General features: G+C 67.8%; 43 protein-coding genes and 2 pseudogenes. 24 read left to right on the top strand and 21 right to left on the bottom strand.

What is annotated here, in order from left to right; genetic code table 11:
* Positions 1 to 751, top strand: a 751-nt coding sequence (locus tag QOC69_RS12005; RefSeq protein ID WP_526439662.1) for a type III PLP-dependent enzyme domain-containing protein, incomplete at its 5' end; no start/stop codon positions are given.
* 131 nt (positions 752 to 882) lie between these two features.
* Positions 883 to 1332 (top strand): DUF4189 domain-containing protein, encoded by a 450-nt coding sequence (locus QOC69_RS12010; protein WP_526439664.1) that lies wholly within the window; start codon positions 883 to 885, stop codon positions 1330 to 1332.
* Between the two features lie 10 nt (positions 1333 to 1342).
* Here the strand turns inward: QOC69_RS12010 and QOC69_RS12015 are convergent, their stop codons facing one another.
* The 11 genes from QOC69_RS12015 to ftsH form a co-directional block, all read right to left on the bottom strand.
* Positions 1343 to 2158, bottom strand: a complete 816-nt coding sequence (locus QOC69_RS12015; protein ID WP_526439666.1) for a type III pantothenate kinase — start codon at positions 2156 to 2158, stop codon at positions 1343 to 1345.
* 4 nt (positions 2159 to 2162) lie between these two features.
* The gene (gene panD / locus QOC69_RS12020) at positions 2163 to 2570 is read right to left on the bottom strand and encodes an aspartate 1-decarboxylase (protein ID WP_526439741.1); all 408 of its coding nucleotides are present in this window, start codon (positions 2568 to 2570) and stop codon (positions 2163 to 2165) included.
* Positions 2570 to 3514, bottom strand: a complete 945-nt coding sequence (gene panC / locus QOC69_RS12025) for a pantoate--beta-alanine ligase (RefSeq protein WP_526439668.1) — start codon at positions 3512 to 3514, stop codon at positions 2570 to 2572. Before panC ends, panD begins: the two co-directional genes overlap by 1 nt.
* The gene (locus tag QOC69_RS12030) at positions 3511 to 4470 is read right to left on the bottom strand and encodes a Rossmann-like and DUF2520 domain-containing protein (protein WP_526439670.1); all 960 of its coding nucleotides are present in this window, start codon (positions 4468 to 4470) and stop codon (positions 3511 to 3513) included. Before QOC69_RS12030 ends, panC begins: the two co-directional genes overlap by 4 nt.
* Before the next feature lie 57 nt (positions 4471 to 4527).
* Positions 4528 to 5961, bottom strand: a complete 1434-nt coding sequence (locus QOC69_RS12035) for a DUF6779 domain-containing protein (RefSeq protein ID WP_526439672.1) — start codon at positions 5959 to 5961, stop codon at positions 4528 to 4530.
* A 76-nt stretch (positions 5962 to 6037) separates the two neighbouring features.
* Entirely contained in the window at positions 6038 to 6514 is a 477-nt protein-coding gene (locus tag QOC69_RS12040; RefSeq protein ID WP_526439743.1) for a DUF3180 family protein, read from the bottom strand.
* Positions 6514 to 7029, bottom strand: a complete 516-nt coding sequence (gene folK / locus QOC69_RS12045) for a 2-amino-4-hydroxy-6-hydroxymethyldihydropteridine diphosphokinase (RefSeq protein WP_526439674.1) — start codon at positions 7027 to 7029, stop codon at positions 6514 to 6516. Before folK ends, QOC69_RS12040 begins: the two co-directional genes overlap by 1 nt.
* Positions 7030 to 7102: 73 nt before the next feature.
* A complete protein-coding gene (folB, locus tag QOC69_RS12050) occupies positions 7103 to 7486 on the bottom strand; it encodes a dihydroneopterin aldolase (protein WP_526439676.1) in 384 nt (127 codons plus the stop codon).
* Positions 7479 to 8300: a dihydropteroate synthase gene (gene folP, locus QOC69_RS12055; protein ID WP_526439745.1), complete on the bottom strand. Its 822-nt coding sequence runs from the start codon at positions 8298 to 8300 to the stop codon at positions 7479 to 7481. The genes folB and folP overlap by 8 nt, the downstream gene beginning before the upstream one ends.
* Before the next feature lie 5 nt (positions 8301 to 8305).
* On the bottom strand, positions 8306 to 8914 hold the full coding sequence (folE, locus tag QOC69_RS12060) for a GTP cyclohydrolase I FolE (RefSeq protein WP_526439678.1): 609 nt from the start codon (positions 8912 to 8914) through the stop codon (positions 8306 to 8308).
* Between the two features lie 18 nt (positions 8915 to 8932).
* Complete coding sequence (gene ftsH, locus QOC69_RS12065; RefSeq protein ID WP_526439680.1) at positions 8933 to 11374, bottom strand: ATP-dependent zinc metalloprotease FtsH; 2442 nt, start codon at positions 11372 to 11374, stop codon at positions 8933 to 8935.
* A 197-nt stretch (positions 11375 to 11571) separates the two neighbouring features.
* Here ftsH and QOC69_RS12070 point away from each other — a divergent pair, with 197 nt between their 5' ends.
* The 4 genes and pseudogenes from QOC69_RS12070 (at position 11572) to QOC69_RS12085 (ending at position 14956) form a co-directional block, all read left to right on the top strand.
* Entirely contained in the window at positions 11572 to 12540 is a 969-nt protein-coding gene (locus QOC69_RS12070) for an alpha/beta fold hydrolase (protein WP_526439682.1), read from the top strand.
* Positions 12537 to 13760: an LLM class flavin-dependent oxidoreductase gene (locus QOC69_RS12075; protein WP_526439684.1), complete on the top strand. Its 1224-nt coding sequence runs from the start codon at positions 12537 to 12539 to the stop codon at positions 13758 to 13760. Before QOC69_RS12070 ends, QOC69_RS12075 begins: the two co-directional genes overlap by 4 nt.
* A 47-nt stretch (positions 13761 to 13807) precedes the next feature.
* Positions 13808 to 14181: pseudogene (locus tag QOC69_RS12080) on the top strand (hypothetical protein); the annotation flags it as partial.
* 34 nt (positions 14182 to 14215) lie between these two features.
* On the top strand, positions 14216 to 14956 hold the full coding sequence (locus QOC69_RS12085; protein ID WP_526439686.1) for an SIMPL domain-containing protein: 741 nt from the start codon (positions 14216 to 14218) through the stop codon (positions 14954 to 14956).
* A 33-nt stretch (positions 14957 to 14989) separates the two neighbouring features.
* On the opposite strand, the gene hpt is transcribed toward QOC69_RS12085, so the two are convergent.
* Genes hpt through dacB form a run of 4 tightly spaced genes read right to left on the bottom strand, consistent with a single transcriptional unit; the run spans position 14990 to position 19020 of the window.
* The gene (gene hpt / locus QOC69_RS12090; protein ID WP_526439688.1) at positions 14990 to 15580 is read right to left on the bottom strand and encodes a hypoxanthine phosphoribosyltransferase; all 591 of its coding nucleotides are present in this window, start codon (positions 15578 to 15580) and stop codon (positions 14990 to 14992) included.
* A gap of 58 nt (positions 15581 to 15638) precedes the next feature.
* On the bottom strand, positions 15639 to 16598 hold the full coding sequence (gene tilS, locus QOC69_RS12095; protein ID WP_526439690.1) for a tRNA lysidine(34) synthetase TilS: 960 nt from the start codon (positions 16596 to 16598) through the stop codon (positions 15639 to 15641).
* Positions 16577 to 17635 (bottom strand): Rv3626c family coenzyme F420 biosynthesis-associated protein, encoded by a 1059-nt coding sequence (locus QOC69_RS12100; protein ID WP_526439692.1) that lies wholly within the window; start codon positions 17633 to 17635, stop codon positions 16577 to 16579. Before QOC69_RS12100 ends, tilS begins: the two co-directional genes overlap by 22 nt.
* The gene (dacB, locus tag QOC69_RS12105; protein ID WP_526439694.1) at positions 17632 to 19020 is read right to left on the bottom strand and encodes a D-alanyl-D-alanine carboxypeptidase/D-alanyl-D-alanine endopeptidase; all 1389 of its coding nucleotides are present in this window, start codon (positions 19018 to 19020) and stop codon (positions 17632 to 17634) included. The genes QOC69_RS12100 and dacB overlap by 4 nt, the downstream gene beginning before the upstream one ends.
* 138 nt (positions 19021 to 19158) lie before the next feature.
* Between dacB and QOC69_RS12110 the strand changes: the two genes are divergently transcribed.
* The 6 genes and pseudogenes from QOC69_RS12110 (at position 19159) to QOC69_RS12135 (ending at position 22279) form a co-directional block, all read left to right on the top strand.
* The gene (locus QOC69_RS12110; protein WP_526439696.1) at positions 19159 to 19647 is read left to right on the top strand and encodes an inorganic diphosphatase; all 489 of its coding nucleotides are present in this window, start codon (positions 19159 to 19161) and stop codon (positions 19645 to 19647) included.
* A gap of 60 nt (positions 19648 to 19707) precedes the next feature.
* Positions 19708 to 20229, top strand: coding sequence for a 2-oxo-4-hydroxy-4-carboxy-5-ureidoimidazoline decarboxylase (locus QOC69_RS12115; RefSeq protein ID WP_526439698.1), 522 nt, complete (start codon positions 19708 to 19710; stop codon positions 20227 to 20229).
* Between the two features lie 29 nt (positions 20230 to 20258).
* Positions 20259 to 21296 carry an allantoicase gene (alc, locus tag QOC69_RS12120; protein WP_526439700.1) on the top strand — a complete coding sequence of 346 codons (1038 nt, stop codon included), beginning with the start codon at positions 20259 to 20261 and terminating at the stop codon, positions 21294 to 21296.
* A gap of 44 nt (positions 21297 to 21340) precedes the next feature.
* A pseudogene (locus tag QOC69_RS12125) lies at positions 21341 to 21550 on the top strand (response regulator transcription factor); the annotation flags it as partial.
* A 95-nt stretch (positions 21551 to 21645) separates the two neighbouring features.
* The gene (locus tag QOC69_RS12130) at positions 21646 to 21891 is read left to right on the top strand and encodes a hypothetical protein (protein ID WP_526439702.1); all 246 of its coding nucleotides are present in this window, start codon (positions 21646 to 21648) and stop codon (positions 21889 to 21891) included.
* On the top strand, positions 21878 to 22279 hold the full coding sequence (locus QOC69_RS12135; RefSeq protein ID WP_526439704.1) for a type II toxin-antitoxin system VapC family toxin: 402 nt from the start codon (positions 21878 to 21880) through the stop codon (positions 22277 to 22279). The genes QOC69_RS12130 and QOC69_RS12135 overlap by 14 nt, the downstream gene beginning before the upstream one ends.
* Positions 22280 to 22283: 4 nt before the next feature.
* On the opposite strand, the gene QOC69_RS12140 is transcribed toward QOC69_RS12135, so the two are convergent.
* Entirely contained in the window at positions 22284 to 23525 is a 1242-nt protein-coding gene (locus QOC69_RS12140; RefSeq protein WP_526439706.1) for a cytochrome P450, read from the bottom strand.
* A gap of 178 nt (positions 23526 to 23703) precedes the next feature.
* Between QOC69_RS12140 and QOC69_RS12145 the strand changes: the two genes are divergently transcribed.
* The 3 genes from QOC69_RS12145 to QOC69_RS12155 all read left to right on the top strand — a co-directional run bounded on the left by QOC69_RS12145 (position 23704) and on the right by QOC69_RS12155 (position 30432).
* Complete coding sequence (locus QOC69_RS12145; protein ID WP_526439708.1) at positions 23704 to 27012, top strand: helix-turn-helix transcriptional regulator; 3309 nt, start codon at positions 23704 to 23706, stop codon at positions 27010 to 27012.
* Positions 27013 to 27079: 67 nt separating this feature from the next.
* Entirely contained in the window at positions 27080 to 29224 is a 2145-nt protein-coding gene (glgX, locus tag QOC69_RS12150) for a glycogen debranching protein GlgX (RefSeq protein WP_526439710.1), read from the top strand.
* A 59-nt stretch (positions 29225 to 29283) separates the two neighbouring features.
* The gene (locus QOC69_RS12155; protein WP_526439712.1) at positions 29284 to 30432 is read left to right on the top strand and encodes a serine hydrolase domain-containing protein; all 1149 of its coding nucleotides are present in this window, start codon (positions 29284 to 29286) and stop codon (positions 30430 to 30432) included.
* Here QOC69_RS12155 and QOC69_RS12160 read toward each other — a convergent pair.
* Positions 30414 to 31742 carry an acyltransferase family protein gene (locus tag QOC69_RS12160; protein ID WP_526439714.1) on the bottom strand — a complete coding sequence of 443 codons (1329 nt, stop codon included), beginning with the start codon at positions 31740 to 31742 and terminating at the stop codon, positions 30414 to 30416. The two genes, QOC69_RS12155 and QOC69_RS12160, sit on opposite strands and share 19 nt — an antisense overlap.
* 379 nt (positions 31743 to 32121) lie before the next feature.
* Positions 32122 to 32274, bottom strand: coding sequence for a hypothetical protein (locus tag QOC69_RS12165; RefSeq protein WP_526439716.1), 153 nt, complete (start codon positions 32272 to 32274; stop codon positions 32122 to 32124).
* A gap of 61 nt (positions 32275 to 32335) precedes the next feature.
* Between QOC69_RS12165 and QOC69_RS12170 the strand changes: the two genes are divergently transcribed.
* The 3 genes from QOC69_RS12170 (at position 32336) to QOC69_RS12180 (ending at position 37185) form a co-directional block, all read left to right on the top strand.
* Complete coding sequence (locus QOC69_RS12170) at positions 32336 to 33325, top strand: 2-hydroxyacid dehydrogenase (protein ID WP_526439718.1); 990 nt, start codon at positions 32336 to 32338, stop codon at positions 33323 to 33325.
* A gap of 40 nt (positions 33326 to 33365) precedes the next feature.
* Complete coding sequence (locus tag QOC69_RS12175; RefSeq protein ID WP_526439720.1) at positions 33366 to 33884, top strand: hypothetical protein; 519 nt, start codon at positions 33366 to 33368, stop codon at positions 33882 to 33884.
* A gap of 163 nt (positions 33885 to 34047) precedes the next feature.
* The gene (locus QOC69_RS12180) at positions 34048 to 37185 is read left to right on the top strand and encodes an ATP-binding protein (protein WP_526439722.1); all 3138 of its coding nucleotides are present in this window, start codon (positions 34048 to 34050) and stop codon (positions 37183 to 37185) included.
* Between the two features lie 13 nt (positions 37186 to 37198).
* Here QOC69_RS12180 and QOC69_RS12185 read toward each other — a convergent pair whose 3' ends face one another.
* Both QOC69_RS12185 and QOC69_RS12190 read right to left on the bottom strand, forming a co-directional pair.
* Positions 37199 to 37321 (bottom strand): hypothetical protein, encoded by a 123-nt coding sequence (locus QOC69_RS12185; RefSeq protein ID WP_526439747.1) that lies wholly within the window; start codon positions 37319 to 37321, stop codon positions 37199 to 37201.
* 42 nt (positions 37322 to 37363) lie between these two features.
* On the bottom strand, positions 37364 to 37738 hold the full coding sequence (locus QOC69_RS12190; RefSeq protein WP_526439724.1) for a hypothetical protein: 375 nt from the start codon (positions 37736 to 37738) through the stop codon (positions 37364 to 37366).
* Between the two features lie 76 nt (positions 37739 to 37814).
* On the opposite strand from QOC69_RS12190, the gene QOC69_RS12195 reads away from it, so the two are divergent.
* From QOC69_RS12195 to QOC69_RS12220, 6 genes are read left to right on the top strand one after another with little or no spacing between them, the layout of a single operon-like run.
* Positions 37815 to 38444, top strand: a complete 630-nt coding sequence (locus QOC69_RS12195) for a VTT domain-containing protein (RefSeq protein WP_526439726.1) — start codon at positions 37815 to 37817, stop codon at positions 38442 to 38444.
* A gap of 12 nt (positions 38445 to 38456) precedes the next feature.
* Positions 38457 to 42392, top strand: a complete 3936-nt coding sequence (locus tag QOC69_RS12200) for a Pls/PosA family non-ribosomal peptide synthetase (RefSeq protein WP_526439728.1) — start codon at positions 38457 to 38459, stop codon at positions 42390 to 42392.
* Positions 42389 to 43726: a M1 family metallopeptidase gene (locus QOC69_RS12205; RefSeq protein ID WP_526439730.1), complete on the top strand. Its 1338-nt coding sequence runs from the start codon at positions 42389 to 42391 to the stop codon at positions 43724 to 43726. Before QOC69_RS12200 ends, QOC69_RS12205 begins: the two co-directional genes overlap by 4 nt.
* On the top strand, positions 43723 to 44985 hold the full coding sequence (locus QOC69_RS12210; RefSeq protein ID WP_526439732.1) for a hypothetical protein: 1263 nt from the start codon (positions 43723 to 43725) through the stop codon (positions 44983 to 44985). Before QOC69_RS12205 ends, QOC69_RS12210 begins: the two co-directional genes overlap by 4 nt.
* A gap of 9 nt (positions 44986 to 44994) precedes the next feature.
* Positions 44995 to 45699, top strand: coding sequence for a polyprenyl-phospho-N-acetylgalactosaminyl synthase PpgS (ppgS, locus tag QOC69_RS12215; protein ID WP_526439734.1), 705 nt, complete (start codon positions 44995 to 44997; stop codon positions 45697 to 45699).
* Entirely contained in the window at positions 45696 to 46037 is a 342-nt protein-coding gene (locus QOC69_RS12220) for a DUF2304 domain-containing protein (protein ID WP_526439737.1), read from the top strand. Before ppgS ends, QOC69_RS12220 begins: the two co-directional genes overlap by 4 nt.
* On the opposite strand, the gene QOC69_RS12225 is transcribed toward QOC69_RS12220, so the two are convergent.
* Positions 46034 to 46690 carry a TetR/AcrR family transcriptional regulator gene (locus QOC69_RS12225; protein WP_526439739.1) on the bottom strand — a complete coding sequence of 219 codons (657 nt, stop codon included), beginning with the start codon at positions 46688 to 46690 and terminating at the stop codon, positions 46034 to 46036. The two genes, QOC69_RS12220 and QOC69_RS12225, sit on opposite strands and share 4 nt — an antisense overlap.
* Positions 46691 to 46787 lie beyond the last annotated feature (97 nt).

Consider the following 46787-nt stretch of genomic DNA (forward strand, 5'->3'; position numbering starts at 1 on the left):
CGCGGGCGTCGGTCGGCAGCTCGACGTCTGCGTGGAGGTCGGCATGAGCGGCGGCCGCACCGGCTGCCGGGGCGCCGACGCGGTCGACGCGGTGGCACGCGCGGCGGCCGATTCGGAGCGGCTGCGACTGGTGGGGGTAGCCGGCTACGAGGCCGCGGGAGGCCATGACGTCACGCCGGACGGGTACGCCGGGGTGCGGGCATACCTGCGGGAGCTGCGCGGGGCCGTGACGCGGTTGGCCGGTCTCTTCGAGGCCGACGAGGTCGTGCTGACCGCGGGCGGAAGCACGTACTTCGACGCGGTCGCCGACGAGTTGACCGGCGGGTGGCCGACGGGTCTGCCGATCCGCACGATCCTGCGCAGCGGGTGCTACCTCACCCACGACGACGGCCTGTACCGGCGCACGTCGCCGCTTCGCGGACCCCTGGGACTACGGCCCGCGCTGACGGTGTGGGCGCAGGTGGTGTCGCGCCCGGAACCGGACCTGGCGCTGCTCAGCATGGGCAGGCGCGACGTCTCGTTCGATGCCGATCTGCCGGTGCCCCACGGACTGGAGAACAGTGCCGTGGTCAAACTCAACGACCAGCACGCCTATTTGCGGGTCGGCCCTGCGGACCGAGACCGCGTGGCCGTCGGGAGCTGGCTCGAGTTCGGCATCTCGCACCCGTGCACGGTGTTCGACAAGTGGCAGTTGATCCCGGTGCTCGACGACGACGGCCGCGTGGTCGACCTCGTCCGCACCTTCTTCTAGTCCCGCGAGCAGTCCGCAAGCGGGGAATTCTGGGCGGAGTTGATGGCAAAAGTGTGATCTCCGGGGCACCCGCTCCCTCCAATAGACGACCGCCCAAAACCGGGCGGCCCCGTCACACGAAGGAGAGCACCATGAACAACGACACGATCAGCCGGACTCGGATCGTGGCTGCGGCCACGCTGGCCGCAGGCGCCGTACTCGCGGGGGCCCTTGGTTCGGCCACTCCGGCCAACGCCGCGCCGGACCTCTACATCGGGCTGGCCTACTCGTTCCAGAGCGGCATCCCCGGGATCGCCGTCAGGGGCGTCTACGACCAGTCCAGGATCGACTCACTGTCGATCTGCCAGGACAATGGGGGAAACCACTGCGTCTGGTTCGGGACGTTCACGAACACCTGCGCGGCGATGGCCATCCTTGGCGCGCAGGAATGGAACACCGCGACGGGATCGACCCGCAAGGATGCCGAAGATCAGGCACTGGCCCAGAATCCGGGCAGCCACATCGCGGTCTCGGGATGCACGTCGGGCAGTCCGCGCAAGCCGTTGAATCGGGTCCCGCTGGGTCCGCTGGCACAGGCGTGAATCCGCAGAGTCAGCGGGCCTGCTTGAGCTTGCCGCGCTGATTGTCGCGGTTGCGTTCGAACACCAGGCGCAGACCGTTGAGCGTCAAGTGTTTGTCGTAGTGCTGGACGGTGCGCAAGTCGGGCAACACCAGAGGCGCGGTGTGCCCGGTGGCCACCACCGCGACGTCGTCGCCCCCGAAGCCGTCGACGTCCTCGCGCACCCGGGTCACCAGGCCGTCGACCAAGCCCGCGAAGCCGAACACCGCCCCTGCCTGCATGCACTCGACGGTGTTCTTCCCGATGACCGACCGCGGCCGGGTCAGCTCGACGCGGCGGAGTGCGGCCGAGCGCGCCGCGGCGGCGTCCGACGACACCTGCACGCCAGGGGCGATCGCACCGCCGAGGAACTCGCCCTTCCGCGACACGACGTCCACGCAGATCGACGACCCGAAGTCGACGACGATCGCCGCCGACTGGAACCGCTGAAACGCCGCAAGGCAGTTCACGATGCGGTCGGCGCCGACCTCCTTGGGATTGTCGACGAGCAGCGGAATCCCGGTCCGCACACCGGGTTCGATGAGCACGTGCGGCACCGAGGGCCAGTACTGTTCGAGCATCACGCGGATCTCGTGCAGCACCGACGGCACCGTGGACAGACCGGTGGCGCCGGTCAGCCGCTCGGCGTCGTCGCCGATCAGGCCGTCGATGGTGAGGGCCAATTCGTCGGCGGTGACCTCGGATTCGGTGCGGATCCGCCAGTTCTGCACCACCTTGGCGTGGTCGCCGGAGCCCTCCACCAAGCCGACGACGGTGTGGGTGTTGCGGACGTCGATGGCCAGCAGCACGGCGCTACCGCGGAGACATCAGGTCGGCGGCGTCGGCAGGCACGAAGGCAAGGTCGTGGCCGAAGTCGAGTGGGCGGTTCTGCCCGTCCACGAAGACCACCCGCGGTTGGTAGGCGCGGGCCTCGGCGTCCTCCATGGTGGCATAGGCGATGAGGATCACCAGATCGCCCGGATGCACCAGATGCGCTGCCGCGCCGTTGATCCCGATCACACCGCTGCCCCGCTCACCGGTGATGGCGTAGGTCACCAACCGGTTGCCGTTGTCGATGTCGACGATGGTCACCTGCTCACCCTCGAGCAGGTCGGCGGCGTCCATCAGCTCGGCGTCGATCGTGACCGAGCCGACGTAGTGCAGATCGGCCTGCGTCACCGTGGCCCGATGGATCTTCGACTTCAACATGGTTCGTAACATCAATTCCTCCAGGGTAATTCGTGATTCTGGTCCGACTCGACCCGGGAATGCCCGTCGATGCCGGCCGTTGCGCCGATGTCTATTGCGATGTTGTCCAGAAGTCTGATCCGGCCAAGGCGCGCCGCCACCAGCAACCGGGCCACTCCCTCGAGAGGCGCCGGGCCAAGCCAGGTGTCGCGTACCACCAAGTAGTCCACCTCGATCGCGGGCACCTCGACGAGCACCGCGTGCGCGGCGTCCAGCGCCTCGGACGCCCCCCGCGACGCGGCGTACATGCCCGCGAGCAGAGCGGCCGACAGTGCACCGGCCTGCTCCCGCTCCACCTCGTCGAGGTACCGGTTGCGCGACGACAAGGCCAGACCGTCCGGTTCGCGCACGATCGGCACGCCGACGATCGTCACGTCGACGTTCAGGTCATCGACCATGTGCCGCACCAGCACCAGTTGCTGGTAGTCCTTCTCGCCGAAAAACGCCCGGTCGGGCCGCACGATCTGGACCAACTTGAGCACGACTGTCAGCATCCCGGCGAAGTGCGTTGGCCGGGAACCGCCTTCGAGTTCGGCACCGAGCGGCCCCGGCACGACGGTGGTTCTCTGGCCGTGCGGATACATGTCGGCGACGGTCGGTGTGAAGACCACCTCCACCCCCTCGGCGCGCAGCACGGCCAGGTCGTCGTCGAGCTGGCGCGGGTAGGCGTCCAGGTCCTCTCCTGCGCCGAACTGCAAGGGGTTGACGAAGATCGACACCACCACCACCGCACCCTGAACCCGCTTGGCTGCCCGCACCAGAGCCAGGTGGCCGTCGTGCAGGGCACCCATGGTCGGCACCAACACGACGCGGCGACCGGTGGTCCGCAATGCGCGCGACACGTCCGACACGTCCTGCGGACGCGCGTAGACGTTGAGTTCCCCCGGCGTGAACTTCGGTGGCCTGCGGGCGGTCACGGCTGCCCTCCTGACGTCGACGGTTCGGCCAACGCGGCGAACACGTCGGCTGGCGCGTGCGCGCGCTGCGCGGTACGCACCGAGTTGGCTCGATACGCCTGCGCCAGTTCGGGATCCAATTCGTGAAGGGCATGCAAGTGCGCGATGACGGCTGCCGCATCGCCTCGGGCGACCGGCCCGGTCAGGGCGGCCTGGCCGCGCTGCAACGCGTTCTCCAACGATGCGCGGGCAAGCGGACCGATCACGCGCTCCGCGAGGCCGCCCGGCGCATCGCCGACCAACTCCTGGCCGAGCAGCCCCTGGCCCTTCAGCGCACCGCGCAATGCCTCCACGGCGTCGAGCAGCACGGTGGTCACATGGTTGCCCGCGTGGGCCAGCGCCGCGTGGTACAGCGTGCGGACGTCCTCGGGAACCCGGAAGGGCTCCCCGCCGATCTCGAGGACCAGCGACTGGGCGATGGCGTACCCGACCTCGTCGGCGGCGGTGACGCCGAAGCACGAGTCGGACAGTCGGACGATGTCCTCGTCGGATCCGGTGAACGTCATCGCGGGGTGGATCGCCAGCGGCACGCAACCTTGTTCGGTGAGCGGGTTCAGCACGGCGATGCCGTTGGCCCCCGCGGTGTGCGCGACGATGGCACCCGGCCGCGCCGACCCGGTCGCGGCCAGCCCGGAGACCAGACCGGCGAGTTCGGTGTCGGGCACGGCCAGCAGCAGCAAATCCGCCCGGCTGGCGACCTCGTCCACGGGTAGCACCGGGGTGTCGGGCAGCCGACGCTCGGCGCGTTGGCGCGACGCCTGTGAGATGGCGCTGCACGCGACCACGACGTGCTCGGCACGCTCCAGTGCGACGCCCAGCGCCGTACCCACGCGACCGGCGGAGATGATGCCGATGGCAAGCCGAGCCGGACGGAATCCGTTGGGGGTCCCCACTGCAGACGACCTCGCTGACGTCATGAGTTACTTCGTTCCAGTCCCGCGCTGCGGGTACCGGACGGGCGCCTTGAGACTAACTCATTCCTCGCGACGACGGCGCCGGCCGCCGCCCGTCGAGCCGACCTGCAAACGTGCTAGCAGTTCGGATAATGGCTGGCCACCGATGTGCTGTCCGTCCTCCGGGTCCGGTTCGTCGAGCCCACGGTGACGTGCGGCACGTTCTGATTCGGACTGCGGCGCCGCCGCAGGCGGCGGTGGCGGGGCCAGCGTCGGCGGGGGTGGCGGGCGTCGGCCGGGGTCGACGTCGTTGGGCGCGGAGTGCCTGGAGCGTCGCGAGGGTTCCGCGGCGGTCTGGCCGGCGGTGGCGTGGCGACCTCGCGGCACCTCGGCGTGCGGCGGCGTCATCGCCGGCTCTGGCGAGGGTGAGGGCTCTGGCGGGGATGGCGGCTCGGGCGCGGGCGCGGGCGCGGGCTCGGGCGGATACGCGGACGAGCCGTTCTCCGTCACCTGCGACAGCCAGTTGCTGCCCGGGCTGCCCGCCGGGATGAACTGCCCCTCCGCGGGTGCAGGACGCCATTCCGGATCGCCGGACGCACTGTGGCGTCTCGACCGCTCGGGCTCCTGCCACTGCGGTGCCGCCGCAGCGGGCTGCACCGGCGGTGGCGGTGGTGGCGTCGGCCGGAGCGCCGGCTCGGGCGGCAGCCATGGCGACTGGACCTCGGGCTCGGGGGGCGGTGGCGGCGGCGGCTCCTGCGGCGTGGACGGCGGAGGCTGCGGTGGCCAGCCGCGCTGCCCGGGTTCCACCTCAGACGGCCTGCGGTGCGCGCCGCCGTAGACGGGCTGCGGCGCCCACTCGTGTTCCGGCGGATTCGGCTCGACGGGTACGTCGATGATGGGGCTCTCTTCGGTGTTGGGATCGGCGTCGTCCCGGTCCTCGGTGTCGAGCCGGCTGCTCATCACCCGGCCCGGGCTGACTCCCCGGTCACTCCGCTCCTGCCCTCCGAAGCCCTCCGGGGCGACCGACCAGTCGGGGAAGTTGTGGACGCTGGTGCGTTCGGTCTCGATGGCGGGGCGATGCTGCAGGTCGGTGTCGAAGATGATTTCGAGGTTAGCCCGCAGCGCGGCCAGCTCAGCGCGCAGGCTGGCCACCTCGTCGGAGCTCTGTGCGCGCAACTCGGATGTGAGCTCTCGCCTGAGTTGGGATTCGACCGACAGTTCGTACTCGCGCCGCGCGGAGATCTCGCGATCGAGTTGCAAGTCGTAGACCAACTTGAGGTCTCGCGCCTTGGCCTGGTCCATGTCGGACTGACGCCGGTAGATGAACGAAACGAACGCAGCGACCACCGCTGCCCACAACGCGATGATTACGGCAAGCTTGAGTAACTCCACCCGATTGGTGAACACCAGGGCCGAACTGGCCACGATCGCGAGCACCAGCAACGCCGTAAGCAGAACCCATCCCGGCCTGCGGTTTCCACGCCGAGAGCGTGGTCCACGGGTCGGTTCGGTCATGGGCTGACTGTACCCGTCACAGGTCACCCAGCGTGTCGACCCCTGCGGCGATTCGGCCTCCCACCGGCGGCTTCAGCTACTCGGGTACGCCGTCGGGGTTCTCCGGCGGGTCCTGCGGCGACTTGCAGCAATGCTGAAGCCAGAGCGCGGCGATCACCAGCGCCAGCGCACTCGCCGCCGCCACCAATGCGCCCGCGGTGTCCTCCCCCGCGACCTGCAACGCACCGCGCCGCGGGATCAGGTACGCCAGCACTCCGACCCACCAGCCGAGTGCCAGCGCGCCCACCCACGCCGACGCCTTCGCGATCGTGACGGAACGCGCCACGGCGAGCGGATGCAGCCGACCGGGACCGGGGCCGATCTTGCCGTCGTTGACCTTCGACCGGATGTAGAACGCCCAAGCCGCCTCGGCGGCGGCGACCGCAAGCAGAGACAGCCCGGTCACCATGGTGATCGGCGGGAACCATCGGTACAACCCGAGCACCAGGACGTAGCCGATGACGGCGGCGATCACCGTCGCGGCCGTGAGGTCACGTTTGCGGGTCGGCCCCATCACGTCACCAGGGCCAGGTCCGTGCGCCGCACCCCGACCCGCTCGGCCGGGTCGATGGCGTCCAGCAGCTCCGCGACGGGCCGCGCCCGGCCGCCGACCGTCAGCGTGGCGGCGGCGTCCACCGCGAGCCACGGGACCAGCACGAAGGCGCGCTCGTGCGCATACGGATGCGGCAGGGTGAGCACCTCGTCGTCCGACCGCACCTCGATGTCGCCGGCGTGGCAGGTGACCAGGTCGACGTCGAGTGTGCGTGGGCCCCAACGTTCGTCGCGGACCCGGCCGCCGGCATTCTCGAGTTCCTGGCCGCGTCGCAGCCAACCGTGGCAGTCGAGGGCGGGGTCGTCGGCGACGACGACGGCGTTGAGGAACGCACCCTGTTCGACGCCGCCCCACGCATCCGTCTCGTAGACCGGTGACACCGATCGGACGGCATCGCCGAGTCCGTCGACCACCGACTGCAGCAGCGCAAGGCGATCGCCCAGGTTGGACCCGATCGACAACACGACAGTGCTCATGCCTCGACTCCCGCTCGCTCCGGTCCTCGCTCGTGCCTCGCTGCGATCCTCACTCGGGGTCGTCTTCGGGGACTCATGGCGCGTCACCTCGGCCACCCCTACGCGACCGCCTCGCCACGACGGCGACGTCGTTGAACGTCAATGGGATCGGTGCGTTGGGCTTGTGCACGACGACCTCGACGGCGTACACGCGCTCGTCGGTCATCACGCCTTCGGCGATCTCGGCGGCGACGGTCTCGATCAGGTTCCGCGGCGGCCCGGCCACGACGTCGGCCGCCCGCTGCGCCAGAGCGCCGTAGTCGAGCGTGTCGACGAGTTCGTCGCTCGCCGCGGCCGCAGCGAGGTCGATCCACACCGTGACGTCGACGACGAAGTCCTGCCCGTCCAGGCGTTCGTGCTCGAACACGCCGTGCTGACCACGAACGGTCAAGCCGCGCAACTCGATTCGGTCAGCCATGCGCCTCACCGGACCACGCCTCGACGACCTTGAGCGCGTCGATGCTAGCCCCGACGTCATGCACGCGCACGCCCCACACCCCGTGTTGGGCGGCCAGCGCGGAGATCACCGCGGTGGCGGTCTCCCGGCCTGCCGGATCCCGCGGCACTCCCTTGGGATCGGCCAGCAGCGTCCCGAGGAAGCGCTTGCGGGACGCGCCGACCAGTACCGGGATGCCCGTCGCGACGAACTGCGGCAGCGCGCGCAGCAGCGACCAGTTGTGTTCGGCGTTCTTGGCGAACCCCAGGCCCGGATCGATGATCAGTTGAGCCGGGTCGACACCGGCCGACACCGCGGCGTCCACGCTGCGCAAGAGTTCGGTGCGGACGTCGGAGACGACGTCGGCGTAGTCGGGCGCCTGGTGCGGCCGGTCCGCATCGACCGAGCGCCAGTGCATCAACACCCAGGGCACCCCTGCGTCGGCGAGCAGGGGCGCCATGGCGGGGTCGGCCAGCCCGCCGGACACGTCGTTGACGATCCGGGCGCCGTTCTCGAGCGCGGCCCGTGCCACCTCGGCGTGCATGGTGTCGATACTGACCGTGATGCCTTGCCCGGCAAGATCTTTGATCACCGGTATCACCCGGGCCGTCTCGATGCTCGCGTCGACGCGAGTCGCACCGGGGCGGGTGGACTCGCCGCCAACGTCGATGATCGCCGCGCCAAGCGCCGCCAGCGCAAGACCATGCTCGACGGCGCGGTCGCGGTCCAGGAAGAGGCCCCCGTCGGAGAAGGAGTCGTCGGTGACGTTGACGACCCCCATCACCTGCGTGCGCATCGGGCTCACTTCCGCAGGATGAGATCCAGCGCCTCGGACCGCAGGGTGGAGTCGGTTTTGAACTGCCCACGCACCGCCGAGGTCGTGGTGGTGGCTCCCGGCTTGCGGACGCCGCGCATCGCCATGCAGAGGTGCTCGGCCTCGACGACGACGATGACGCCGCGGGGATCGAGCTTGCGCATCATTGCGTCGGCGACCTGCCCGGTCAGGCGCTCCTGCACCTGCGGCCGTTTGGCGTAGAGGTCCACCACCCTGGCGAGCTTGGACAGACCGGTGATCCGGCCGTGTACCCCGGGGATGTAGCCGACGTGCGCGACACCGTGGAAGGCCACCAGGTGGTGCTCGCACGTCGAGTACATCGGGATGTCCTTGACCAACACGAGCTCGTCGTGTTGTTCGTCGAACGTGGTGTTGAGGACGTCGTCGGGGTTGATGTAGAGCCCCGCGAACATCTCCCGGTACGCCCTGGCCACCCGGGCCGGGGTGTCGACCAGGCCATGTCGCTCAGGATCTTCCCCGATCGCGATCAGCAACTCGCGCACGGCGGCCTCGGCGCGCTCCTGGTCGAATTGGGGGAGGGTGAGCGTGGCCGGATCGATCTTCGACCGCGTCATCTGGTGGCTCCGTTCGTATCAGCCAGGGGGCGGCGGATCATGCCGGTCATCGGACCGGTCACCGCGATTCTGTTCGTCATGCGGGGCGGGCGCGGGTGCGCCACCCTGCGGGACGTGCTGCCCGGGCTGCGGGTACGGCTGATATGGCGGGTAGGGCGCCGGAGGCGCTCCGGCGCCGACATGGGGAGGAGGAGGCGCTCCGGCGCCGGCATGGGGAGGAGGAGGCGCTCCGGCGCCGACATGCGGCTGCTGCCAGCCCGACGGAGGCGGCGGTGGCGGCGGGTACCAGTAACCCTGGGGGTGTTGACCGGGGTGGGGCGGCGGCCAGCCGGGCGCGTGCCAGCCCGCGGGGGCGCCGTAGTCGGGCTGGGTGGGACCGGCTCCGGGTGCACCGCTGGGGTGCTCGCCGTTGCGATTGACCGGAGAACCGTTGCCGCCGACACCGTTCGAGCCGTTGTGCCGCGCTGCCGCCTCGGCGGCCTTGGTCGCGGCGGCGATGGCGACCTTGAATGCGGGCTCGGGCGCCGGCTTCGGCCACTCCTCGCCGCGCTCGATGGCCAGCTCGCCGGGCGTCTTGATCGGTGGCTTGTCCGACGGCACGCGGCCACCGAAGTCGTCGAACATGGTGAGCCGCGGCCGCTTCTTCACATCGGAGAAGATGGCCTGCAGCTCGACGCGGTGCAGGGTCTCCTTCTCCAGCAGTTCGCCGGCCAGGATGTCGAGCACGTCGCGGTACTCGCTGAGGATCTCCCACGCCTCGGTGTGGGCGGCCTCGATCAGCTTGCGCACCTCGTCGTCGATGATCTGGGCGACCTCGTGGCTGTAGTCGGCCTGGTTGCCCATGGTGCGACCGAGGAACGGATCACCGTGCTCGGTGCCGTACTTGACCGCACCGAGCTTGGAGCTCATGCCGTACTCGGTGACCATGGCACGGGCGATCTTGGTGGCCTGATCGATGTCGGAGACCGCGCCGGTGGTCGGCTCGCGGAACACCAGTTCCTCGGCGGCGCGTCCACCCATGGCGAAGACCAGTCGCGCGATCATCTCCGAGCGGGTCATCAGACCCTTGTCGTCCTCGGGTACGGCGACGGCGTGACCGCCGGTGCGCCCGCGGGCCAGGATCGTCACCTTGTAGATCGGCTCGATGTCCGGCATCGCCCAGGCGGCCAGCGTGTGCCCGCCTTCGTGGTAGGCGGTGATCTTCTTCTCGTGCTCGCTGATGATGCGGCCCTTGCGGCGCGGACCGCCGACGACCCGGTCCACGGCCTCCTCGAGCGCGGCCCCGGTGATCACGGTGCCGTTCTCACGGGCGGTGAGCAGCGCGGCCTCGTTGATGACGTTGGCCAGGTCGGCGCCCGACATCCCGACGGTCCGCTTCGCCAGTCCGTCGAGGTCGGCGTCGGGTGCCACCGGCTTGCCCGCCGAATGCACCCGCAGCACCGCACGCCTGCCTGCGATGTCGGGGTTGGACACCGGGATCTGCCGGTCGAACCGGCCGGGCCGCAGCAGCGCAGGGTCCAGGATGTCGGGGCGGTTGGTGGCCGCGATGAGGATGACGCCCTGGCGTTCGCCGAAGCCGTCCATCTCGACCAGCAGCTGGTTCAGCGTCTGCTCGCGTTCGTCGTGTCCACCGCCGAGGCCTGCACCGCGCTGACGGCCGACGGCGTCGATCTCGTCGACGAAGATGATGCAGGGACTGTTCTGTTTGGCCTGCTCGAACATGTCCCGGACCCGCGAGGCGCCGACGCCGACGAACATCTCCACGAAGTCCGAACCCGAAATGGTGAAGAACGGCACGCCCGCCTCACCGGCGACGGCGCGGGCCAACAGCGTCTTGCCCGTGCCTGGCGGACCGTAGAGCAGCACGCCCTTCGGGATCTTGGCGCCGAGCGCCTGGTAGCGCGAGGGGTTCTGCAGGAAGTCCTTGATCTCGTAGAGCTCCTCGACCGCCTCGTCGACACCGGCGACGTCGGCGAACGTGGTGCTGGGCATGTCCTTGCCCAGCTGCTTGGCCTTCGACTTGCCGAAGCCGAAGCCCATCCGGCCGCCGGACTGCATGCGGGAGAACATCACGAACAGCCCGACGAGCAGCAGCAGCGGCAGCAGGTAGATGAGCAGCGAGCCCAGCACGCTGCCCTGGTTGACGACGGTATTGGTCTTGGCGTTCTTGGCGCTCAACGCATCGAACAACTGCACCCCGTACCCCGTCGGGTACTTGGCGATGACCTTGTCGCTGTTCTCGGTGTCGCCGTTGCCGCTCTTCAGGTCGAGGCGGACCTGCTGTTCGCGGTCGTCGATCTGCGCGCTCTTGACGTTGTCGCCGTTGATCTGGGCCATCGCCACCGAGGTGTCGACGGGCTTGTAACCACGGGTGTCATCGCTGAAGTAGAAGAAGGACCACCCAAGGAGCAACACGACCGCGACCGCGGTCAGGGTACGGATGACGTTTTTTCGGTTCATCGTTGTCGTCGGCCAGCGGCGGGATACGTCGGCCAGGTCCTTCCGATACGCACAGCTAGGTCAGTTCAGGCTACCGCTAGACCAACGTCGCACAGTTCCCGACGGGGTATTGGGGCGAACGTGAACCCGTGCCCAAGTTCTGTTGGATTTCTCCAACACGAACTCGCGCCCTTCGAATCCGAGGGCAGACTGAGACGGTGATCACATCCACTGAACGGATAGTCAACACCAATGGTGTGCAGTCGAGGGTGACCGAGGCCGGCGACCGCGGCGCGCCCGTCCTGGTGCTGGCCCACGGCTTCCCGGAGCTGGCGTACTCGTGGCGCCACCAGATACCGGTGCTGGCCGATGCCGGCTACCACGTGCTCGCTCCCGATCAGCGCGGCTACGGCGGCTCGTCGAAACCGGACGCCATCGAGGACTACAGCATCGTCGCGCTCACCGGGGACATCGCCGGCCTGCTGGACGACGTCGGAGCCGAGCGGGCCGTGGTGATCGGGCACGACTGGGGCTCACCGGTCGTGACGAACTTTCCCCTGTTCCACCCGGATCGGGTGTCGGGCGTCGTCGCGCTGAGCGTGCCTCCGGTGCCCCGAGCGCCTTCGCCGCCCACGCAGATCTGGCGCGGCATCTTCGGCGAGAACTTCTTCTACATCCTCTACTTCCAGGAACCCGGCGTCGCCGACGCCGAGCTCGGTGGTGATCCGGCCAGAACGATTCGCCGGATGATCGGCGGGCTGCGATCGGATGCCGACATGGCCACTGGGATGCGGATGGCCGCACCGGGACCCGACGGCTTCATCGACCGGTTGCCCGAGCCCGACGGAATACCGGACTGGATAAGCCAGGACGAGATCGACCACTACGTCGCCGAGTTCACCCGCACCGGCTTCACCGGCGGCCTCAACTGGTACCGCAACTTCGACCGCAACTGGGAGCTGACCGAGAACACCCCGGCGTCCGTCATCTCGGTGCCGACGCTGTTCATCGCGGGAACCGCGGACCCCGTGCTCGGCTTCATGGGGCGCGACAGGGTGTCCGACGTCGTGTCCGGCCCATACCGCGAAATCATGCTCGACGGTGCCGGCCACTGGATTCAGCAGGAGCGACCGGACGAGGTCAACGCGGCGATTCTGGAGTTCCTGGCCGGATTGGAGTCGAGGTGAGCAGACCGCTGAACTTCGGGGTGTTCATCACGCCGTTTCATCCGGTCGGCCAATCCCCCACCAACGCACTCCAGTACGACATGGACCGGGTCGAGGCACTGGATCGCCTCGGCTTCGACGAGGCCTGGTTCGGCGAGCACCATTCGGGTGGCTACGAGTTGATCGCCTGCCCCGAGGTGTTCATCGCGGCGGCCGCCGAACGCACCAAGCACATCCGGTTCGGCACCGGGGTGGTGTCGCTGCCCTACCACCACCCGTTGATGGTGGCCGACCGGTGGGTGCTGCTCGACCACCTCACACGCGGGCGGGTGATCTTCGGCACCGGCCCTGGAGCGCTGCCTTCCGACGCCTACATGATGGGCATCGACCCGGTGAACCAGCGGCCGATGATGCAGGAGTCGCTCGAAGCGATCCTGGCACTCTTCCGCGCCACCCCCGACGAGCGGATCAACCGGCAGACCGACTGGTTCACGCTGCGCGACGCCGCTCTGCACATCCGGCCCTATACCTGGCCGTATCCCGAAATCGCTTGCGCGGCAATGATCTCCCCGTCCGGGCCGCGCCTGGCCGGGGCGCTCGGCACCTCGCTGCTTTCGCTGTCGATGTCGGTACCCGGCGGCTTCGCCGCGTTGGAGACCACCTGGGACGTCGTCGGTGAGCAGGCCGCCAAGGCGGGTCGCGACGCACCCGACCGCAAGGACTGGCGGATGCTGGGCATCATCCACCTGGCCGACACCCGGGACCAGGCCATCGACGACTGCACGTATGGACTGCAGGACTTCGCGAACTACTTCGGAGCGGCAGGCTTCGTACCGCTCAACAACGAGGTCGAGGGCGACCAGACGCCGCGGCAGTTCGTCGAAGACTATGCGGGCAAGGGCAATTGCTGCATCGGCACACCGGCCGACGCGGTGACCTACATTCAGGATCTGCTGGACCGGTCCGGCGGGTTCGGAACCTTCCTGCTGCTCGGCCACGACTGGGCGTCCCCCGAGGCCACCTACCATTCCTACGATCTATTCGCGCGAGAAGTGATGCCGCACTTCAAGGGTCAGCTCACCGCGTCCCACGCATCGCACGAATGGGCCAACGGCATCCGGAACCAACTGCTCGGCAGGGCGGGCGAGGCCATCGTGAACGCGATCACCGAACACGTCGACGAACAGAAGGCAGACGCACAGCAGAAGGCCGGAGCGCAACAGAACGGGAAGAGCACCTGATGCGCACGCAACTGGAGGGTCTGCCTGCCATCGGGGGCGCGGAGGTCGACCTCTTCATGGGTGACGAGTTCAGCGCCGAAAACCTCGACGTGGGGCCGGATACCGAGGCGCCGCCGGCGGGCACCCTGGTCACGTCGATACCGGTGCTGCTGTCGCAGGCGGGCGTGGAGTGGAAACCATTGTGGCGTCTGACTTCTCGGCGAAGCGCCGCGAATTGGCCACGATCGTCGGGGCACACCGCACCGTCGACCCGGCCGACGGCTCACCGTTCGACTCCACCGCGGCCGCCGTCGTCTTCGAGGCGGTGGGCGCCCCCGGCGTCATCGACGACGTCCTGCGCAGGGCGCCGAACCGAACGCGGCTCGTCGTCGCGGGGTTCGCGAACTCGCTGCGGCCGATCGCCGAGGGTGAGGTGGACGTGGATTCTGGTTCTGCCGAATCTGTAGGGTGCCTGTATGCCGATCGCCGCACGGACGAAGACGTCCACCCGACTCCTCGTCCTCGCCGCGGCGGGGCTCGCCGTGGCCGGACTCGCGGCCTGCGACGCGACGTCCGGTCCTGCCGCTCCTGCGGCCGATCCCCAGATCCGCGAGGTCACTGTCGTGGGCTCGGGCAAGGTAGAGGGCACACCCGACACCGTCACCGTCGATGCCGCGATCGAGGCCATCGCGTCCGACGCCACGTCCGCCCTCGGCCAGAGCAACGAACGCATGTCAGCGGTGCTCGACGGGGTGAAGAGCCAGGGCATCGACGCCAAGGACATCAGCACCACCGGGGTCAGCCTGCAGCCGCAGTACGGGGACAACTCCGTCATCACGGCGTATCGGGCGAGCAACTCGATCGCGGTGAAGGTCCGCAAGTTCGACGTCGCCTCGGCGGTGATCACCGCGATTCAGACCGCAGGCGGCAACACCACCAGGATCAACTCGGTGAAACTCTCCATCGAAGACGACTCGCAGCTGGTCAAGGACGCCCGCGCACGGGCCTTCAACGACGCCAAGGATCGCGCCGAGCAGTACGCCGGGTTGTCCGGATTGGACCTGGGCAAGGTCATCTCGATTACCGAGGCCGGGGCCAACGTCCCGCCGCCAACGCCGATGCCGCGGTATGACGCCATGTCCGAAGCGGCCGTGCCGATGGAGCCGGGTCAGCAGACCGTCGGCTTCTCGGTGACGGTGGTATGGGAGCTCGGCTGAGCCAGGCTCACCGATGAGTTGCCCACCGGTGCCCTAAATCTGTTCCTCGTAGACCTTCGGGTCGAGGGTGCCGATGTAGGGCAGGTCCCGGTAGCGCTCGGCGTAGTCAAGGCCGTAGCCGACGACGAACTCGTTGGGGATGTCGAATCCTATGTAGGTGATGTCGAGGTCCACGCGGATGGCTTCGGGCTTGCGAAGCAGGGTGCACACCTGCAGCGACCGCGGATGGCGCGTGGCGAGGTTGCGGAGCAACCACTTCAGGGTCAGGCCGGAGTCGACGATGTCTTCCACGATCAGCACGTCGCGGTCGTTGATGTCGCGGTCGAGGTCCTTGAGGATGCGCACCACACCCGATGACGACGTCGACGATCCGTACGAGCTGACGGCCATGAACTCCAACTGGGTGGGCAGCGCAATGGCGCGGGCCAGGTCGGTGACGAACATGACCGCACCCTTGAGCACCGTCACCAGCAGAAGATCCTGCCCGTTCTCAGTAACGGCGTCCCGGTAGCTCTCGGCGACCTGCGCACCCAGTTCGGCGACCCGAGCCTGGATCTCGTCCTCGGAGAGCAGCACCGACTTGATGTCACCGGGGTACAGCTCGGCGGCAGGATCTGCGGGCACGGCAACAGCGTGCCACGTCCGCGTGTCCGCGACCAATACGGCGTGTGAACCGGCCGGCTCAGACCTGCTCTCGGTAGGTGATCAACACCCCACCGCGGCGGCCCGCGAACAACCGCTCTTGGCGCAGCGGGGAGCCGACTGCGACCCCGCCCTGCCCACGCCAGTCGGTGACGAGGCGGTCGACGCCGCGGATCTGGACGTCGGTGAGGTCGCTCGCGCCGCTGCTCAGCAGCCACGCCCTGATCACCCTGCGCCGGACGGCGGCGGGCAGTTCGGCCAGCCTGGCCGCAGCGGGGCCATCCTCGGCGGCCACCGCCGCCGATGCGTGCGCAGCCTGGTCGTCGAGGGCGTCGGTGTCCTCGCGCAACGCGGCGGCCGTGCGGGCCAGCGCCTCGGCCACCCCGCCGCCGAGCACGTCCTCCAGCAGCGGCAGCACCTCGGCGCGCAGCCGCGCGCGGGTGAACCGGGGATCGACGTTGTGTGGGTCCTGCCACGGCGTGACCCCCAATTCCGCGCATGCGGCGTGCGTGAGTGCGCGTCGCACACCCAGCAGCGGCCGGCACCACGGCGGATCCCATGACCGCATCCCGGCGATCGACCTGGCCCCCGAGCCGCGGCCGAGTCCAAGCAGCACCGTCTCGGCCTGGTCGTCCAGTGTGTGTGCGAGCAATACCGGTGCGCCGTCGCGGGCGGCGTCGAGCACCGCGTATCGGGCCACCCTGGCAGCGGCTTCGGGGCCACCCGAGGTGCCGACCTCGACGGAAAGCACCTGGGCGTCAACGCAACCCATGCTCAACGCATGCTCGCGGGCGGTCGCCGCGACGCGATCCGATCCGGCCTGCAGTCCGTGGTCGACGATGAGCGCCGTAGTGGGACGAAGCCCCGCGGCGGCGGCGGTGAGCGCCAGGGAGTCCGCGCCCCCCGACAGCGCGACGCACCACCGCCCGTCGGGGAGGTGAGCATGGGCGACCTCGGCGACCGCCCTGCGCAGCGTCGCTACAGAACCCTGTCGATCCATCGTTGCGGTTCGTCGACTTCGGTTGGCAGTGGCAGGGTTTCGGGGCTCGACCACACGGTGTTGAACTTCGCCATGCCCACGCCTGCGACCACATGGTCGACGAAGGCCTTGCCGCGCGTGTACTGGCTGAGCTTGGCGTCGAAGCCGAGCAGCGCCCGGACGACGCGCTGCAGGGGCGGTTGCCTGTGCTGGCGCCGCTCGTTGAACCTGCGCCGGATGGTGGCCACCGACGGCACCACGGCGGGTCCGACGGCGTCCATCACGTGGTCGGCGTGTCCCTCCAGAAGGGTGCCGAGCACCAACAACTGGTCGAGCGCCTTGCGCTGGGGCTCCGACTGGATAGCCCGCAGAAGGCCAAGCACGCCTTCGGAATTCGGTTCTGTGGTGCCGTTCTCGGCGCCGTTGCGACGGACGCGGATCAACTCGCCGAGCCTGCTGACGACCTGGCCGACCTCCTGGTCCGCGTCGTCGGTGAGCACGGCCAGGCATCGAGCCATGTGCTCGGCCAGCCACGGGTTCGACTTGAACTGAACCCGGTGGGTCACCTCGTGCAGGCAGACCCAGAGCCGGAAGTCGGCTGGCGAGACGCGCAGTTGGCGCTCGACGGCGATCACGTTGGGGTACACCAGAAGTAGCTCACCGCCGTTCGCCGCGAACGGGTCGTACTGGCCGAGGATGCCCGACGAGATGAAGGCCAGCACGGCGCCCGTCTGCGCGCCGGTGATGCGGCCACTGATGAAACCGCTCGACTTGCCCTCATCACCACCGGTCATCACGCGCATCGATTCCGTTGCCGCACGCACCCATTCGCCGCGATCGATGATGCGGGCCTCCCCGACGGCAGCGCCCTCGCTGAGCCCGGTCACGTCGCGCACCGGCAGTTCGGCCCGGCGAGAGGATTCCGCCAGCTGCTCGATGGCCTGGCGTCGGGTGTAGTCGGTGACCGGTGGTGCGGACCGGACCAGCTTGGTGCCGACGGTGGCCGCGAAGCCCCAGTCGACGGTGCGCCCGACGGTCGGCGTCTCAGACGGGCTCACGAGCCGCACCCGCAAGAGCGCAGGGTCGCGGCGAGCGCGTCGATCGCGGTGCGGCCAGTAGGTCCGGCATTGTTGGACATGAGGGCGAACGTCAGGACGCGGCCGCTGGCGTCGGTGACGATGCCCACCAGCGAGTTCGTCCCGGTCAGCGAGCCGGTCTTGGCCCTCAGGAAGCCCGCGGCCGCCCGGCCTGCGTCGGTGTCGAGGTAGCGGTTGGACAGCGTGCCGCTGCCACCGGCGATCGGCAGCAGATCCACCAGGGGGCGCAGTTCGGGCGTCTCGTTGCCCGCGGCGGCGTTGATCACCTCGTCGAGCGTCTCGGCGGTCAGCCTGTCGTCCACCGACAGTCCGCTGGAGTCGACCAGCGTCGCACCGGCGGTGTCGATCCCCGCGTCGTCGAGATGACCAAGCACGGCCTGCACGGCGCCGCTGAAGCTCTGCGGCCGGTTGGTGGCGGCGGCGACCTCCCTGCCGACCGACTCGGCCATCACGTTGTCCGAGGCGTTCATCATCTCTCGCAGCCGTTCCATCAGCGGCGGCGACTGCACCGACGCGATCTTCTTCGCCCCTGCCGCGGGTGAGGGCAGGAAGGTGACGGACGCGGGATCCACGCCGAACGACACGGCCAGCGCACGGCCTGCGTCGAGCGCGGGTGTGGCCGACCGCCGCGAGTCGACGCTGACCGGCTGGGTGCGGCCTGCGTCGAGCATCACCGACTCCATCGGCGCGATGTCGCCGTTCAGCATGTCCAGCGGATCCCACCCCGGCGCCATGGTCGGCCCGCTGAAGGCGCTCGCGTCGACCTTGACGGCCGTGACGGCGACCCGCTCTTGCTTCACCTGATCGACCAGATCGCTGATCCGCGCGGCGTCGCGGTACCACGTCGGCGTGGCCGGCGCCGCCGCCGACAATGTGGGGTCCCCGCCACCCTTGAGAATGATCAGCCCCGGCGTGTCCGGGTCGGTGAGCACCGTGGTGGTAAGCCGTGCGTTGCGGTCGAGGGTGAGCAGCGCGGCGGCGGTGGTGAGCAACTTGTTGACCGACGCAGGCTGCATGGGGATGCCTGCACCCTGCGCCCACAGTTGCGCCCCGGTCATCGCGTCGGTGACGCGGCCGGTGAGGGCGCCCAGGTTGGGGTCGGCGACGAACGGCGCGAGGGTCGCGGCGAGCTTGTCCGGCGTGGGCTTGGGAGCCGAGTCCGCCAGCGGGGTGACGCCCGGATCGGCGATCGCGGGCGTGGGCTGCGGCTTGACGGCCTTGGCTTCGCTGGTGGGACGGCCACCCGAGGTGACGACGGCGGCCACGGCGACCACCGCGGCTGCGACGAGCATCACCGCGACGCCGATCACCACGTGAGTGGATCGACGCCACCGAGCGGGCCGCATGAGTCTCCTGGGACGCTTTCTCCGAAGTGGGCTGCCGGGAGCAACCCGCTAGTGCAGCGTATCGCTCGTTTAGGGTTGACCCCGCGTCGTCACCCGACGACCCCCAGATGCCCCAGTAGATGCGAAGGAGCCGCGGCGGTGGAGTTCGACGTCGTCATTGAGATCCCGAAGGGTTCGCGCAACAAGTACGAGGTGGATCACGACACCGGCCGGGTCAAGCTCGACCGGTACCTCTACACCTCGATGGGCTATCCCGCCGACTACGGGTTCATCGAGAACACCCTCGGCGAGGACGGCGACCCGTTGGACGCGCTGGTCCTGCTGCCGGAGTCGGTGTTCCCCGGCGCCATCGTGGAGGCTCGCCCCGTCGCCATGTTCCAGATGACCGACGAGGCAGGCGGTGACGACAAGGTGCTCTGCGTGCCCGCGGGCGACGTGCGCTGGAATCACGTCAATGAGCTCGGTGACGTGCCGACGTTCGAACTCGAGGCGATCAAGCACTTCTTCGTGCACTACAAGGACCTGGAGCCGAACAAGTTCGTGAAGGCCGCGGACTGGACGGGCCGTGCGGAGGCCGAGGCCGAGGTGCTGCGGTCGATCGAACGGTTCAAGACCACAAGTCACTGATTTAGCACGGCCGTAACACGTGGTAACGCGCACGTGTCTTCTGGCTTCGAAGATGACGGTGTGCTGTTGCATCAGGGGATCGGGCTGGACGCGTTCAACGCGTTGCCGGAACGCAAGGCGGTGCACGCGCTCTACGAATGCTGCAACAGCATGGTGCTGGCCCGTGACCTCGCCCGCGGCCGTGCCTACGACGACCACGATGCGTTGTTCCGTCGCGCCGATTCAATGCTCTTCGCGCTGTCCGAGGCCACGGTCGACCAGATCCTGGAGGCCTGCCCCCACGTGGGCCGTCGGCCTCGCAGCACGAAGTCCCAGGCCGAGCAGTGCTCGGTCTGGGATGACGACGCCGAGGTGATGGCCGGACTCTCGGCGGCCGCAACCGGGTACGCGGGCAGGTTCGGCTTCGGGTTCGTCATGTTCATCGGCGGCCTGCGGGCATCCGACGTGCTTGGCACGGTCTCCGACCGCATGCACAACGACGTCGAGACCGAGCGCAAGGTGGTCCGCAACGAGCTGGCCAAGATCAACCGGACCCGCCTCGAGCGCATGTTGGGACCCGAAGGCGGCTACCACAACTGGTAACCGCGCCATGCTCGCTTAGGCTCGTCTGAGTGAGCACCACCCCTTCAGAGCGCAACCGCGCGCATTCGCACTTCCTGTCGCTGCCCGATCTGGCTGCCCGGCCCTCGGGTGGGGCGGTGTTGTGGGCCAACGACGATCTGTTCGCCGAGAAGGAGAACCTGATCAAGCCGGCGCCTGCCGAATTCCGGCCGGCCACCTTCGGGCACAAGGGCCAGGTGTACGACGGGTGGGAGACCCGGCGGCGGCGCGGGGCCACGGCGGACTCCCACGACTCGGTGATCGTCCGGCTCGGCGTGCCGGGCATCGTGCGCGGCGTCGTGGTCGACACCGCCTGGTTCACCGGCAACTATCCTCCGCAGGTCTCGGTCGAGGCGGCGTACCTGCCCGGCTATCCGTCGGTCGAGGAGCTGGTGGACAAGGCACAGTGGACGACGATCGTCGAGCGCAGTCCGGTCAACGGCGACACCCGCAACCCGTTCAAGGTCGACTCCGAGCGACGCTGGTCGCATGTCCGGCTGTCGATGTACCCCGACGGCGGGATCGCCCGGTTCCGGGTGCACGGTGAGGGTCTGCTGGACCCGCGGTTCGCCGACGGGCTGCCGATCGACCTCGCCGCACTGGAGAACGGCGGCCGGATCACGGCCTGCTCCAACATGTTCTACGGCTCACCGAACAACCTGCTGCTGCCCGGCTCGGCCAGGACGATGGGCGAGGGCTGGGAGACGTCACGTCGGCGCGACACCGGAAACGATTGGGTACAGGTGCATTTGGCGAGCCAGGGCGTGCTGACCGCCGCCGAGTTCGACACCTCGTACTTCATCGGCAACGCGCCAGGCCTGGCCCGGCTGTCCGGGCGCGACGGTGATGGCGACTGGTTCGAACTGTTGCCGACCACCGAGTTGCAGCCCGACACCCGGCACCGGTTCCTGATCGACGACGACCGCCCCGTCACCGCTGCCCGGCTCGACATCCACCCCGACGGCGGCATGGCGCGGCTGCGGCTGTTCGGCAGGCTCACCCCCGACGGCGTCCGCCAGATCCAGCACAACTGGGACGTCAGCGCCTGACCGTCAGCTCACCGCGTCGAACTCGACGGGAAGGGTGATCGGGCAAGCGCGCCTCGACCGGTTGGGATTCGCTGACCCCGGCCGAACTCGACGTCGTCAAACTCGTCTGTGAAGGCCTGGGCAACAAGGACATCGCGGCGCGGCTGTTCGTCTCACCGCGCACCGTGCAGGCTCACCTCACCCACGTCTACGCCAAACTCGGACTGACCTCCCGCGTGCAATTGGCCCAGATGGCAACGACCCGGACTACGTGAGGCGCTCAACGACCCGCGTCGAAGGCTTACCGCGACCAGCTCAGTTCCGTCGACTGCGCAGGGGCACATGCGTTCTTGCATGATAAGGTGCAACTATGCCTAAGACGGTTCAGATTCGCGACATCGACGACGACGTCTATGCCGGTTTGGTGCGCCGCGCCGCTGAGGAGGGCATCACCGTGCCCGAACTGCTGCGCCGCGAAGCGGCCCGCCTCGCGGGCCGCCCGTCGGTCACTCAATGGCTGTCACGGATCGGCCGACGGCCCTCCACGGTGTCCACCCCCGAGGTTCTCGCCACCCTCGACGAGTGGCGCGGCGAGTGGCCTGATGCTGGTCGTTGACGCGTCGTGCCTGTTCGAGGTAGTCGCGGACACACCGCGGTCCGGGCAGATTGCCGCCCGTCTGGCCGCTGATGCCGACCAGGCGGCGCCCCACGTCATCGACGTCGAAGTTCTCGGAGTGATACGGGCCCAGCATCTGCGAGGAAGGTTGGACGGCACCGCCGCAGGGCAGGCGGTTGCCGATCTGCGCGACTGGCCCGGTGAACGTTTCGGCCACCGGTATCTCCTGGACCGGGTCTGGCAACTACGCGATTCGGTGCGGGGATGGGATGCGTTCTACGTCGCCTTGGCCGAGGCATTCGACGCAACGCTGTTGACACTGGACGCTCGCCTCGCCCGTGCGCACGGGCCAACCTGTCGCATTGAGGTCATAGGCACGTCGCACTGACCTCTCAATGTCCCGCGGCGAACTCGATGGGAAGCGTTGTCGGGCCGGCGATGTCGGTGATCGGCTTCCACGGGGCCGGACCGGTGCGACGCAGGTTGGGCATCCGGCGCGCCAGGACCTTCAAGGCCTCCGCCATTTCGATTCGGGACAGGTGCGCCCCGAGGCAGTAGTGCACTCCCCCACCGAACGTGAGCATCGCCGGCGGATCGTCACGGCTGATGTGGAAGCGCTCCGGGTCGTCGTAGACCGCCGGGTCACGGTTGGCGGCCGCGGTACTGCCGATCACATACGCACCGGCCGGGATCAAGACCTCACCCAGCTCGACGTCCTCCGTAGCCTTCCGCAGCGTACTGAAGATGATCGGCGAGTGGCGCATCACCTCTTCGACCGCTTTCGGCGCAAGCTCGGGCCGCTCGGCCAACAGCGCCCACTGGTCCGGATGGTCGCAGAAGACCTGCACCGCCGCAGCCAATTGATTTCGAGTGGTGTCGGTTCCGGCGTTGAGCAGGATCAGCGCGAGGTTGCGCATTTCGTCGTGGCTGAGGTGCTCGCCATCATCTTCGACGCGGATGAGGTCGGAAATCAGGTCGTCGGTTAGCGAGTGCCTGCGACGTTCGATCAGGCCCTCGAGATAGCCGTCGAGCGCGTCCCATGCGCGAAGAATGGCGGACTCGTGTTCGGTGACGCTGCAGCCGAACGCCTTGCTGATATCGGTCGCCCACTGGGAGAACAGCTGCCAATCCTCGCGGGGCGCGCCGAGCAGCGCGCAGATGATCGGAATCGGATAGTGGTTGGCGACGTCGGCGACGAAGTCGCAGTTGCCCACCTCGGCGACCGGGTCAACGAGTCCGCTGATGACGTCGACGCACGCGTTGCGCATCCGCTCGGCCGCGCGTGGGGTGAACGCCTTCGCGACCAGTCGGCGTAGCCGGTGGTGCTCCTCCCCGTCGAGGCTGATGAGCAACTTGCCGACCCGGTCCCAGACCGGTCCCGACGTGATGCCCTGGACCACCAAAGCGATCCCCTGCGGGATCGCGAACCGGGAGTCGCGCAACATCGTGCGCACCAGGTCGTAGTCGAGTACTTCGGGTCCGTATGGACCGAACGCGATCGGAGCGTGTTGGCGCGCCTCGCGAATTGACTGGTGGGCCGCCTCGCGGTCCAGCCAGTCGCCGTAGTCGACGGTGGGCAGCGCGGCATCGAAGACGCTCGGGTGCTCGGTCGAAGCGGTCGTGGAAGTGGTCATGGTGATGGCCTCCTTGGAATCGGATGAATCCGACTATCCGGCGAAAACCTCGTCGCACCATCGGCCACGTTGCCCAACTTGCCGCCCCTCGATGGCCTATATGTCCACGTCAGCCCCGGCGGATTCGTCGGCATATTGGCTGATGTTCCAGGCTCCTGGGCACCTCAGGCTGGATACCATGATCGATACTGATGCGGCGGCCGAGGAATCGTCGCTGAACTGGGGTGGGGCCGTGAGCGACTTGCCGACGGGGACGGTGACGCTGCTGCTGGCTGACGTCGAGGGCTCGACACGGCTGTGGGAGACGCAACCCGACGTCATGACGGACGCCGTCGCCCGACTCGATGAGACCCTATCCGAAGCGGTCGCCGCCCACGGCGGGGTGCGGCCCGTCGAACACGGCGAGGGCGACAGCTTCGTCATCGCGTTCGCCCGCGCCTCCGACGCAGTTGCCTGCGCGCTGGACCTTCAGCGGGCTCCGCTCGCACCCATCAAGCTGCGCATCGGCCTGCACACCGGGGAGATCCGGCTGCGCGACGAGGGCAATTACATCGGCCCCACGATCAACCGCACCGCACGTCTACGCGATCTGGCCCACGGCGGCCAGACCGTGCTCTCTGGCGCCGTCGAGCCACTGGTCGTCGACCAGCTCCATCCCGACGTCACCTTGACCGACCTGGGCACCCATCCGCTGCGGGACCTACCCCGCCCCGAACGCGTCATCCAGCTGTGTCACCCGGACCTAACCAACGACTTTCCGCCACTGCGCACCACCAATGTGGTTGCCAGCCACAATTTTCCCGCCCAACTCACCAGCTTCATCGGACGTCAGAAGGAGCTCGGGGAGGTCCGGCAGTTGCTGACTGCCAACCGGCTCGTCACGTTGACCGGCGTGGGCGGCACTGGCAAGACCCGACTGGCCGTTCAGCTGGCGAGCCAAGTGGCAAGCGACTTTGCCGATGGCGCTTGGTATGTCGACTTGGCCCCGATCTCGGTGCCCGAGTTGGTCCCGACGACGGTGGCGCGATCGCTGGGCCTGACGGATCAACCCGGCCACTCGACGATGGACACGCTTGCGCGGTTTCTGAGCGCCCGCGAACTGTTCATGGTGCTCGACAACTGTGAGCATCTGATCGAGTCAAGCGCCGGCCTGATCGCCGAATTGCTCGGTAGTTGCCCGGGTTTGGCGCTCTTGACGACCAGCCGCGAACCCCTTGGCGTGGCAGGGGAAGTGACGTGGGGGGTGCCGTCACTCGCCCTGGCCGACGAGGCCATCGAGCTGTTTGACGATCGCGCCCGCCAAACTCGGCCAGACTTCCGCGTCGGGTCCGACAACGTCGATGCCGTCACCGAGATCTGCCACCGCCTCGACGGCCTCCCCCTTGCCATCGAGCTGGCCGCGGCCCGCATCCGCGCCCTGTCGGTCACCGACATCGTTGACAGCCTTCACGATCGGTTTCGCCTGCTGACCGGCGGAGCGCGCACCGTCGTACGCCGCCAACAGACCCTGCGTGCGTCGGTGGACTGGTCGCACGCTCTGCTGTCCGACAACGAGCGAATCATTTTCCGGAGGTTGGCCGTCTTCGTCGGTGGATTCGATCTCGACGCCGCGCATGCGGTCGCAGGGGCCGACACTACAGAGCGCTACCAGGTGCTCGATCAGCTCACGCTGCTCGTCGAGAAGTCACTGGTCGTCGCCGAAGACAGCCCACACGGGACCCGTTACCGGCTGCTGGAGACCGTGCGTCAGTACGCGTTGGAGAAACTTGGAGAAGCGGGCGACGCCGCAGCCGTACGCGATCGGCATCGGGACCACTACGCCGCACTGGCCGCCGTGCTCGACACCCCCGCAGACACCGACTACGAAAACCACTTGGGTCGGGCCGAATCCGAGCTCGCCAACCTCCGTGCGGCGTTCGGATGGAGCCTCGAGACCGCCAACACCGAATTCGCACTGACATTGACGTCGTCCCTGCAACCGATGTGGTACACCCGCGGGCATCTCCGCGAAGGCTCGGGCTGGTTTGCAGCGGCACTCAATGCCGATCCCGAGCAAGGGGTTTCATCCACCATCCGGGCTCGGGCACTTGCCGACAAGGCCATCCTCGACATCTGGTCGGACGGCAACGCCAGCTCCGAACAGGCACAGCGGTCCCTTGCCATTGCCCGGGGCCAGGACGACCCAGCCTTGCTGCTGCGCGCGTTGACGGCCTGCATATTCGCCGTCGGCGCTGGCTACGACAGTGAATCAGCACACCTGTACTTCACTGAAGCCCTGGAGCTTGCTCGAGCACTCAACGATCGGTGGCGATTGAGTCAACTCCTGACCAGACTGGCGGGCGCCGCCATCGTCACCGGCGATCCGATCACGGCGCAGAACGCCGCAGCCGAAGGCCGCGAACTGGCCGAGGCGATCGGCGACGCCGCGGCGGCCCGCGAATGCCGGTTCTATCTTGCCTGGGGCCAGCTGATCCGTGGCGAAACCGCGGATGCCGTTGCCGGGTTCGAGGACGTCGTCGCCGATGCCGAAGCCAATCACGACGCCATGCTCACGCCAGCCATGATCGCAGGGCTCGGCACGGCCCTGGCCTTCCGTTGCGAAGTCAGCGCGGCGCGATCAGCCGCCCGCAGGGCCCAGGACGTCGGTGCCAGCGTCTCCGAGTACTTCGTCGGCCTTGGCCACGCGGTGTTGTCGCTCGCAGCCTTGGCCGACGGCGACGTCGCCGTGGCGCGTGACGAGAGTGAAGCGGCCTGGGAGTACCTAGCCATCCAGCCACAGTTGGCGGTGGTCCAACGGGCCTTCAACGGAGGGATCGCGGCGCTCGTTGAGGGCGACCTCGACACAGCCCGCCGTTGGGCAGACGAGTCGATCGCCCTGGCCACCGGATGGCACCTTCCGCAGTCACTGGCGGTTCGCGCCCGAGTCGAAATCGCAAGTAACGAGCCGGGTGCCGCGGAACGCGACCTTCACCAAGCGATCTCACGGGCAGCCGACATCGGGGCGTTCGTCTGCGTTCCCGATCTTTTGGAATGCCTGGCCGGCGTGACCGCAACGGGAGGCAATGGCAGCGAAGCGGTAAGACTCTTCGGCGCTGCCGAGTCGGCCCGGCTCACCACCGGAATGGTCCGGTTCAAGGTCCACGATGCCTGGTATGAGTCATCGGTTGCTGTAGTACGAGAAGCACTGGAAAAAGGCGATTTCGACGCCGCCTGGGCCGAGGGTGCGGCGTTGTCGATCGAGGAGGCCATCGGCTACGCCCAGCGTGGGCGCGGGGAACGCAAGCGCCCGTCCAGCGGCTGGGCGTCGCTGACTCCGGCCGAACTCGACGTCGTCGGCCTGGTCGCCGAGGGGTTGACCAACAAGGACGTCGCCGGCCGATTGTTCGTCTCGGCGCGCACCGTGCAGTCCCATCTCGCGCACGTCTTCGCCAAGCTCGGCGTCACCACCCGCACCCAACTCGCCCAAGAAGCAGCGCGCCACGCCTGACCCATAGACTTTCCACTGTTGGGTCGCTGGTCAACTTGGTGTCTGAAATCCGGCGCTTGGAGGGCGAATGTCTGGACCACTCGCACACGACACGACGAAGGTCATCGACGAGGGCTCGTCGTTCCCGCTCGGCGCCACCCCTTCGCCCGAAGGGGTGAACTTCGCGGTGTATTCGCGGAACGCCACGGCGGCGTATCTTCTGCTGTTCGACAGCGCCGACGGCGACCCGACGGACGTCATCGAGTTGACGCGCCGAGACAAATTCGTCTGGCACGCATTCGTTCGCGGTGTGCGGCCGGGTCAGCTCTACGGCTACAAGATGCGTGGCGACTACAAGCCAGAGTGGGGCCTGCGGTTCAACGACGCCAAGCTGTTGCTCGATCCGTACGCCAAGGCGGTGACGGGAAAGTTCCGCAACACCGACAACCTCCTTCTCGCCTACGACCCGGGCTCCGGGCAGGCAGACCTGGCGGCCGATGCCCGCGACAACTCCTCGATCGTGCCCAAGGCGGTCGTGGTCGACGACGACTTCGACTGGCAGGGAACGACGTCACCCGACCTCGATCTGGAAAAGCTGATCATCTACGAGATACACGTCAAGGGATTCACCGCGCATCCCTCGTCGTCGGTCGGAAGCCCTGGCAGCTATCTGGGGTTCATCGAGAAGATCCCCTACCTCAAGGGGTTGGGCGTCAATGCGGTCGAGCTCCTTCCGGTGCACGAGTACTACGTCGACGACTTCCTGCACGACAGGGGGCTGACCAACTACTGGGGATACAACTCGATCGGGTTCTTCGCCCCTGAATCGTCTTATGCGGCAGGCACATCGCCGGGTTGCCAAGTCACCGAATTCAAGACCCTGGTCCGCGAACTGCACCGCGCTGGCATCTTGGTCATCCTCGACGTCGTCTACAACCACAGCGGCGAGGGCAACGAGATGGGCCCGACCATGTCGCTTCGCGGCCTGGACAATCCGTCGTACTACAGCCTGACCGGGCCTGCCGAAGCGCCTGCGCGCTACTACATGAACTACACGGGCTGCGGCAACAGCCTGCGCTTCGACAGTCCCGCGGTGATCCGGCTGGCCATGGACTCACTGCGCTACTGGGTCGAAGCGATGGGGGTGGACGGCTTCCGCTTCGACCTGGCCTCGGTGCTCGGACGCGATGAAAGTGGAGGGTTCAACGCGTCAGCGGCGTTCTTCGACGCGGTGGCCCAGGATCCGGTCCTGAACCGGCACCGCACGATCCTGATCGCCGAGCCGTGGGACATCGGTACCTACCAGGTCGGCAACTTCCCCGTCGACTGGTCCGAATGGAACGGCAGGTTCCGAGACACCGTGCGCCGCTTCACGAAGGGTGACGCCGCACAGCTCGCCGATCTCGGGTCGCGCATCACGGGTTCCGCCGATCTCTACGGCGACGACGGCCGGTCGGCGTACAACAGCGTCAACCTCGTCACCTGTCACGACGGCTTCACCCTGCACGATCTGGTCTCCTACGACCAGAAGCACAACGACGCCAACGGGGCACACAACCAGGACGGCTCCAGCGACAACAACTCTTGGAACTGCGGTGCCGAAGGCGAGACCGACGATCCGGCGGTGCTCTCCCTGCGCAGGCGGCAGATGAAGAACTTCTTCTGCGAACTGCTGCTGTCCTCGGGCACGCCGATGATTCTGGGCGGCGACGAGTTCGCGCGCACGCAACGAGGCAACAACAACGCCTACTGCCAGGACAACGAGATCAGCTGGTTCGACTGGAATCTGGTGCAGCGCAACCAAGATCAGGTCGACTTCGTGCGCAAGCTGATCGCATTCACGCAGCGCTTCCCGGTGCTGCAGCGGCGCAGGTTCCTTCTCGGCCAGGATCTGGACGGCGACGGGGTTCCCGACCTGACCTGGTTCGGTCCCAACCTGGGCGCGCCAAACTGGAACGACTCGGAGCTGCGGACGTTGTGCTGCCAGCTGGACACGGCCGAGGACGGTTCGACGGTCGACGCGTCCCGCCTGTACGTCATCCTCAACGCCCATTACGAGTCGAAGTGGATCAGCCTTCCGCCGCTGGCTGCCGGCAGCAGATGGTTTCGGGCCATCGACACCAGCCTCGAGGCGGGCGAGGACTTCACGACGGCTGGGGCGGAAGTGCAGATCGATCCACCCGGCCTCTACATCGCCAATCCGCGGAGCACGGTCGTGCTGCTGGCCAGGTGATGGCGGTCCAACCGCCCAAGAGGCCACGCGGCGAGCAACGTCCGACGCATGATGGGGTCGTGACCAACGACGTTCAAGGGCACTGCGATGCCCGCTTCGACAAAGTCGCCGACGCGCTCGGCCAAGCCATCGCCGACGGAGAGGAAAGTGGCGCCGCCATCGCCATCGACATCGACGGCGAGACCGTCGTCGACATCTGGGGCGGATACGCCGACGCTGCGAAGACGAAGCCGTGGACGGCCGACACCATCGTCAACGTCTGGTCGTCGACCAAGACCGTGACCGCCCTTGCCGGCCTGATGCTGATCGATCGCGGCCTCGTCGAGTCCGACACCCCCGTCGCCAGCGTCTGGCCGGAGTTCGGCACGAACGGCAAGGAGCACATCGAGTTTCGTCACTTGCTATCGCACACGTCGGGGCTCTCCGGGTGGGAGCAGCCAGTCGTCGTCGAGGACTTGTACGACTGGGAGAAGTCGACGTCCGCGCTCGCCGCACAGGCGCCGTGGTGGGAGCCGGGCACCGCCTCGGGCTATCACGCGCTGACCCACGGGCACCTCATCGGCGAGGTACTGCGCCGCGTCACGGGCATGACGCTGAAGCAGTTCGTCGCCGACGAGATCGCAGGACCGCTCGGCGCGGACTTCCAGATCGGCGCCGCGCCCGGTTACTCCGCGCGCATCGCGGAGATCATCCCCGCCCCGGACCCGATGGAGGGCATCCCGCCGATCGATCAGTGGACCGAGCAGATGTTGAAGACGTTCACCAACCCCGCGCCGGACCCCACGGTGGCCAATACCGACGCGTGGCGGGCGGCCGACATCGGGGCGGCGAACGGCCACACCAACGCGCGCGCACTGGCCCGGATACTCTCGGCGATCTCGTTGGGCGGCAGCGTCGATGGTGTTCGGCTACTCCGGCCGGAGACCATCGAGAAGATCTTCGAGGTGCAGTGCGACGGACCGGATCTGGTGTTGGCGATGCATCCGGTTCGGTGGGGCCTCGGATTCGGCTTGCCCAAGCTGGAGTCCATCCCCTACATCCCGGACGAGAAGATCTGCTTCTGGGGCGGGTGGGGCGGCTCATGGGAGACGATCAATCCCGATCGCCGGATGACCACCGCCTACGTGATGAACAAGATGGGTGCTGGCATCGAGGGATCGGAACGCACCGCGCTCTACACCACGCTGATCTACGAGGCGCTTTCCTGAGCGACGGGCGCGGGTGCGGGCTTCGGGTCGGTCGGGACGCTCGCCTTCTTCTTGGCGCGCAGGCGCTTCGCGTAGTTCATCCCCGGTTTCTCGACGAGGTAATAGGTGACGGTGGCCGCGAGGATCGTGCAGGTGAGAAGCAGCACGATGTTGCGCAGCATTCCCGGCAGGGTGTCGCCCGCCATCCAGCCGAGCCGGCCCAGTAGGAGAAGCATCGGGAAGTGCCAGAGATAGGCGGACAGGGAGACCTCTCCGACATACCGAATCGGGCGGATGTCGAGCCACACCGCCAGCTTGGTCTTCTGCCCACGTCCTAGCGGGGCCACGATGACGAGGATCATCAACGCGGCGACGACGCTGACGCCCATCGTCGCGTACTGATTCGCAACGACGAGCAGCACCCCGGACACCAGGAACACCGGCAGGATCGCCACCGCACTGAGCATCCGAACCCGCTTGGCGATGCGCTCCGGCAGGGCACCGTGCTCGAGTGCAACGAACACGATCGCGGCGAGCATGCCGAGAGCGAAGTTGTCAGCGTTGGTCAGGAAGCTCTTCGCGAACACCGCGGCCCAGTTCGGACCCCAGTTGAGCAGGATGAAGTCGGTGGTGCTCGAGTGCGCAAACACCAGAGGCATCAGCGACCGGCCCACGAACCCGATGGCAAGCAGGATCAGCGGTGCGAGCGCGGCCAGCACGAACGGATTTCTCGTCGACCGTTTGCGCAATCTGAACAGGAGGAAGCCCAGCAGCGGCAGCGACGCGTAGAAGGCATACTCCAGCGTGAGCGACCACGACGGGTTGATGCCCGTCTGAATGTAGGCGGGAAAGTACGTCTGCATCAGCGTGAGGTTGGCGATCAGCTGACCCGGATCGGTGATCATGCCGGTGCCGTCGTCGGTGCCGACCGGCTGAATGGCCGGGTTCTGGATGTACGCAATCTGCAGGACGTAGTTGACGAACAGGAAGATCACCAAATAGCACGGAACGATCCTGGCGAACCGATGCACGACGTAATCCGTGACGTCGGGCATCCCGGAACGCTCATCGATGAGATTGCGGACATACGGCAAAAACAGCAGAAAGCCACTCAGTACGAAGAAGTACACGAGGGAGAATCCGAAGAGACCGGTCTGCCAGGTTGCCGCGGTTTTGGGCGAGTAATGCGTCGTCACGTGCGTGACGGCAATCATTAGACACAGCAGCCCGCGCACACCGTCCAGTCCGATGATGCGCACCCGCTTGCGGCGGGGAGGGCTCGCCGATTCCTGCGGCGCTCCCGCGCTGGTTTCGATGGCGTCTTGGGTCATTCGTACTGGTCCTCTATGTGTTTAGTCGTCGTGTCCCCTGAAAGCCGCGCTCCCTGACCGGAGCCTTTGCCCGTCCGATCGCTGTCGGACCCGTGGGCAACATCGTTGATTCTGTGGTGAATCTATCCGCACTTCGTTGCGCAGGCGAAATTTTCAGCAGTTCGTAAGCTTCGCGCCTGGCAATTAGGCGCACTAAGGAAGAATAGCTGCTGGCCGCTCGGTTCGCAGCAGGAGAATCCACACGGGCAAACATTGCCGGCCGACGACCGCGTTCGATGCGTTTCACAGCGGCCACTGGTAATGCTGGTTACCGCGAATAGACGTCCAGAACCGCGCAAGTCGTGTGATTACTTCCCGCTCTCGAATGTTCAGCTATCCATCACCGACCAATGAGGTTGCGCAGCGTTTCGCCGCGCGCCGCCGGGTAGCGATACCAGACGTCGATCGCGCTGAAACGGGGCACTCGACCACCGGCCACGGTCGCAGATGCCGTGCTGGCGCCGGGAATCGGCGAGCCATGCAGGTTGGGCATGAGTTGATGCTATTTCGGGGTTGGACGGGTATTCGCAGGTCGCCGTACCGTGGTGAGCATCATGAGCACCGAACACCGCGCCAACGAGGTCCGGACCGTGTTGCAGGTCGGACCGCTGAAACCGTCACTGGCACAGACGCTTGCCGAGAGTTATGCCGCGTACGTGCTGCCCGAGGAGTCCGCGGCGCGCGAGAAGTTCCTGTCGTTGCACGGGGGCGACATCACCGCCGTGGTGACGTCCGGGCGCAGCGGAGTCGACGCCGCGTTGATGACGGCGCTGCCGCGCCTGGGTGCCGTGGTGAACTTCGGCGTCGGCTACGACACCACCGACGTCGACGCCGCCGCGGCGCGCGGGATCGGAGTGAGCAACACCCCCGACGTCCTGACCGACTGCGTGGCCGATACCGCGGTCGGTCTGATGATCGACGTGATGCGTCAGTTCTCGGCCGCCGACCGCTACGTGCGCGCGGGCCGTTGGCCAGTCACGGGCAACTACCCGCTGACCCGGCAGGTGAGCAACACCCGGGTCGGGATCATCGGGCTGGGTCGGATCGGTAGCGCAATCGCGAAGCGGCTCAGCTCATTTGGATGCACGATCACGTATCACAATCGACGTGTCGTCCACGGTTCGCCGTATGAGTACGTGGCCTCGCCTGCGGAGTTGGCCCGTAGCGTCGAGGTGCTGATCGTAGCCGCGGCGGGCGGTTCGGGCTCGCGGCAGTTGGTCGGCCGAGAGGTGCTCGACGCGCTCGGTGCCGACGGGTATCTGATCAACATCGCACGCGGCAGCGTGGTTGACGAGGACGCGTTGGTCGAGGCGCTGACGGCCGGGCGGCTGGCAGGGGCGGGCCTGGACGTGTTCTCCGACGAGCCCAACGTGCCCGAGGCGCTGCTGTCGCTGGACAACGTGGTGCTGCTGCCCCACGTCGGCAGCGGGACCGTCGAGACCCGGGACGCGATGGAGCAATTGACGCTGCGCAACCTGGACGGCTTCCTGGAGTCGGGGCAGCTCGTCACCCCGGTCCCGATCCCGGTCACCGCCTCGAACTAGATCCGGCTGCTCGCCCATCCGAGAGCTACAATCCCGCAGCATGATCGATGAGGCTCGGGCCCGCGAGCTGGGCAAGGCGGCATTCGATTCCGACGACGTGGTCCTCGGCGATGCCCGTGAACTCAACGAAGGCTGGTTCTTCCCGTGCATAGCCAAGCGCAGCGATCTCTTCACCGGCGTCATCGTCAACAAGGAGACCGGCCGACCACTCCAGGTCACGAGGCATAGTCCCATGGAGCGCGACCCGGCCCTCTATGACCGTGGTTACCAATTCGAGCAGTACGACTTGGTCATCCTCGCGATCGCCAATTGGGAGGAAACCGTCCGCACGATCGATGCGCTGCACTTCGTCACATTGGACACCTACTACAAGCACGAGCGGGTCTGGCGGGTCGGGCGCCAGCTGACCGAAGCTGAAGTCCGCGAACGCCTCTCGACGTTGCCTGCCATCTTCGCCGGCAGGATTGATCGCCGACTCGAACACCTCGAGCGCGCCCGCGAGGCAGGATGGTTCGAGTTCAAGTCGCTGGAATATCGCGGCCGGGAGGACCGCGGCTAACACCGCCTTCCGAGCCTGCTCACCTCGGGCTGAGGCCATGTTCGGATCAACAGTGAAGGTCCAAGGGTGATATCGCCCTGGAATCTTGCCTGTCGGAACGCAACACCCGTCAGACTGAAGCCGCATCACTCGGGTAGTCCCGACCGGATCACGCGGAGGTCTGATGGAGGCACCACAGTCGTGCCGGGCCTGCGGCCTAGGACTGCGAGCCGGTGCCCGGTTCTGCGATGGATGTGGCGCGCCGACGGGCGCGGACCCCTCATTGGCCGAGTACAAGCAGGTCACGATTCTGTTCGCCGACGTGGTCCGGTCGATGGATATCGCCGCCCGCGTCGGTCCGGAGCGACTGCGAGAAATCATGACCGAGTTGGTCAGCCGGTCAGCTGACGTCGTCGAGCGCAGCGGCGGAAGTCTGAACAGCTACACCGGTGACGGCATCATGGCATTGTTCGGCGCGCCGACGGCGTTGGAGGACCACGCATTTCGTGCCTGTGTGGCCGCGCTCGACCTTCAACGCGCGGCGGAACCACTCGCCGTCGCCGTGATGCGCCGCGACGGAGTGGTTCTCCAGCTTCGCATCGGCATCAACTCCGGCCAGGTGATCGCGGGTGAGATCAGCCCGACGAGGTATACCGCGGTGGGAGACCAAGTGGGCTTCGCCCAACGCATGGAATCCGTCGCCCCTCCCGGCGGTGTCATGCTGAGCGAGGCGACTGCGCGGTTGGTGCGGGGTGCCGCGGTGCTGGGCGATTCGGAGCTCGTGCGGATCAAGGGCACTGACGAACCCGTGTCGGCGTGTCGACTTCTCGGCGTCAAGGAGCGCACGCTCAAGGACCGCCATGAGACGACACTCATAGGGCGCGAGCGGGAAATGAACTGGCTCACTGGGTTGCTCGATGACTCCATCCGGGGTGCCGGACGGATGGTGTCTGTGGTCGGGCCTGCCGGCATCGGCAAGAGCCGGCTGACGGGAGAGGTAACCACCGTCGCCGCAGACCGCGGTACTGCGGTGTTCTCCACGTTTTGTCAGTCCCATAGCGGAAGAATTCCGTTTCACACGGTCTCGGGGCTCCTGCGGGCAGTCTTCGGGGTCGACGAGCTCGACGTAGAAGCCGCGCGGGAGCGGGTACGAGTTCGGCTGCCCGACTCCGACGCTGAGGACCTGGTTCTGCTCGACGATCTGCTGGGCATTCGTGACGCCGCCTGCGGGTTGCCGGCTGTCGATCCGGAGGCGCGACGCCGGCGGCTGACACAGTTGGTCGAGAAAGCGGTCGCGGCAAGCGCTCCCGCGGTGTACGTGATCGAGGACGTGCACTGGATCGACGAGGTCAGCGAATCGATGCTCGTCGACTTCGTCGCAACGGTTTCCGGAACGTCGGCGCTCGTCCTGATCACCCACCGTCCCGAATATCGGGGCACACTCAGCCACATTACGGGAGCTGAGGTGATTGAGCTTGCCCCGCTTGATGGTTCACACGGGTCGGCGTTGACCGCGCTGCTGGTCGGCAGGCACCCCTCGACCGCCGAACTCGCGACGCAGATTGCCGAACGTGCCGCCGGGAACCCGTTCTTTACCGAGGAGATCGTGCGCGACCTCGTCGAACGAAACATTCTCGAGGGTCACCGCGGCGAGTATGAGTGCCGCCACGACGCTGCGGAAGTCAGCGTGCCCGCGACCGTACAGGCCACCATCGCCGCGCGCATCGACCGCCTTGGTGCACGCGCGAAGCAGACACTGAACGCCGCGGCGGTCGTCGGGTCTAGGTTCAATGCGGAGCTGCTCGCCGAAGTGCGCAGTGACTCCATGCTTGGGGAGTTGATGGACGCCGAGCTGATCGATGCGCTCGATTCCCCTGCTGCCGAGTACGCGTTCAGACACCCGCTGATCCGCACGGTGGCCTATGAATCACAACTGAAATCGGAACGGGCGCAACTGCATCAGCAGTTGGCCGGCGTGATCGAGCGGCGCCAGCCAACGGGAACGCACGAGAACGCTGCGCTCATCGCGACGCACCTGGAGGCGGCGGGCGACCAACGTGGAGCGTTCGGTTGGCACATGCGCGCGGCGGGATGGTTGACCGACCGCGACCTCGGCGCGGCCCGAGCGAGTTGGCAGCGGGCTCGAATGGTCGCCGACAGGCTGCCCGCTGACGAGCCCGACCGGCTAGCGATGCAGATAGCGCCTCGCACCCGGCTCTGCGGCAGCATGTGGATGGCCGGTGGCAAGGTCGCCGACACCGGTTTCGACGAACTGCGCGAGCTCTGCGAGGCGAAGGGCGACAAGGTATCGCTCGCGATTGGCATGTCCGGGCTGGTCATGGCGCTGGCGGGGCATCAACGTCTTGTCGAGGCGTCACGCTTAGCCTCGGAGTTGACCGCGCTGGTCGAGGCACTCGGAGAGTCCCCACTGACCGTCAATCTGCTCATAGCGGCCATCTACGCCAAGTCCGAGGTCGGTGAGATGACCGAAGCTCTGGGCTTGGCCCAACGTGTCATCGACCTGGCGGAGGGCGATCTCACGATGGGTGACAAGCTCTTCGGCTCACCGCTGGTGCACGCGACTCGGATGCGCTGCCTGATTCGACTGTGCCTGGGTATCGACGGCTGGCGATCCGATGCCGACGCGGCCATCGCGATGGCTGCCCCGCTCGCTCCGCGGAATCTCGTTTCTGCGATCTTCTACAAGTACATCGTCGCGATACCCGTCGGCGCGCTGGTCGCCGACGCAGTTGCCTTATGCGAAACCGCCGAAGCCCTGCGTGTGGCCGAGCAAACCAGCGACGAGTACACCCTGGCAGCGGCACAGCTCACGCGGGGACTGGTCCTCGTCCGCCAAGACGATCCGCACCGGGAAGAGGGCTTCAAACTGCTCACCCGGGCGCGGGACTCGGCACTGGCGAAGGGGTTCACGATGAATGCGCTGGCGATTGTCGACCCCGAGATCGCCAGGGAGAGGGCACGAAACGGCGACGTCGACGGTGCCATCGAGCTCGCCCGGGCGGCCATTGACGACATGTTCGACAGGGGCGCAATGTTCTTGCGCGGGGTCGCGACCACGATTCTGGTCGAGGCGCTGCTGGATCGCGGCGCCGATGGCGACCTGCGGGAGGCGCAGGCTGCCATCGACCGGTTGACGGCAGTACCTACCGAACCCGGTTTCGTCCTGCACGCGATCCCGTTGTTACGGCTGCAGGCGCTGGTAGCGCGCGCGCAGGGCAGCGAGGTTGCCTACCGCGACCTCATGGCGCGCTACCGCGTCAAGGCGCTGGCGGCCGGTTTTGAACCGCTCGCCCGCGAATGAGGTTCATCGACCACTAGTGGAACTGCGCGCGCTGTTCCGACGTGGTCGCGATGGACCGGAACGCCTCCGCCGCGGCCGCGCACGCCGCGTCGACATGACCGGCGTCGCCGTATGGCCCCAACCGATTCATGTCCAAGACCGATTTGGTGCCGACTAATCCAAGGATTGGATCAGTCGGTCAGGCGCTGGCCTGCACGCGGGTGGCCAGCCGGCGGAGCACGTCGTGCCCGAGCCGACGCAGGTCCTGGCGGGGCCAGCCGGCCGCCGGGATCAACGTGACGCCGTCGGCGACGTCGGCCGAGTCGATGTCGGCGATCAGCCCGGTCAGACCGTCGACCGTGCCCGCGTAGCGGACCGTCTCGTCATCGCCGCCCGAACGGAAGTCCCCCGGCACCGCAACGGCGAGGTCGAGGATGACCGCGACGTCACCGCCGCCGGCGCGCAGACGGGCCGCATCGCGCTGGGCGCGCTGCAGGTCGGGCGCGGTGAACCGCACCACGGGCCCGCCACCCGACGTCAACTCGGTCAGGTCGTCGCCCGTCTCGTCTGTCACGAAAAGCCGCACGTCGGCCAGGTTAGGCGCGCACACCGGTTCCGCCGATGGTTGCGATCAGCGAGAATCCAGCGGAATGACCGATACTCAATTGCCCGGCGTCTTCGGCGACGTCCAGCCGATCCTCGAGTACTACGGCTACCTCGCCGTCGGCGGATTCGTACTGCTCGAGGACTTCGGGGTGCCCGTGCCCGGCGAGATCCTGCTGATCTCGGCGGCCATCTTCGCAGGCGCCGGCCACTTGAACATCGCCCTGGTGATCGTCGTCGCCGTGTTCGGCGCCATCGTCGGCGACAACATCGGATACGCGGTGGGCCGGCTCGGCGGGCGCCCACTCGCCGAGCGGTGGGGCCGCTTCGTGTTCCTCACCCCGGCGCGGCTCGACCGGGCCGAGGCCTTCGTCGACGCCCACGGCGGCAAGATCGTCACCGTCGCCCGGTTCATAGAGGGGCTGCGGCAGGTCAACGGTCTGATCGCAGGGATCGCCGGAATGCACTGGCTGAAGTTCCTCGGCTACAACGCCCTCGGCGCGGTGCTCTGGGTCGGTACGTGGGCCGGGTTGGGCTTTCTGACCGGCGCGCACATGGTCACCATCTACGCCGCGTTCGAGCACTACAAGTGGTATCTGATCGGCGCACTCGTCACCATCGCCGCAATTGTGATCACAAACCGCGTGCGGCATGGCCGGACGACGCGCGGCGCTTAGTAGTTTGTAGTCGTGACAGCCGCTACTGGACCGAACATCCCCGCCCAGTACGTGCTGTCGTCGTCCGCTCCCGCGCCGCGGACGCTGATCGACATCCTCTACGAGACCGCCGAGCGTCATCCCGACTCGCCCGCCATCGACGACGGCGAGGTTCAACTCACCTACGCCGAACTGATCGTCGACATCGAGGAGAGCGTCGAGTGGCTCGCCGCGCGCGGGATCGGCCGCGGCGACCGCATCGGAATCCGCATGCCGTCCGGCAGTTACGCGCTCTACGTCGCGATCCTGTCGACGCTGGCGGCCGGGGCGGCCTACGTGCCGGTCGACGCCGACGACCCCGACGAGCGCGCCGCGCTGGTGTTCGGCGAGGCAGGCGTCGTCGGCGTCATCACCGAACAGGGCCTGGTCCGCGGCCATGGTTCGTCGCGCGGATGGCGGGCGGGCAAGCCGTTGGTCCGCGACGACGCGTGGATCATCTTCACGTCCGGTTCGACGGGGACGCCGAAGGGCGTCGCCGTGACCCACCGCAACGCGGCGGCGTTCGTCGACGCCGAGGCGCAGATCTTCTTGAAGGACAACCCGATTGGGCCCAACGACCGGGTACTCGCCGGGTTGTCGGTCGCGTTCGACGCGTCATGTGAGGAGATGTGGCTGGCCTGGCGGCACGGCGCGTGCCTGGTCCCCGCACCCCGCTCGCTGGTGCGCAGCGGAATGGATCTGGGGCCGTGGCTGGTGTCCCGCGACATCACCGTGGTGTCCACCGTGCCCACGCTGGCGGCGCTCTGGCCCGCCGAAGCGCTGGAGGCGGTACGCCTGCTGATCTTCGGCGGCGAGGCGTGCCCGCCCGAACTGGCGGAGCGACTGGCCGCCGGTCCCGACTCCGCGGGCCGCGAGGTGTGGAACACCTACGGCCCCACCGAAGCGACGGTGGTGGCGTGCCTGGCTCGGCTGGATGGGAAGGGCCCGGTCAGCATCGGCCTTCCGTTGCCCGGTTGGGACCTGGCGGTCGTGGACCAAAAGGGGGAGCCGGTAACTTTGGGCGAGATCGGCGAACTGGTGATCGGCGGTGTCGGCCTTGCGCGCTACCTGGATCCCGAGAAGGACGCCGAGAAATACGCGCCGATGCCGACCCTGGAGTGGGCACGGGCCTACCGCAGCGGCGACCTGGTCCGGCTGGAGGCCGACGGCCTGTACTTCATGGGTCGCACCGACGACCAGGTCAAGGTCGGCGGTCGCCGCATCGAACTCGGCGAGGTCGACTCGGCGCTGGTGAATCTTCCCGGTGTGAGTGGCGGCGCGGCGGCCGTCCGGCGCACACCAAGCGGCACCCCGCTGCTGGTCGGCTACATCGCAAGCGCGGACCCGTCATTCGACCTCGCGGCTGCGCGCACCGCACTGGCCGATGCGTTGCCCGCCGCCCTGGTGCCGCGCCTGGTCCTTGTCGACGAACTGCCCACCCGCACCTCGGGCAAGGTGGACCGCAACGCGCTGCCATGGCCGGTGGACGAGGACGCCGGGACCGACGGCCCCGAACTCGGAGGCACCATGGGCTGGCTGGCCGGGCTGTGGCGCGACGTGCTGGCCGCGCCGGTCGACGGGCCCGAGGCTGACTTCTTCGCCCTCGGCGGCGGATCGTTGTCGGCGGCGCAATTGGTCGCCGCGCTGCGCGCACGCCATCCGCAGGTGACGGTGGCGGACCTGTACGACCACCCGCGGCTCGGCTCGCTGGCCGGTTACCTCGACGAGCTCGATCCGCCGCCGCGGGTCGAAACCCGCACGGTGAAGCCGGTTTCGCGGCTGACCGAGCTGGCGCAGGTGATCCTGTCACTCCCACTGGCCACGGTGACCGGGATGCAGTGGGTGGTGTGGCTGGCTTTGCTCAACAACGTCGCCGCCGAGTTGAACCTGCTGCCGTGGGCGGTGCCGGTGAACTGGTGGTGGATCCTGGCGGGCTTCCTGATCTTCGTCACCCCGCTGGGGCGGATGGGAATCGCGGTGCTCGCCGCGCGGATGCTTCTTGGCGGGCTGGAGCCGGGCACCTATCGCCGTGGCGGGCCGGTGCACCTGCGGGTCTGGCTCGCCGAACGACTCGGCGAGGCCAGCGGCGCCGAGAACCTGGCGGGCGCGCCATGGCTGGTCTACTACGCCAGGGCACTGGGCAACAAGGTCGGCAAGGGCGTCGACCTGCACTCGGCTCCGCCCGTCACCGGCATGCTGACGCTCGGCCATCGCTGTTCGATCGAACCGGAGGTCGACCTCACCGGGCACTGGATCGACGGCGACCAGTTCCACGTCGGCCGCATCGAGGTCGGCACCGACGCCACCGTCGGCGCGCGGACGACGCTGCTGCCCGGCGCCGTGGTGGGCAAGAACGCCGACGTCGCACCGGGTTCCGGCGTGGTCGGCAAGGTGAAGGCCGGCCAGTACTGGAAGGGCTCGCCTGCGATGAAGTCCGGCAAGGCCAGGCATCCGTGGCCCGAGGAGCGGCCGCGCCGCGCCCCGCAGTGGGTGGCGATGTTCGGCGTGACGTCGGTGCTGCTCGGCAGCCTGCCGTTGGTGGCGCTGGCCGCGGGCCTTGCGGTGCTCGGGTGGGCGGTGCGCGACACCGCGACGCTGTCCGACGCCGTCGTGCCCGCGGCGCTGTGGACGCCCGTGGCGACGCTGGCTGCCGTGGTGGTCTACGCGGTGCTGACGGTGGTCGGTGTGCGGGTGCTGTCGCTCGGCCTGTACGAGGGCTACCACCCGGTGCGCAGCAGGGTCGGCTGGCAGGTGTGGGCCACCGAACGGCTGATGGACGCCGCCCGCAACTACCTGTTCCCGATCTACGCCAGCCTGCTCACCCCGACCTGGCTGAGGCTGCTCGGCGCGAAAGTCGGCCGCGGAACCGAGATCTCGACGGCGCTGCTGACCCCGAAGTTCACCGTCGTCGAGGACGGCGCCTTCCTCGCCGACGACACCATGGTGGCGTCCTACGAACTCGGCGGCGGGTGGATCCACGTCGCCATGGCCACCATCGGCAAGCGCGCCTTCCTTGGCAACTCCGGAATCACCCAGCCGGGTCGACGCGTGCCCGACGACGGACTGGTGGCCGTGTTGAGCGCGACACCGCACAAGGCGAAGGCTGGGTCGTCATGGCTGGGCAGCCCGCCGATCAGGCTGCGGCGCCAGCCCACCGCCGCCGACGCGCTGCGTACCTTTCACCCGTCGCGGCGGTTGAAGGTCTTGCGCGGTCTGGTGGAGACGTGCCGGGCGCTGCCCTTGATCGTGACGTTCGCGATCGGCGTTGCGGTGCTGGGCGCCCTGCAGTTCCTGACTACCGAATTCGGTTATCTGTGGACGTCATTGGCGGGCGGGGCCGTGCTCCTCGTAACGGGCGCAGTGGCCGGAAGCATCGCCGTCGTGGCGAAATGGCTGTGGGTCGGCCGCATTCGGGCCGTCGAGCATCCGCTGTGGTCGTCGTTCGTGTGGCGCAACGAGGTGTCCGACACGTTCGTCGAGACCGTCGCCGCGCCGTGGTTCGCCCGGGCCGCGAGCGGCACGCCCGTGATCAACCTGTGGCTGCGGGCGCTCGGCGCCAAGATCGGTCGCGGCGTGTGGTGCGAAAGCTATTGGCTGCCCGAGGCCGACCTGGTCACCCTCGGCAAGGGCGCCACCGTCAACCGCGGGTGCGTGGTGCAGACCCATCTGTTCCACGACCGCATCATGCGGATGGACACCGTGGTACTGGAGGACGGCGCGACGCTCGGCCCGCACTGCGTGGCGTTGCCCGCCGCACGGATCGGCGCAGGCGCCACCGTCGGCCCGGCGTCGTTGGTGATGCGCGGGGACGAGGTGCCTGCGTCGAGCCGCTGGCAGGGCAACCCGATCGCGCCGTGGAATGCGTTGCGCAAGAAGCGGAGCGAGCGGGCCGACAAGCCGTCCAAGAAGGTCGGGGACACCGCCGCGTGACGCGATCCGCCAAGAAGGCCCTGCGCAGGGGCGCTCCGCCCGTCATCGACCCCTACATTCCCGCGAACGGCAACTTCGGCTACCGGGTGTCCCGCTACGAACTGGACCTCGAGTACAAGGTGAACATCAACCGACTGTCCGGCACCGCCAGCATCACCGCGGCCACCCTGGCGTCGTTGAAGACGTTCAGCCTGGACCTGTCGGACGCCTTGGCGGTGTCCAAGGTCTCGGTCAACGGGCACAGGCCCCAATCGTTCAACCGTTCGCACGGCAAGCTGAACGTCACGTTGTCCTCCGCACTGCCAGCGGGAGCGGCGATGTCGATCACCGTGCGCTACGCGGGCACACCCCGGCCGATCCGAACCCTTTGGGGCGAAGTCGGTTTCGAGGAGCTGACCAACGGCGCGCTGGTCGCCGGGCAGCCCAATGGTGCGGCGTCGTGGTTCCCGTGCGACGACCACCCGAGCAGCAAGGCCAGCTATCGCATCGCGATCAGCACCGACAACCCGTACCGCGCGCTGGCCAACGGCGAGCTGGTGTCGCGCCGAACGCGGGCCGCGATGACCACGTGGACCTACGAGCAGGCCGAGCCCACGTCGACCTATCTGATCACCCTGCAGATCGGCGACTACGAGACGCACCGATTGGCGAAGACCCCGGTGCCGATGAACGCCGTTCTGCCGCACCGGTTGAAGCACGACTTCGAGTACGACTTCGGCCGTCAACCGCAGATGATGAAACTCTTCGTCAAACTGTTCGGGCCGTACCCGCTGTCGACCGGCTACACGGTGGTGGTCACCGATGACGATTTGGAGATTCCCCTTGAGGCACAGGGGATCTCGATCTTCGGCGCCAACCACTGCGGCGGGGAGCGCAGTGCCGAGCGGCTGATCGCCCACGAGCTCGCCCACCAGTGGTTCGGCAACTCGGTGACCGCACGGCGCTGGCGCGACATCTGGCTGCACGAGGGTTTCGCCTGCTACGCCGAGTGGCTGTGGTCGGAAGACTCGGGCGGCCGCAGCGCCGATGACTGGGCCCGGTACTACCACGGCAAGCTCGCCGCCTCGCGGCACGACCTGCTGCTGGCCGACCCGGGTCCGCGCGACATGTTCGACGACCGGGTGTACAAGCGGGGTGCGCTCACATTGCACGTGTTGCGGCGCACCATCGGCGACGACGGCTTCTTCGAGCTCCTCCGCGATTGGACCACCCGCCATCGCCACGGCACCGCCGTCACCGACGACTTCACCGGTCTGGCCGCCAACTACGCCAACGAGTCACTGCGCCCGCTGTGGCAGGCCTGGCTGTATTCGAAGGACGTCCCCGACCTGTGACGGACGGCGCGTCGACTGTCCCCTCTCAGGGACCGGTGACCAGGGGCAGCTTCGCCCGGGTCGGCGTGGCGACCGTGGTCAGTGCGCTGTTCGGCTACTCCGTGCTCTACCTCGCCGCGCGTGACCTCGAGCCGGCCGGCTTCTCCGTGTTCGCGGTGTTCTGGGGCGCGTTCGGACTTCTCGCCGGGGCGGCCAACGGCTTGCTTCAGGAGTCCACCCGCGAAGTCCGGCAGGCCAAGCAGGTTCCCGTCGGCCTAGTGGTTGCCGGCCCGCGGATCCACCCGATGCGGGTGGCCGTTCTCGTCGGAGTGGTCGCCGCTGCGGCCGTCGTCGGCACGTCGCCGCTGTGGTCGAGCCACGTCTTCGTCGAGGCTCGGCTGCTCAGCGTCGCGCTGCTGAGCGCAGGCATCGCCGGGTTCTGCCTGCACGCGACGCTGCTGGGTGTGCTTGCCGGCGTGGACCGCTGGAGCGAGTACGGGGCGCTCATCGTCGGCGACACCGCGATGCGGGTGGCGGTGGCGGCGACCACCTTCCTGATCGGCTGGGGATTGGTCGGCTACCTGTGGGCCACCGTGGCGGGGTCGATCGCCTGGCTGGTGCTGCTGTTGGCGTCGCCGACGACGCGTGCGGCGGCGCGACTGCTCACCCCCGGCACCACCGCGACGTTCCTGCGGGGCGCGTCGCACTCGATCGCGGCGGCCGGCGCCAGCGCCATCCTCATCATGGGCTTTCCCGTGCTGCTGAAGGCGACCTCGCAGGACCTTGGCGCGGCAGGCGGCGTCGTGATCCTCGCGGTGACGCTGACCCGGGCACCACTGCTGGTGCCGCTGACCGCGATGCAGGGCAACCTGATCGCCCACTTCGTCGACCAGCGCGCCGCCCGGCTGCGGGCCCTGGTGATGCCCGCGTTGATGGTGCTGGGGCTGGGCGTGGTCGCGGTGCTCATCGCCGGCCTGGCCGGGCCGTGGCTGCTGCAGTTCGCGTTCGGGCCCGAATACCACGCCGGCGGCGCGCTGCTGGCCTGGTTAACCGCAGCGGCCATCGCGATCGCGCTGCTCACCCTCACCGGTGCCGCGACGGTCGCGGCCGCACTGCACCGCGCCTACGCCGTTGGCTGGATCGGGGCCACGCTGGCCTCAACGCTTCTGCTGCTGTTGCCGGTGGCGTTGGAGACGCGCACCGTGGTGGCGCTGATGTGCGGACCGCTGGTGGGAATCGCCGTGCATTTCGGCGCTCTGAGCAGGATTCCAGCAACGTGAGCGTGTAGTTTGGTCGCCATCGACACCCGGTACCACGACGTTTGGATCGTCGTCCCCGCCTACAACGAGGCGAGCGTCATCGGCGACGTCATCTCCGACGTTCGCTCCGTTTTCGGCAACGTGGTGTGCGTCGACGACGGCAGCCGTGACGACACGAGTGACCGCGCGCATCGAGCAGGCGCCCACGTGGTGCGCCATCCGGTGAACCTCGGTCAGGGCGCGGCCATTCAGACCGGCGTCGAGTACGCCCGCAGCAGGCCCGCCGCCGCAGTGTTCGTGACGTTCGACGCCGACGGGCAGCACCGCGTCAAGGACGTCGTCCGGATGATCGACCGGCTGACCGCCGAGGACGTCGACATCGTGATCGGCACGCGCTTCGGCGACCGTGCGCCCGAGCGGATGCCCAAGATGAAGCGGCTGCTGCTGCCGGTCATCGCCAGGCTGAGCCCGGCCAGCCGCAAGCTCGGCCTGACCGATGCGCACAACGGGCTGCGGGTGTTCGACAGGACGGTCGCCGACGGGCTGAACCTCACCATGAACGGGATGGCGCACGCCAGCGAGTTCATCGCGCTCATCGTCGAGAACCAGTGGCGGGTGGTCGAGGAACCCGTCGAGATCCTCTACACCGACTACTCGATGTCCAAGGGGCAACCTCTGGTCAACGGCATCAACATCATCTTCGACGGCCTGCTGCGCGGAAGGATGCGCCGATGAACTGGATTCAGGTTCTGCTGATCGCCTCGATCGTCGTGCTGCTGGTGTACTTGCTGCGGTCCCGGCGCAACGCGCAGTCCAGGGCGTGGGTGAAGGTCGGCTACGTGCTGTTCGTGATCGCGGCGATCTACGCGGTCATCCGGCCCGACGACACCACCGTGGTGGCGAACTGGCTCGGCGTCGACCGCGGCGCTGACCTCATCGAATACTCGCTGGTCATCGCGTTCCTGTTCACCACGCTCAGCGCCTACATGCGGTTCAAGGATCTGGAACTGCGCTACGCGCAACTGGCCCGCGCGGTCGCCCTCCAAAGTGCGCGGGCGCCCGAGGACGCCTAGCTTTTCCCCGTCGCTTCGCTCGCCCCGGCGCTTTTCCCCGTCGCTTCGCTCGCCCCGGTAGCCCCGGGGGGAAGTGCGCCGAGCAGTGCCGTCATCAGCTGGATCCTGCCGGCCTCGAGGTCGGGGTGTGGCAGCACCGCCCGCACGATGGCCGCGCCGTCGAAGACGTTGGTGAGGATCGCCACCATAGCGCCGAACGTCTCCGGCGGGAACCGATCCGCCCCTGGCAACGAGCGGGCGACATCGTGGATGTTCGCGCCGTACTCCACCAGCACGGCCTGCAGCGTGACCTTCAGCTTGTCGTCGGTGCGCGCCGCGATCAGGAGTTCGTACATCACGGCGTTGGTCGAGTTGCCCGTGACGTCGCGCAGGATGGTCAGCGCCGCCTCCAGTGCGGGTTGGTCGGCCGGTATCTCGGCGACCCGCTTGGTGAACAGATCCAGCTGACGTCGCATGACCTCGAGCGCCGTGGCCGCCATGAAATCGCCCATGGTCGGAAAGTGCCGGAACAACGCGCCGTCGGACACCTGGGCCCGCTTGGCGATCACCGCCGCCGACGCTCGCGCATACCCGACCTCGACGATCGTGTCGATGCACGCGTCGAGCAGGCGCGCCACCGTCTCCTCGCGGCGCTGCTGCTGGGTTCTGGCCATGTCAGACAGGCGTTTTCGCGAGCCGGGCCTGATTGACACCTGCACGCAGGAAGCGGCCGGACTTCAGGGTCTTTCCGTATCCGTCGCGGAACTGGCC

The sequence above is a fragment of the Mycobacterium sp. genome (genome assembly GCF_032162105.1).
Taxonomy (GTDB): domain Bacteria; phylum Actinomycetota; class Actinomycetes; order Mycobacteriales; family Mycobacteriaceae; genus Mycobacterium.

Bases quoted from the DNA above. Each gene is read 5' to 3' on its own strand.
- dacB (WP_526439694.1), bottom strand. From the start codon at position 19,020: ATGCGGCCCGCTCGGTGGCGTCGATCCACTCACGTGGTGATCGGCGTC.
- folE (WP_526439678.1), bottom strand. From the start codon at position 8,914: ATGACGCGGTCGAAGATCGATCCGGCCACGCTCACCCTCCCCCAATTC.
- panD (WP_526439741.1), bottom strand. From the start codon at position 2,570: ATGTTACGAACCATGTTGAAGTCGAAGATCCATCGGGCCACGGTGACG.
- glgX (WP_526439710.1), top strand. From the start codon at position 27,080: ATGTCTGGACCACTCGCACACGACACGACGAAGGTCATCGACGAGGGC.
- QOC69_RS12195 (WP_526439726.1), top strand. From the start codon at position 37,815: ATGACCGATACTCAATTGCCCGGCGTCTTCGGCGACGTCCAGCCGATC.
- tilS (WP_526439690.1), bottom strand. From the start codon at position 16,598: ATGGATCGACAGGGTTCTGTAGCGACGCTGCGCAGGGCGGTCGCCGAG.
- QOC69_RS12140 (WP_526439706.1), bottom strand. From the start codon at position 23,525: ATGACCACTTCCACGACCGCTTCGACCGAGCACCCGAGCGTCTTCGAT.
- QOC69_RS12010 (WP_526439664.1), top strand. From the start codon at position 883: ATGAACAACGACACGATCAGCCGGACTCGGATCGTGGCTGCGGCCACG.
- folP (WP_526439745.1), bottom strand. From the start codon at position 8,300: ATGCGCACGCAGGTGATGGGGGTCGTCAACGTCACCGACGACTCCTTC.
- QOC69_RS12040 (WP_526439743.1), bottom strand. From the start codon at position 6,514: ATGGGGCCGACCCGCAAACGTGACCTCACGGCCGCGACGGTGATCGCC.
- QOC69_RS12135 (WP_526439704.1), top strand. From the start codon at position 21,878: ATGCTGGTCGTTGACGCGTCGTGCCTGTTCGAGGTAGTCGCGGACACA.
- ftsH (WP_526439680.1), bottom strand. From the start codon at position 11,374: ATGAACCGAAAAAACGTCATCCGTACCCTGACCGCGGTCGCGGTCGTG.
- QOC69_RS12130 (WP_526439702.1), top strand. From the start codon at position 21,646: ATGCCTAAGACGGTTCAGATTCGCGACATCGACGACGACGTCTATGCC.
- folK (WP_526439674.1), bottom strand. From the start codon at position 7,029: ATGAGCACTGTCGTGTTGTCGATCGGGTCCAACCTGGGCGATCGCCTT.
- QOC69_RS12175 (WP_526439720.1), top strand. From the start codon at position 33,366: ATGATCGATGAGGCTCGGGCCCGCGAGCTGGGCAAGGCGGCATTCGAT.
- QOC69_RS12160 (WP_526439714.1), bottom strand. From the start codon at position 31,742: ATGACCCAAGACGCCATCGAAACCAGCGCGGGAGCGCCGCAGGAATCG.
- QOC69_RS12220 (WP_526439737.1), top strand. From the start codon at position 45,696: ATGAACTGGATTCAGGTTCTGCTGATCGCCTCGATCGTCGTGCTGCTG.
- folB (WP_526439676.1), bottom strand. From the start codon at position 7,486: ATGGCTGACCGAATCGAGTTGCGCGGCTTGACCGTTCGTGGTCAGCAC.
- QOC69_RS12145 (WP_526439708.1), top strand. From the start codon at position 23,704: ATGATCGATACTGATGCGGCGGCCGAGGAATCGTCGCTGAACTGGGGT.
- QOC69_RS12030 (WP_526439670.1), bottom strand. From the start codon at position 4,470: ATGACGTCAGCGAGGTCGTCTGCAGTGGGGACCCCCAACGGATTCCGT.
- QOC69_RS12165 (WP_526439716.1), bottom strand. From the start codon at position 32,274: ATGCCCAACCTGCATGGCTCGCCGATTCCCGGCGCCAGCACGGCATCT.
- QOC69_RS12035 (WP_526439672.1), bottom strand. From the start codon at position 5,961: ATGACCGAACCGACCCGTGGACCACGCTCTCGGCGTGGAAACCGCAGG.
- QOC69_RS12085 (WP_526439686.1), top strand. From the start codon at position 14,216: ATGCCGATCGCCGCACGGACGAAGACGTCCACCCGACTCCTCGTCCTC.
- QOC69_RS12225 (WP_526439739.1), bottom strand. From the start codon at position 46,690: ATGGCCAGAACCCAGCAGCAGCGCCGCGAGGAGACGGTGGCGCGCCTG.
- QOC69_RS12170 (WP_526439718.1), top strand. From the start codon at position 32,336: ATGAGCACCGAACACCGCGCCAACGAGGTCCGGACCGTGTTGCAGGTC.
- QOC69_RS12180 (WP_526439722.1), top strand. From the start codon at position 34,048: ATGGAGGCACCACAGTCGTGCCGGGCCTGCGGCCTAGGACTGCGAGCC.